The sequence below is a fragment of the Corynebacterium sp. HMSC05D03 genome, assembly GCF_001807205.1.
GTDB classification, from domain to species: Bacteria; Actinomycetota; Actinomycetes; order Mycobacteriales; family Mycobacteriaceae; genus Corynebacterium; species Corynebacterium aurimucosum.
Window position 1 is genome coordinate 1 of the sequence record NZ_KV788168.1, and the last position, 57,671, is coordinate 57,671.

Below are 57,671 nucleotides of genomic sequence, written 5' to 3' on the forward strand. Positions count from 1 at the left end.
CTAAAACAGCACTAGCCACCCCGCAACCGGAGGAACATAATTCCTGCTTAGAAGGGGGCGGGAAGAAAGTGTCTCACAGGTGGGGTTAATGCCGACCAAGGGGAAGAAAAGCGCACGCGAGAACTAGCCGACGCAGGAGCCGGTTGGGATGGCGTCGACAAGCTGCGTGACGTCACCCACGTGGCCGCGCACCTCGTCCGCGGTGAGCGCATAGCCCGTATCGGAATCCTCCACAGAGGCACCAAACACCACGCCGAGCACCTGGCCCTCCGGGGTGATCATCGGGCCGCCGGAATTGCCCTGCCGGATGCTGCCGCGCACCGTGTAGGCATCGCGCTCCACGCGGCCCGTGGAGTAGATATCCGGCCCAGCGATGGTAAGGCGGTCGCGCACGCGCGCCGGTTCTGCAGTAAAGGGACCCGACTGCGGGAAGCCCAAGACGATGGCATCGTCCCCCGTCACAGCCGCGTGCTCCGCCCACGGCAACGGCTCTAGGTCCAAGCCCGGGCTATGCAACACCGCAATGTCCACATCCGAGTTGTAGTAGACCACGTCCGCTTCCTTGAGCCCGAGCACGGTATCAAGACGCACCTTATCCGTACCCGCCACAACATGGGCGTTCGTGATGACGTAGTCCGGTTCCGTAACGAAGCCCGAGCCCATCAGGCGGCGCGAGCACGCCTCGGCATCACCCAGCACGTGGATAACGGATGGCCGCACGCGTTCCGCGAGCTCAGGATCCCCAATATGTATCGCGGGCGCATCCACCTCAACGCCCGAGCCGGAACGCTCCCAGGGCGAGACCAACGGCGGCAGCCCGGACTCGTTGAGGAGCGCAGCCAAGCCATTCGGCAACGCCGCCAGGCGCGAAGGCGCCACCGCATTGAGCGAGCTCAGCACGCGCGATTCACGCAGCGCCTGCCCCGGCTGGCCTCCCAAATTGGAGGCCAGGGGCAAGGACACCAACCAAATCACCACGATGGCCGCCGCAGCTTGGAAAACCGCGCCAATCGACGAATCCACGCGCTGCCCCGACCTCGTACGCATGCGGTCCCGCAGCGCCATGCCAAGCGACGTCCCCACCAGCTGCCCCAGCCCCACCAGCAAAATGAGCACGCCGACGGCCAGCAAGAAGCGCACGGCCGCCTGGTCAGTCAGGCCCATCGCCAGCGGGGCCAGCACGGTTCCCAGCACCAGTCCCGCAATGATTCCCACCGCCGCGAGGACCGCTGCCAAAGCCCCCTGCCGCCAGCCCACGCGCACGGCGAGGAGCACGGCAATCACGATCAGAACGTCAACGACTAAGGACACAGAGGGGATACTTTCTTAAGGGCTAAAAGGAGCAGAACTAGCCTATCTTCTCATTATTCGAAGAGCGATCGAGTGAGTCACGCAGATCATGAACCGTTTTCTTATCCCATTTCACGCTCCACCCCGCGTGGTCCATGAGCCCGGATAGCACTCCCGCAGTAAATCCCCACACCAGGTATCCGCGTGTCCGAAACGCCGGCCCCTTCCACCGGCTAAATCCCACCATCAGGCGGTTGGCAGGATCCACCAGCTCCCGCAGCGGGACGGTAAAGACGTCGTCGGTTTCTTCCGGACTCGCCGGCCACACGGTGCCCGGTTTATGCCAGTACGCCAAGACGGGGCTCACGGTGTTGCCGGTCGCCGGGATATCTAGCTTGCCCCACTGTTCAAGAGGGGTAACGGTGGAGCGGTCGAGGCCGGTTTCTTCTTCGGCTTCGCGCAGGGCGGCGGCGACAAGCGAAGTGTCCTCTTCATCCTTGCGCCCACCAGGAAATGCAATCTGGCCGGAGTGCGAGCGCATCGAGGGCGAACGGTGCGTGAGCAGCACCTCGCCATCCTCAAAGCTCGTGCCCTTCAGCAGCACCAACACAGCCGATTCGCGGCGGCGCCGAGCGGCCGGGAGGTGACGGATGAGGTGCTCTTGTACCTTGCCGGCATCAACCCCGAGCGCGGGGTGCAGCCACTCAGGGGCGTGCGCAGGAAACAGTCGGCTCATTTAAGAACCTCCTCGACGGCCTCCTCCAATTCTTTGGCGGAGGTAAAGGGTTTAATGAACTTCTCTTCCACCTTGCCATCGCGCACCACGAGGGTGATGGGGATGACGCCCGGCAGCCCGAGCTCGCCAGCAAAGGTCCCATCCTCGTCCTGGTAGCTGGGAATATCGACCTGCAGATCGCTCAAAAGCGCCGCACCGTTGGCGGCGTTGGCGTCCGCATGCACGCCGACGACATTCCACGTGGAGTGCGAGCGCGCAAGGTCTTCGAAGAAGGGCAGCTCCGTGCGGCACGGTTCACACCACCATGCCCACACCGTGACGATCTGGACGTCTTTGGCCGCCGCTGTACCGGCCGCGCCCAGGCAGGGAAGGTCCACACCAGCGATCGGCCCTTCGGGGCACTTGGGACGCTTGGCTACCTCTTGCTCCTGTACCTCGGGGACAGGGACTTCCGGCTCATCATCCTCAAGGAGATTCACCACGCCGACGAATGCGAGTGCTGCCAGCGCAACAATGGCAACGATGCTCGCCTTCACGTATCCAGGCCACCGAGAATATTGGCTCATTGCTCCACCTTAACCCCGCGACGGGCACCATGGCGCAAGGACGCAGGCCGCGCACTTCGGCTTCCGGGCGGTGCACACGCGCCGCCCGTGGAGGATGAGACGGTGTGAAAACACTGTTTGCTCCTCTTCGGCACGCGCTTGGCGACGTCCCTCTCAATCGCCCGCGGCGTCTTTGCCCCAGTCAGACCGAGCCGCTGGCTTAAGCGCGTGACATGGGTGTCCACCGTGATCCCCGGTAGCCCAAAGGCATTTCCGCGCACCACCAGTGCGGTTTTGCGGCCAACTCCTGGCAAGGAGGTGAGCTCGTCGATCCCTTGGGGCACCTGCCCGTCGAAATCCGCAACAAGCTTCTCCCCGATGCCCAGCAAGTGGCCGGCCTTCGCGCGCTGAAAGCCGAGTGGGCGGAGAATGCGCTCGAGATCGGAGCGGTCCGCGGCTGCGTAATCCGGTGCGGAGGGATAGGCAGCGAAAAGCTCCGGGGTCACCTGATTGACACGGGCATCCGTGCACTGCGCGGAGAGAACCGTCGCTACGAGCAGCTCCAGCGGGGAGGTGAAATCCAACTCACAGTCGGCGTCGGGATATTCCTCCGCGAGGGCTGTACGAATATGGACAATGCGCGCTGCCTCGGCGTCATCATCATGCTGTGCGGAAAGATCAGGGGACATAGAAGTAACTCTAGTGACGGCGGTTAGAATGAGAAGCATGATTTCACTCGTCCTCTTCGTGCCGCTGTGCCTCGCGCTCTTTGCCATTCTCATGGAGAAGCTAGAAGCGACGGCCTTCGAGGATTAACCACGGCGTGTGATTATTTTTCACGTTGGTGGAAATAGTGACTAATTACACTGTATGATGTTGTGCAGTGCCTCGTGGCGCACTGGAGTCTAGGTGCGTCAACATAAACCAAACCAGCTTGTGTCCCAGTGTATTCCGGGCTGCGCAGGCTTTAAGGAGTAACAGTGGAAGGCGTACAGGATATCCTCTCCCGCGCTGGTATTTTCCAGGGCGTCGATCCGGTAGCAGTACAGAACCTTATTGAGCAGATGGAAACCGTCCGTTTCCCGCGCGGCACCACCATTTTTGAGGAAGGTGAGCCGGGAGACCGCCTCTACATCATTACCTCGGGCAAGATTAAGCTCGCCCGCCACGCCCCGGACGGCCGCGAGAACCTGCTGACCGTGATGGGCCCGTCCGACATGTTCGGCGAGCTCTCCATCTTCGATCCGGGCCCGCGCACCTCTTCTGCCGTGTGCGTCACCGAGGTTACCGCCGCCACGATGAACTCTGAGATGCTCAAGCAGTGGGTAGCCGATCACCCGGCGATTGCCCAGCAGCTGCTGCGCGTGCTGGCCCGCCGCCTGCGCCGCACCAACGCCAACCTGGCGGACCTCATCTTCACCGACGTTCCAGGCCGCGTGGCTAAGACCCTGCTGCAGCTGGCGAACCGCTTCGGTGTACAGGAGGGTGGCGCGCTCCGCGTGAACCACGACCTCACCCAGGAAGAGATCGCCCAGCTCGTCGGAGCTTCCCGCGAGACCGTGAACAAGGCGCTGGCCACCTTCGCTCACCGCGGGTGGATCCGCTTGGAGGGCAAGTCGGTGCTCATCGTTGACACCGAGCACTTGGCCCGCCGCGCGCGCTAGGTCTTCAAGGCCGAACCTGCATATGCTGCCTCCGGGCGGCTTTGGCCCAATGCAAAATCCCCCGAGAATTTCTCGGGGGATTTTCCTATGCGGTGTTTTACTTCTGAGCCGCGAGGTACTTCAGCGCAGTGCGCGTGGATTGCTCGGCGGCGTGGCGAAGGACCGGGTCGACGTCGTCATACATCTCATCGACGAGCGTCTTGACGTCGACATCCTCACCAAGGCGCCCGCGGACCTCCTTAATCTGGTCCAGGCGGTGGTGACGGCGGTCAATGTACTTACGGGCAACCGCGGAGGTGTCCTCCAAGTCCGGGCCGTGCCCTGGGAAAAGCGCTACATCCTCGCCACGCTCTTCGAGAAGATCCAATGTCTTCAGGTAGGCGCCCAAATCACCATCGGTCTCAGACAGCAGCACGGTGTGGCGGCCTGCGATGGTATCGCCGGTCAGAATGCCCTCCAGCATGGAGTTCTTCGCTTCCGCCGACCACACGAAGAAGCAGGTCGAATCCGCGGTATGGCCCGGGGTATGGACCACCTCAAGCTGAGGGGTGATGCCGTCGACGGTGATCACTTCACCGTCGACAAGCGCGTCCCCTCCGTTGCAGTAATTCGGATCGAAAGAGCGGATGGGGGCGCCGGTGAGCTGGCGCAGACGCTGGGCGCCCGATGCGTGATCATCGTGGCGGTGGGTAAGAAGAATCAACGCCACCTCGCCCGCTTTCGCGGTCACAACGTTGAGGTGACCTTCATCCTCCGGGCCCGGATCGACCACAATGGCGCGGGAATCTTCTCCGGCGCGGATGATCCACGTATTGGTGCCCTCCAAGGCGGTGTAGCTGGGGTTATCACACAGCACGACACCGACGGACTGGCTCACGGGACGCAGTTGGCTATATGCAGGATGCTCCATGGTTCTAACCCTATCCGATTACTCAGCGATTTCTACGATGATTTCAATCTCAACGGGGGAATCCTTCGGCAAGACCGCTACCCCCACCGCAGAACGCGCGTGGATTCCAGCGTCCCCGAAGACCTCACCGAGGAAATCCGAGGCACCGTTGATAACTGCGGCCTGATCCGTGAAAGAGGGATCCGAAGCTACGAAACCGACTACCTTTATCACGCGGGTAATGCGGTCAAGCCCCACGAGGCCATCGATTGCAGCCAATGCGTTCAGCGCCGCCGTGCGCGCCAATTCCTGCGCCTTGTCGAGGCTTACCTCTGCGCCGACCTTGCCGGCGGCAGGCAATTCTCCGCCCACAACGGGCAGCTGGCCAGATGTCCAGACCTGGTTACCCACCTGGGTAGCCGGGATGTAGGACGCGAGAGGAACAGCGACGGAAGGCAGCTCGACGCCGAGCTCTTCAAGGCGGGCAAGCGCACCCATTAGGATTCCTCCAAAGGGCGCTTGAAATAGGCGACAACGTTCTCCGGGTTCATGCCCGGGGTGATGGTGACGAGCTCCCAGCCGTCCTCACCCCAGGAATCGAGGATTTGTTTCGTCGCGTGCGTAAGAACCGGCGCGGTGGCATATTCCCATTTAGTCATGGAATCAATGCTACTAAATACCGATGAGTTCGCCACCCTCAGCAAGGTAGTGAGCCCAGCTAGTGATGTGCGGGTTCTTGCGCAGAAGCGCGCGGCGCTGGCGCTCCGTAAGGCCGCCCCACACGCCAAACTCCACGCGGTTATCCAGAGCATCCGCGCGGCACTCATTGAGCACCGGGCAGTGGCGGCAAATCACCGCAGCTTTTCGCTGCTCAGCACCTCGCACGAACAGTGCATCGGGGTCACCGTTGCGGCACTTAGCTTGGGTAACCCACTCACCACGCTCAGAAGTTAGCGAGGCATTCTTTAGCATTGTGGACCGTCCTGCACCTTTGACACTGACTGTCACGGCTAGGTAACTCCTTCCAAGCTCACCCCCGTCGAAGCTGAAGATCGTGAATAACCCTCTACTCGACGGAATATTATGTACCATTGGTAAGTCTATTCACAGACCGGTATCCCTGTCTAACAGGTCACACTTTAGGGGGGTCTCCCGGATCTGCACCTGAACCACTAGTGTGTGGGGGGTGACTGTGATCAAATCCCTGGGAAAGCTCGTCCTGTCCACAGCACTGGTCGGCGTCCTCATCGCGCTGGCCATCGCCCCCGTCGCCGGCGTTAGTGGCGTTGCCGTGGCCAGGACGAACGACACGATGCAATCGGACATCCAGGATCTCACCAACGGCGAGGCCCCTGGCGTGAGCACCATCTTGGATGCCAAGGGCAACACCCTTGCCTATATCTACGAGCAACGCCGCCATCCGGTGCAGCCAGATGAAATCTCGGATGCCATGAAGCAAGCGGTCGTGGCCATCGAGGACCGCCGTTTCTACGAGCACGAAGGTGTCGATCTGCAGGGCAATCTGCGCGCTTTGTGGACCAATTTGTCCGCAGGCGGCGTCTCCCAGGGTGCATCGACGCTGGACCAGCAGTATGTAAAGAACTATCTCCTCTTGGTCAATGCAACGACCGACGAGGAACGCCAGGCCGCGACGGAACAGTCCGTAGCCCGCAAGCTACGCGAGATGCGCATGGCCACGGATATCGACGCCAAGCTGTCCAAGGATGAGATTCTGGCTAATTACCTCAACCTCGTGCCCTTTGGTAACCACGCCTATGGCGTTGAGGCTGCGGCCCGCACCTACTTTGGTACCAGTGCCGAGAACCTCACGGTGCCGCAGGCAGCGATGCTCGCCGGCATGGTGCAGTCCTCGGAGTATCTCAACCCTTACACCAATGAGGAAGGCGTCATCGAACGCCGCAACATGGTGCTCCAGGCTATGGCCGACACCGGCTCCCTCTCCCAGGAGGACGCCGATTCCTTTGCCCAGGAACCCCTGGGTGTATTGGATAGCCCCGATACCCTGGCCAATGGCTGCATCGGCGCGGGCGATCGCGGTTTCTTCTGCGACTACGTGCTGGAATACCTCGACGAAAAAGGCATCGACCGCGAGCACCTGACACGCGGTGGCCTGACCATCAAGACCACGCTTGACCCCGATGTCCAGGACCAGGCGCTCAACGCGGTGCGCAGCCATACCGCCCCGGATGCGGAAGGCGTGGCGGAGGTCATGAACGTCATCCAGCCCGGCACCAGTACCCGCAAGGTGCTGGCCATGGTCTCGTCACGCACCTACGGGCTCGACCTCAACAACAACGAAACCCTCCTCCCCCAGCCGAATTCGCTAGTGGGCAACGGTGCCGGTTCGGTGTTCAAGCTCTTTACTGCCGCGGCCGCCTTGGAGGCAGGCTACGGCATTAAGGACAAGCTGGCTGTGCCTAAGCGCTACGAGGCGGAAGGGCTAGGATACGGCGGCGCTGCTAACTGCCCGCCCAACAAGTACTGCGTGGAAAACGCCGGCAGCTATGCCCCCACGATGACTATGCAGGACACGCTGGCCTACTCCCCCAATACCCCTTTCATCCAGCTCACCGAGCAACTGGGCGTCGAGCGCTTGGTCGACATCGCCGTCAAGCTCGGCCTGCGTTCTTATGAGGAACCCGGCAGCTACGACGGCGAGACTTCCATCGCCAACCACATCAAGGAATCCAACCTGGGTTCCTTCACACTCGGCCCCACAGCAGTGAACGCGCTGGAGCTGTCCAATGTGGGTGCGACGGTGGCCTCGCAAGGCATGTGGTGCGAGCCGAACCCCATCGAGGAAGTCACGGACTCCCACGGCAACGAGGTCTACCTCAAACACACGCCGTGCGAGCGCGCAGTGGGCAAGGAAGTAGCCAAGGCCCTGGAAAACAACATGACGGCCGATACCGAAAAGGGCACCGCTGCCGACTCGGCACGCGCTGCCGGCTTCAGCGGTCAGGCCGCCGCCAAGACCGGTACCACGGAGTCCAACCAGTCCTCGGCTTTCTTGGGCTTCAACTCGGCCGTCGCTGCCGCACCGTATATCTACAATGACGGGACCACCACGAGTCCGCTGTGCACCGGCCCCGTGCGCCAGTGCGCCAGCGGCAACCTCTTTGGCGGCAAAGAGCCGGCGGCAACCTTCTACACGATGGCTGCGCGCGTTCCCGCGGCCCAGAAGGGCACGGTGCCGGACTATGACCGCGCCTATGACTCCGGTACGGTATCGCCGCTTATCGACGGCCTGAAGGGCAAGTCCGAAAGCCAAGCCCGGTCCGCTCTGGAGAAGGCCGGCTTCGTAGTGAAAACCACCGAGGTTCCCGCCCCCGGTGTGGGCTACGGCAAGGTGGTTCGCGTCATCACCGGCGCATCCGGCGCAAAGAAGGGCTCGGAGGTCACGCTCCAGCTTTCCGACGGCTCCGCAAGCGACTCCTCTTCCGCGAACTCGGACCAAGCAGCTTGGGACTCCACCTACGGCGCACCCCCTGCCCCAAGCGGTGACGGCGCCGGCACTGGTGGCGGCCAGCCCTCGCAGTCTGAGCCGCTATTCAGCCAAGAAGATGTCGACCGCTTCACGAATGACGTGCGGAGCTTCTTCGGGCTCTAGCGCCGAGCGCTAGAGCGTGGAAAATCGAGCTAAAGCGTAGAACGGACTAGAGCGAGCGCGCTAGGGCGGGAACACTAGCGCGCGAGAAGGCGGGTTCTAGTTAAGGGCGGCCTTCACCGCGGTAGACAGCCGCTTGCCGTCGGCGCGGCCAGCGGCCTTAGCGGTGGCCACCTTCATGACGTTGCCCATCTGCTTGATGGTCACCGGCTCGCCGGAATCCTTCTCAACCTCGGCGATAGATTCAGCGACGAGGGTGTTCAGGGAGTCGTCGTCAAGCTGCTCTGGTTGGTAGGCCTCGAAGAAGGGGACGTCAGCAAGCTCTTCCTCCGCCAGCTCCGGGCGGCCATTTTCTGCATAGACCTCTGCGGATTCGCGGCGCTTCTTAATCTCACGAGCGATGACCTTGAGGATGTCCTCATCGGTAATCTCATGGCGAGAACCAGTCGTTTCCTCCGCCTGGATGGCAGACAGCAGAGAACGGATGGCGCTCGTACGGGCCTTGTCCTTGGCCTTCATCGAGGTCTTGAGGTCAGCACGGATAGTTTCTTTCAACTCACTCATGCCCTTCAATCTACGCCTGCCGGCCCAGGTAGTGTGGTGAGGGTGAAGATTTACCCTGTCCTTGGCGGACTCGCCGCCGCTGGTCTGGGCACTGCCGCATGGGCGCATTCAGAGCTCACCAAGTTCGAGCTCAAGGAGTACACCCTGCCGCTACTGGAGCCCGGTACGCTGCGCGAGGAGTCCGAGTTTCGTATCCTGCACGTGTCCGACCTCCACATGATTCCGGGCCAACGCACCAAAATCGAGTGGGTCTCGGGGCTTGATGCCCTTGACCCGCACTTGGTGATCAACACCGGTGACAATCTCTCCGACGAGCGCGCCGTCCCCGAGGTACTCCGCGCCCTGGGCCCGTTGCTGAGCCGTCCGGGCATGTTCTGTTTTGGCACCAACGACTACTGGGCGCCGCGCATCCCGAATCCCTTCAACTACCTGGTTGGGAAGAAGAACGAACCTTCCTACGTGAACCTGCCCTGGAAGGGCATGCGCGCGGCCTTCCTCGAGCACGGCTGGCACGACGCCAACCAGGCCCGCGTAGAGTTCAAGGTCGGCGACGTCCGCCTCGCTGCCGCCGGCGTGGATGACCCACACCACGACTTGGATGACTACTCAGAGATTGCCGGTGCGCCGAACGAGGACGCCGACCTTTCCCTGGCACTACTGCATTCCCCGGAACCCCGCGTCCTGGAGAAATTCGCCGCCGACGGCTACCAGCTGTCCCTGTCCGGGCACACGCACGGCGGCCAGCTCTGCCTGCCTTTCAAGGTAGCGGGCTCGCGCTCCATCGTGACCAATTGTGGCATCGACCGCGTTCGCGCGGAGGGCCTGCACCGTTTCGGAGAGATGTACATGCACGTCTCCAACGGACTGGGCACCTCGAAGTTCGTTCCCTTCCGCGTGTTCTGCCGCCCGTCGGCCACTCTCCTGCACATCACCGAGAAGGCCGCCTAGGGATACCCCCTCCACGCTGCCGTTTTGTCCTTTCAGGCTGGGGTGCGTTACAGTAATCCGGTACCGCTTAGAGCGAGACACCGGGATATGGCGCAGCTTGGTAGCGCGCTTCGTTCGGGACGAAGAGGTCGCAGGTTCAAATCCTGTTATCCCGACCACAAACCCGCAGGAAACTGCGGGTTCTTTTGTGTTTTCACCGAGCCGCAGGTGCCGACGGGCAGAGCCGCCTGCCCCGCCTAGAAACTTGAAGAACCACCCGAACCAGAAAAGCCCGAGCTAAACCCGCTGTTGACGCCACCGCTGCTGGAGGAGCTTTCGCGGGCGGTGGTGGCATCGCTGTCCCAGGTGCTCACAACGTAGAAGGGCACGTAGCCGTGGTAGCCGGAACCAGCGAAGAAATTGGAGTCATAGATACGCGTGCGCTCCGGCCGCTCATCGGCCTCGTTGCGCTTCTGCAGCTGCGCCTGCAGGTGCTCCGAGAGCAACGCCGTGCGGTCCAAGAGCTCCAAGTAGCGCTCCATGAACTGCGGGTGGTTTGGCTCCTTGGACAAGGCCACGGCGGCGTCTTCCAGCTCCTTGGCGTGACGCTCCAGAGACGAGTCGATATCCGCCGCTAGGTAACCCGCCTGGGCCAGGTCTTTACCCAACTCGTAGAGCTCAAAGCGGCGGGCGTCGGCATCAGCGTCTTCGATTCGGTGCAGCTTTTCAATGTTGACTTCGGCGGTTTCCACGCGCTCACACAGTTCGCGCGCGTGAGCGATGGGTTCGGCATGCGAGCGGAACTGGTCATCCGGCGCGTCAGCCGGTATCGACATCAGCGAGCCTACCTGGGAGTCGATAGCGAGGAAGTCATCGCGCAGACCCTCCCAGTCCTCACGTAGGCGCTCATCTACCAGCCCCGATTGCAGCGAGTGTGCCCGGATATCGATCTCCCTCAGGCGCTGCGCCACATCGGTATAGGTCTGCGACACGTAGTCCCAATCCTCGCGCGCCTGCTGCGCCTTCTTCTGCCGGCTGCGACGAGCACCGCCGACGATGCCCGCGCCCGCGCCACCAACGCTCAGTCCCGCCGCCCCCAGGCCAATGGCCGCCCCAATGCGCCCATTTTTCGCGCTCTCATACTGGGTATCCGCAGCACGGTCCACATCGATCGCTGCCGCCGCACCCGCAAAGAGACCAGCGGGAATGTTGTCATCCCGCACGCCCGGCTTAATGGCTTCAATGGACTGCTCCAAATGGCTGTCACCCTTGCGCAGCTTCATCCGATCGGCCACGTCCTCACCCGCGAAGATGAAGGCCTGCCGCGGGTCAAGGCCTACGCCGACGAAGACCTGACCATCGGCAAACTTGTCCTTGCCAATGAGCTCCGGGTGATGATCGCGCAGGTACGCCTCCACGGAGTCGTTGACGTTTTCTTTGTTCTTGGCAAAGACCATGTAGTGCAGCCCCTGGACCACGTCGGGGGCGGCGATCCGGGAGACATCGCCGAGCATGCGCTCTTCTTCCTCCGGGGAAAGCACATCGTCTGGGTCCATGATGTCGGCCTGCACCTCACGCTGCGCGGGCTGCATGAGAAAATCGGAGCGCTCCGGCTCATCGAAGACCGCCAAGCTCGTACCCACACCGATTCCCCCAAGCAGCAACCCGCCCACCAGGGCCGTACCAATAATCGCGCCAACGGAGGTTATTTTGGGGCCGCGGCTGGCAGCAAAAGGTTTGATATCGCGGGAGTCGGTCACGGTGATCTCCAATACCTGAGCGGTCGTTTCCGCCGATTTTACCCCCACAATTGGAAACGACGCGGTGCCCCTACAGCAGCCGCGTCGCCCCTATTCCCTATCACTCACAACGGATTGGAGAAACCGTTTGCCTACCCCCTAAGTAGGCTTTGTGAGCGCCTCTCACTCTAGCACTCTTTTCATTCACAGCGGTAGCAAAATCTGGAAATGCACGTAACGTATCTTGACACTTATGCGATGTGCCGTCCGCAGACCTGTGAGCTAGGCCTTTTCTTTGCCTTCCCGCCCGGCGGGTGCGCCTACGAGCACGAAGGCCGCGACCGCGATCACCCCCAAAATAGCCAGGGCTGTCCACAGCTGCGGGGACTGCCCACCATTGCCCGCCACGGTAATGGCGGAGGTTGCCCATTGCATGGGGAAGAGGTGCACGAGCGCGCTCATCGCGGCGTTGAGATCGGTGCCGGTCGACGCCGCCTTCCACGCCCATCCCACGACGCCGACCTGTGCGACAGCAAGCACACTTCCCAGGAACCAGCCGCCCGCACCAAGCCAGCGCACCAGCGCGAACACCATGCTTGCCGACGCCACCCCAGCCCCCGCCGCCGCAAGCCCCGCCCAGGCCACCGCGGCCGCGGTCACGCCGGTAGCCAAAAGAGCCACGAGCAGGCCCACGACAACACCGATGAGCACCGCTCCGCCGAGCAGCACGAGGATACGGCGGTCGACGCGCGTGAGCAGAGCACCAATAACGCCCCCGCCCAGAACCGCAATAGCCGCAAGGAGCATAGCGACGATGGGGCTCAGCAGCTGAGCGGGCTCGGCACCGGCCTCAGCGGGCCCGGCGACGGTCGGCATCACACGCTGCGCTCCCTGCACCTTGGTCTGATTCTGCTTGGCCATGCCGTCGACCTTTTCTGCTCCTTCCACAAGCTTGTCCACGCCCTTAAGAGCCTCATCGACCTTGGCATTGAGCTCGCCAATGCCAGCATTGAGCTGTTGTGCGCCCTCCGTGGCTTGGTAGACACCATCGTGATAGGCATAGCCGCTCACGGACAACTGGTTGGAAAGCTCGCGCGAGCCATCCTTCAACTGCGTCAGTTGGTCCTGAATGGACTGATCAAATTGGAAGTTCTCCACTTGGCTGCGCAGATCACCGAGCTGCGCGCGGATGTTCTTTGCCTCCGCCGAGTTATTTCCTTCCAGGTCTTTGAGGGTGCCGTCGATTGCCTGCAGGATCTGTCCGCGAACCGCCCCGAGACCGATGACTTGGTCGACGGCTCCGCCGACGCCGTCGGCCAGCTCAGTAGCGCCGTTGCCCAGCTGCGCGGTGCCGGACTGCAGCTGCACAAGCCCGTCATAAAGCTCTTGCGAGCCGCCAGCCAGCTTGTCTACTCCGCCGCCGAGCTCACCGGCGCCATCCTGCAGCTCGCCGGTGCCATCGGCAAGCTGCTGCGCGCCATTAGCCAGGAAGCCGGCCTGGGCATTGGCTTCGGAGAGGGCTCGGGCGACGTCGTAAAGCTCAGCCGGATCGATGGTGCCATCGCTGGGCGCACCCGCCTGTTCCTGGGACCAGGTCTCGGCGGGTTGCCATTCGGATACGGCGGCGACGGCCGCGCCGATGATGAGCGGCAGGATGAGCACGAGGGTGAGGATAAGAGCGCGGACGCCAATTTTCCGGTTGGCATCTGCAGGGCTGGCTAGGCGTGAGGTCATGTAAAAGAAACTATCGTTCACGCTGCGCAAAAGCGGTCAGGCGCGCGGAAAAGCCCCGCCAGGAACTAGCTTTAATGAACTAGACCGGCGGGGCTTTTGAAGCCACGAGATTAACTCACTGAGGTGGTATTACTTCTTTTCAGCGAAAAGCTCGCGCACGCGCTTGCCCAGCTGCGGGGAGACAGCATCCCAGTAAGCGTAAACGCGCTCCTCGGTCTCCGGGGATACGCCTGCCATGGCATTGGTGATGTTGTCTGCCAGACGCTCCTTGGCACCATCGTCGTAGACGTTCTCGTACAGGTCGGTGGCCTGTACGGTGTCATTGTCTTCAGCGTGATGGACGTAGGGCGCGCGGACCAGGTCGATACCCGCCGGGTCCGGGTTTACGTAGAGGTCCGGGGCGGTGGTGGTCTCCTGCTCCTTGAAGCGCAGGTTCTCATCACCGTCGAGGTAGCCGCCGCCCTTGGCGTGACGGTTCGGGGAGTAGACCGGATCCTCCGGGGCGTTGAACAGGTACTGCATCGGCCCCTCATGCTCATAGGTGTTGACCTGGTTGAGCGGCTGGTTCACCGGCAGCTGCTTGTAGTTCGGTCCAATGCGGTAGCGCTGCTGGTCAGAGTATGCAAAGACGCGTGCCTGCAGCATCTTATCCGGGGACAGGCCAATGCCCGGGACGATGTTAGACGGATCCAGGGCAACCTGCTCAATCTGCGCGAAGAAGTTGCGCGGGTTGCGGTTGAGCACGAAGTATCCGACATCTACCAGCGGGTAATCCTTCTTGGACCAGGTCTTGGTCAGGTCGAAGGGGTTGAAGCGGTACTCCTCAGCCTCCGCCACCGGCATGATCTGAACCTTGACGTCCCAGACCGGGAAGTTGCCTTCCTCGATGGCGTTGTAGAGGTCCTCGCGGTGGTAGTCCGCGTTCTTACCAGCGATCTCCGTGGCTTCGGCGTCGGTGAAGTTCTCCACGCCCTGGCGAGTCTTGAAGTGGTACTTCACCCAGAAGGCATCGCCGGACTCGTTGACCCACTGGAAGGTGTGGGAGCCGTAGCCGTTCTGGTGGCGGGTGGTCTTCGGGGTACCGCGGTCACCCATGAGGTAGGTCACCTGGTGGGTGGTCTCCGGGTTGCGGGTCCAGAAATCCCACTGCATGTCAGCATCGCGCAGGCCGTTGGCGCCCAGACGCTTCTGGGAGTGGATGAAGTCGGGGAACTTGATGCCATCACGAATGAAGAAGACCGGGGTGTTGTTGCCCACGATGTCGTAGTTGCCGTCCTCAGTGTAGAAGCGCAGCGCGAAGCCGTGGACGTCACGCCAGGTATCCGGGGAGCCCTGCTCACCGGCAACGGTAGAGAAACGGCCCATCATCGGGGTCACGGTGCCCTTCTGGAAGAGCTTTGCCTTGGTGTAGGCGGAGACATCCTCGGTAACGTGCAGCTCACCAAAAGCGCCGTGGCCCTTAGCGTGCGGGGTGCGCTCCGGCACGCGCTCGCGGTTGAAGTGCGCCAGCTTCTCAATCAGGTGGATGTCATTGAGCACTACCGGGCCGTTCTGGCCAACGGTGATGCTGGTGTTCTCAGTAGCAACCGGCTGACCGGACGGGCGGGTAGTGTTCGGGCCGCCCGGGGCGCGCTGCCCCTTGTCTAGAACCTTGTCTGCCGCGGACTCATTCGAAGCGTTAGTCATGGGGTTAATGCCTCCTAGATCGGTTGATAATTTGCTTTACATTATCAATCACGGACCTTTCATAGACTACCCATGAAAAATGACCTGCGCAACAGTTTTTAAGGTTGCCAGAGGTCATAGCCTTAACACCGAGGTGTCCAAATCCCACCTCCCCGACTGGTAAGTTATGGGAGGTGAAACGACACTCCGAGCGCGACGATGCGCGCGTCACCGACCTCGCCCTCAAGGCAGGCCGCGGCGATCGCGCAGCCCTCACGGAGTTCATCAAGTCCACCCAGGATGATGTCTGGCGCTTACTCGCCCACCTCGGCGGCCCCGACATCGCAGACGATCTCACCCAAGAGACATATCTGCGCGTCATCGGCGCACTCCCCCGCTTCGCCGCCCGTTCCTCAGCGCGCACATGGCTGCTTTCGCTTGCTCGCCGCGTATGGGTAGACAACATCCGCCACGACATGGCCCGCCCACGCAAGTCCAGCACCGAGTACGAGGATGCCGCCGCCCTTGCTGCGACTCCCGAAAACGCCGGAACGTGGAGCGAGTGGATCGACGCCCGCGCACTTATCGACGCCCTCCCAGAAGACCGCCGCGAAGCCCTCATCCTGACCCAAGTTCTGGGCTATACCTACGAGGAGGCCGCGAAGATCGCCGGGGTCCGCGTGGGCACTATCCGCTCCCGCGTGGCCCGCGCTCGCAAGGACTTAATCGACCAACGCGGCTAATCGTTATCGAGCCGTTACAAATGGGTGCGGCTGGTCACAGAACCTGCATCTACATGCGCCAAACGGCAAGTTCTGACACCCCCGCCACTGCCTATCCTTAAGGAAACCGCAGCCCCAGCTGGAAAATACCTATCGAACACACCTAATCTTTTTCGAGGCACACGTGATAAATCGATAGTCGAACCGGGCCCGCGAGGCTTTCCCAATTGCCCGCACCACACCTTGGGTAGTGATGGCATCCCCCGGCGCGTGTGAGATTGAGAGACATCTTTACTTTATGTGGAAACGCGCAGTGGCCATCTCTATGGCCTTCATCGGCGTCGTCGTCGGCGCCGGCTTTGCATCGGGCCAGGAAGCAGTCCAGTACTTCGTGGCCTTCGGAAACAAGGGCCTGTGGGGCGTTGTGCTTGCTGCCGCCCTCATGATCATTACCGGCGTGTCGATTCTGCAGCTCGGATCCTACTTCCAGGCTGACGAACACACGGCTGTCTACGACAGGATCACTGGTCCCATCGTCTCCCGAATTTTGGACTGGGGAACCTTGGCCACGCTGTTCTCCATCGGCTTCGTCATGTTCGCCGGTGGTGGCTCCACTATCAGCCAGCAATTCGAGGGCGTGCCGATCTGGGTGGGCGGCGCCGTCATGCTCGTGCTCGTCCTGCTGGTGGGTCTCCTTGACGTGGATAAAGTCAGTTCTGTTATCGGCGCGATTACGCCTTTCATCATTTTCTTCGTGGTCCTGGCCACCGGCTACACCATCATCGTGACCGACGTGGATTGGTCCTGGGCCAATGACTATGCCATCAACAACGTGGAGAGTCCCCTCAACAACTGGTGGCTGGCAGCGCTGAACTACACCGGCCTCAACGTTATGTGTGCGGTGTCGATGTCCATCGTCATCGGCGGCAACATCCTGGATAACCGCGCTGTAGGCATCGGCGGCCTCATCGGTGGCTTCTTCTACCTGCTCCTGCTCGCTCTCCTCGTGGTCTCTCTCTACATGGTGGCCCCGGACGTTCACGAGCAGGACCTGCCGGTACTCTCACTGATCAATAACGTGAACCCAATCCTGGGTTACTTCATGACGTTCATCATCTATGGCATGGTCTTCAACACCGCCATCGGCATGTTCTACGCCATGGGCAAGCGCCTCACCCGTAAGAAGCCGAAGCTCTTCTACCCTGTCTACGCAGGCGCCTGTGTCGTCGGCTTCATCCTCTCTTTCATCGGCTTCAAGCAACTGGTCTCCAGTGTCTACCCGATTCTGGGCTGGATCGGCCTGCTCATGATTGCCGTCATGGTCATCACGTGGATTACCCAGCGTGACAAGATCACCTCTGAGTCTGACCGCCGCGTGCGCGCCCGCACCCTGGTCAAGCGCCGCCTGGACCCGCGCGAGCACTTCACCAAGAAGAACGAGCGCGAGCTGCGCAAGCTGGCAGCGGCCTCCAACATGGAAACTGAAGAGTTTGTCTCCACCGTCGCCGATGAGATCCATGAAGAACTCGAAGCTGACGATGAGATTGAATACGACCGCGAGGACCCGGATCCATCCGTGACCTTTGTGGAGCACACCAAGCCCGAGGTCCCGAAGGACTAGCGTTTCCCCGCTGACAGAAGAAAAGTCCGCTCCCAGAGTGATATCTGGGGCGGACTTTTCTTATTTATGCGGGTTCTAAAACTCGCTGCAGCTTTGCCTTTAAACTAGCAGCTCCGCAATCTGAATGGTGTTGAGCGCGGCGCCCTTGCGCAGGTTATCGCCGGAAACAACGAAGATGAGACCCTTGTTATCTTCCACCGTCTGGTCTTGGCGGATGCGCCCAACCAGGGAAAGGTCGATGCCTGCTGCCGCCAGCGGGGTCGGCACATCGACGACCTTGACGCCCGGCGCAGAGGACAGCACCTCGCGGGCCTGCTCCGGGGTAATCGGCTTCTCGAACTCCGCGTGCACCACCATGGTGTGACCGGTGAATACCGGGATGCGCACGCAGGTGCCAGAGACCTTCAGCTCCGGGATGCCCAGGATCTTGCGGGACTCGTTGCGCAGCTTCTGCTCCTCGTCAGTTTCTTCCGTGCCATCATCGACGAGGTTGCCAGCCAGCGGCAGCGCGTTATACGCAATCGGGGCGACGTAGGGGCCCAGATCCTCCTCGGAGACCTCGAGCGCCGAGCCATCGTGGACGAGCTCCACGCTGCGGTCACCGATGGACGCTACCTGCTTAACCAGGGTTTCCACGCCTGCCAAGCCGGAACCGGAAACGGCCTGGTAGGAGGCGACGCGCATGGTGGTGAGACCGGCGGCGTCGTGAAGCGCCTTCGTGACCGGCATGATCGCCATGGTCGTGCAGTTCGGGTTCGCGATAATGCCCTTCGGGGTGTTGCCCTTTTCCTGCGGGTTCACTTCCGAGACGATGAGCGGAACATCCGGGTCCTTGCGCCACGCAGAGGAGTTATCCACCACGATGGCACCGGCCTCGGCGAAGAGAGGGGCATACTCCTTCGAGGTAGCGCCGCCGGCGGAAAACACAGCGACGTCAATCCCAGCAAGGCTTTCAACGGTCTGCTCCGCCAAATCTTCCACGACAATCTTCTCCTCGCGGAAGGTGAGCTCCTGGCCCGCCGAACGCGCGGAGGCAAAGAAGCGAACCGTATCGGCCGGGAAGTTGCGCTCCTCCAAGAGGGTGCGCATCACGCGGCCGACCTGGCCGGTGGCGCCTACAACTGCAACAGTGGTCATGACCTTAACTCCTTAAACTTTAGCGTCCGGTACCAGCATAAACGGTGGCCTCTTCCTCGCCACCCAGCTGGAACTTCTCATGCAAAGCAATGGCTGCCTTATCGAGATCGGCCTCGCGGGTCAGCACGGAGATGCGAATCTCGGAGGTGGAAATGAGCTCCATGTTGACCCCAGCATCACGCAACGCTTCCGTGAAGTCGGCAGTGACACCCGGGTGGGACTTCATGCCTGCGCCGACGAGGGAGACCTTGCCCACCTGGTCGTCGTACAGCACGTTGGCCCAGTGGCCCTCCTCCTTGAGCTTGGCCAGGATCTCCATTGCCTTCGGGCCATCGGAGCGCGGGCAGGTGAAGGTGATGTCGGTGGTGCCGGACTCCAGGGAGGAGACGTTTTGCAGCACCATGTCGATGTTGATCTCAGCGTCCGCGATGGTGCGGAAGACCTTGGCTGCCTCGCCGGGGCGGTCCGGAATGCCCAAAACGGTGACCTTGGCCTCGGAACGGTCGGTGGCGATACCGGTAAGTACTGCTTCTTCCACGGGGATATCCTCCATTGATCCGGCAATCAGCGTGCCGGGGTCGGTTGAATAAGACGAGCGAACTCGAAGGGGAACGTTGAACGCGCGAGCGTACTCGACGCTGCGCAGGACCAGAATCTTGGAGCCGACGGCCGCCAGTTCCAACATCTCTTCAAAGGAAAGCTGGTCGAGTTTCTTGGCGTTATGGACGATGCGAGGGTCAGCGGTGTAGACGCCGTCGACATCGGAATAAATCTCACACACATCGGCCTTGAGCGCTGCCGCCAGCGCCACCGCGGTGGTATCTGAACCGCCGCGGCCGAGGGTGGTGACATCACGCGATTCCTTATTGACGCCCTGGAAACCCGCAACGATGCAGATCTTGCCTTCTTCCAGCGCTTCGGTAAGGCGGCCCGGGGTGACGTCGACAATGCGGGCGTTTCCGTGGCGCTCGGTGGTGAGCACGCCGGCCTGGGAGCCGGTGAAGGATTGAGCCTGCGCGCCCAAGGACTCCACCGCCATGGCAACGAGTGCATTGGAGATGCGCTCGCCAGCGGTCAGCAACATGTCCATCTCGCGCTGCGGCGGGACGGGATTGACCTGGGCCGCAAGGTCTAGGAGTTCATCGGTGGTATCCCCCATGGCGGAGCACACGACAACCACGTCGTTGCCCTGTTTCTTCGTCGCCACAATGCGCTCCGCCACCGCGCGAATGCGCTCTGCGCTTTCGAGGGAGGATCCCCCGTATTTCTGTACGACTAGGGCCACTGATGGTCCCACCTTTCCTGTCTGTGAGGGCCAATATCTGTTCACCGCCCAATACCTATAGACCGGCAGTCAACTCCTTTAGCCTACCGCCCTTTGGCTACCATCGAAACACGTACTGGGTATTAATTCCAGGTAGGGTAGAAACAGTGTTTTCAAACCTGGTTGCCATTGCGTTCGCACTGGCCTCGGCACTAGTCGTGGCCTGGGGAACTGTCATACGCCACCGCATCGTGTTGGACGCCAGCTCCCGCAGCGTCATGCGCACTGCAATTCGCACGCCCCTGTGGTGGGTTGGCACCGGTGCCGCCATTGTCGCCTATGCCTTGCAGCTCATCGCGCTCCATTTCGGCACACTACTCATCGTGCAGCCCATCCTTGTCCTATCCCTCATGTTCACGCTGCCGCTTGCTGCGTGGTATTCCCGCCGGCCGATGCCGCCGCGGGAGGTCTTCTGGTGCCTGACGCTGACCATCGCAGTGAGCATCATGGTGGTCTACGGGCGCCCCACCGCAGGCTTGACGACGCCCACCTGGTCCCAATGGTGGCCCGCCTTCGCCCTCGGCGCGCTGACACTCACCGCGCTCTTTGTGGCGGCCTATAACCGGCCGGAGGAATCCGCGCTGGCACTCGGCGCCGCCTGCGGCATCCTCTACGGCTACGTGGCGCTCGTAGCAAAAGCGGTGGTTGACGTCCTCTCCCACCAAGGCATCGCAACATTGCTAGCCAGTTGGGAGCTATACGCACTCATCGGACTGGCGGCTTCCGGCACGGTCATCCAGCAGTATTCCTTCCACGCCGGTGCCTTGGCGCACTCCCTTCCCGCCATGACCATCATGGAGCCCATCGTGGCTTTCGGCTTAGGCTACTGGGTCCTGGGTGAAAAATTTCAAGTCGAAAGCGTTGCGGGGTGGTGCGTGATGGGCGCTTCACTCATCATCATGATCGCGGCGACGATCGTCTTATCGCGTGTTCCGGTCAACCCGGGAAGCACTCAGCGCGCAGAGCAAAGCCCGCGTTAGATCGCCCACTCAAAGACCACCAGCATATACGCGGAGAACCACGCTGACCACAGGACCCATGCACCGCAGGCAGCCCACAGCACGCGCGGCCGCAGGGCACTAGCCGCGCGCACAACCCACGGCAGGATCAAGATAATGGCGGGCAGGAGGAGACGCGGACGCGAGTGCATGATGCCGTCGGAAAGCAGCACATTCGCGCAAAGCGCAGCACTAAACCACCAGGCCACCGGGGTAACCCTCCCCCATGCTGCCACCAGCAGCACAGGAACACCCACGATCACCAGGGTGGTGAGCAGGTAGCCCACGTCGTTGTTCTCAGTCAGGGTTTCCCACACGAACTGCACGGTTGCCACACCGCCATCAAAGGTGGAATTCCAATGCTCAGTTTGAATCCCGAAGTAGCCACCAGCATCTGCCAAATAGCGCTGCGTCCACAGTAGATATGCCGGTAGCGGGAGCGCTGCGACGACGACATCAAGCCACGCCTGCCAGGAGCGCCGCCCATAAATGAGCACCCACAGAGCAAAGACGGCGAGGAAGTCGACGGAGGTCAACCGAACGAAGGATAAGGCGAAGCCGAATGCCGCTGCACGCCACCAGGCGTGATCATCTAAGGCTATAAGCCCCCACACCACGAGGGCACCGAAAAGGGCCTCGGTATAGGGCATCGAAAATACGATAGACATCGGTGCGCTGCTCACCACGAGGGCCGCTGCACATTGCCCACGACGCTGCGCACCCACGCGCCGCGCCAAAACCATGACTCCGGCGGCCATGACTGCAGTAAGCAGGGTGTTAACAATGAGCGCGGCTATCTCCAGACTGATTCCAGTCCAGCCCAGCACCCGCAACAGCATGGGAAAGCCCGGGAAGAAAGCCATAGTGATTTCATGGACCGGGCCATCCGTGTTGATGTCGGCGTCGAAATACCCCGCACGTGCGATCTCCAGGTAGTACTTGGAATCCCAGGCCGTGAGCCGATCCCACAGCTCCTGTTCATTAGCTCCGGCAATGACGCTGAGAACAGTGATACGCACTGCGGTGCCGACAACCGCGACCAGCACAGCAACCGACAGAAGCGCTAGCCTCCCCTGCACACCTGCCGGGGAGGCAGCAGCTGATAGGGCGCCTTCTACTGCGGTATCCGCCCGAGGTTCCGGTCTCGTCTTTGTGGAGTTTTCTTCGTGCACGCCACACATCCTATCCACACCGCACCACGTCCCAATATGTGAAATCAGTTGCCACACAATGAGAAGCGTTGTATTGTGGCTCACATGACTTTGCGGCACACTCTTCTCCTTAGTAGCCGCGGCGGGATTTAGGTTTGTAGCTTTACGGCCAGCGCCCCGTCGCGGAGCGTGGTGGTGCCAACACACACCGCAGCTGGCCGTCCCCACGATTCGCTCCACAGTTGCTCATCACAGCGACACAGCGAAACACACGCCTCACATAAGGAAGAGACCAACACTATGTCCCCCAACGATTCTTTCATCTCCGCTCCCCGCGAAATCACCACCCCAGCCGGCCCGCGCAATGACAACCAACCTGCCTGGAACAAACAGCGCGGTTCCTCGATGCCAGTTCACCGCTACCAGAGCTTCGCCGAAGAGGTCGAGCCGGTTAGCCTGCCTGACCGCACGTGGCCGGATAAGAAAATCACCGTGGCTCCGCAGTGGTGCGCGGTGGACCTGCGCGACGGCAACCAGGCCCTCATTGACCCGATGAGCCCCGAGCGCAAGCACCGCATGTTCGACCTGCTGGTCAAGATGGGTTACAAGGAAATCGAGGTGGGCTTTCCTTCCGCCTCTCAGACGGATTTCGACTTCGTTCGCGAGATTATCGAGGGCAACAAGATTCCGGAAGACGTCACCATTCAGGTCCTGGTACAGGCCCGCGAGCATCTGATCCGCCGCACTTTCGAGGCATGCCAGGGCGCAAAGAACGTCATCGTGCACTTCTACAACTCCACCTCGAAGCTGCAACGCCGCGTGGTCTTCCGCAAGGACCGCCCGGCCATTAAGAAGCTGGCAACGGACGCTGCGGAGCTCATCAAGAGCATTGCCAAGGATTACCCGGACACCAACTGGCGCTGGGAATACTCGCCGGAATCCTTCACAGGAACCGAACTGGACTTTGCTGTTGAGGTCTGCGATGCCGTTGTCGACATCATGGAGGCAACTCCAGAAAACCCCATGATCATCAACCTACCTTCCACCGTTGAGATGATCAGCCCGAACGTTTACGCCGACCAGATCGAGTGGATGCACCGCAACTTTGCTCGACGTGATTCCATCATCATGTCCCTGCACCCCCACAACGACCGCGGCGAAGGCATCGCCGCCGCTGAGCTGGGCTACATGGCCGGTGCAGACCGCATCGAGGGCTGTCTGTTCGGCAATGGTGAGCGCACCGGCAACGTGGACATCGTTACCCTGGGACTGAACATGCTGACCCAGGGAGTGGATCCGCAGATCGACTTCTCCGATCTGCCGAAGATCCGCGAGACCGTGGAATACTGCAACCAGCTGCGCGTACCGGAGCGCCACCCCTACGGCGGCGAACTGGTATTTACGGCCTTCTCCGGCTCGCACCAGGACGCCATCAACAAGGGCCTGGACGCCCTGGCACAGGAGGTGCGCCCAGGCGCGAACAACACCGAGGTTTCTTGGGAAGAGCTGCAGGAAACCACCTGGGAAGTCCCCTACCTGCCCATCGATCCGAAGGATGTCGGCCGCGATTACCAGGCGGTAATTCGCGTCAACTCGCAGTCCGGCAAGGGCGGCGTTGCTTACATCATGAAGACCGATCACGGCATCAACATGCCACGCGCCATGCAGGCGGAGTTCTCCTCCGTGGTCCAAGCGGTGACCGATGCCGAGGGCGGCGAGGTCAACTCCAAGAACATGTGGGACATCTTTGCCAACGAATTCCTGGAGCGCACTTCCCCGCTGGAACTGGTCTCCTTCCAGGTGGACAACTCCACCACGGAGGATGAGGATGCCAAGGTAACCGCAACCATCGTCTTCAACGGTGAAAAGCGCATCGTCTCAGGCACCGGCAACGGCCCTATCGCCGCATACGCTAATGCCTTGGAGGATGTCGGAATTGATTTTGAGGTCATCGACTACTCCCAGCAGTCCCGCACCTCCGGTGACGATGCGGAGGCAGCCTGCTACATTGCCGCCGAAGTCAACGGCGCCCAGGTATGGGGTGCCGGCATCGCCGGCTCCACGACGCGCGCGTCCATCAACGCGATTACCTCTGCCGTCAACCGCGCGGACTAACGCTGACCACATCCGCCGACCAGCCGGAAGAAGCAGCAGCAGAAGAAGAAGAAGGAGGAGCTCGGCCTCATCACCCGACCTCCTCCTTTGCGTATAATCCCCAGCACAATCTCTTTTGCTAATGTTTCCCCTTGCAACGCTGTGCTGGATATGCGCTGTTGTAGCCCACCACGGCGAGTTATATAATCAACAAAGATAATTTTTCACAAGAACAATTTGAGCATCTTGTGCGGTTAAATGGATTTAAGTCCACGCTACGACATTCCCTACTGCGCACGGTTTCACACCTAGCGAATTCGGCACGGTACGAGTAACGAAGGCGAATAGTATGACGGTCACCAACTACGTGGTCCCCCACCGTGGTTTTGGTGAACCCCGCCGCCTTACGGTTGACGCCGTCAACCCAGAGATGTTCTTACAGCTGTTCTCTTCAGCAGAAAATAGCCATCTCCCCGTTACCTTGTGTGGGCACTCCAGCTCCGGCTTCCGTGTCCGGCATGGAGGGGAAATCGTCGGCGTCATTCCCGCCTCCCAGTCTGCCGCTTATGCAGAGCTGGACTCGATCATCGGTGCGGGATTAACTCCTCAGGCCACCGCAGAGATCGCGCTCCGCGAAGATGCGGCAGAGGAATCCATCCCGGTGTTTGAGGTTCTCCTCCCCGAACCAGGCCTGTGCGTTCCCTTCAATATCCCCCCAGCCCAGCGCTGGGGCATGCTCAACGGTGACCGCGCACTGCATATCACTGATTTTTCGGCGACCACGCACTCTTTGCCGAAGCACCCCGCCCATCTCCTCGTGCGCTTGTCCAACCGCCGGCACTTTTTCCGCCGTGCCATCGAGGTTCACCTAGATGACGAACTCGTCGCCACCATTCCGCGCGATCAAGCCTCGCAGTTGAGCGATACCATCACGGGATTCAAACACGAGGGTCTCATCGCAATTGCTCGCGCCTACTTCACCCCAGATGCCGAAGCCCCAACGTTAACTCTCTACACCGAAGATGGAACACCAAACACCAGTTTTGCGGTGAAAACCGCAGGCGTCATCGCCGCTGCCGCGGGGGCGGCTGCCGCGACGGCGGCAAGTACCGCCAAGGCACACGCAACAATCGCACCTATCGGCAGCTCCAAGGCAGCGGGTGCGGCACAGACCACTGGTTCCGCTGTTACAAAGGGTGCACAAGCCCTCTCCCTGAATTCAGTTGGGGCTGCCGCGACGACTGGAACCCAGATCGCTGTCGCTGGCACCGGGCTCAAGCTAGCCTGCGCAGCAAGTGTCGCTGTACTCGTCGGCGGCACCGCTAGCTTTGTCTCCTCAGTGCGCGCAATGCATCCCGCCCATGACCATGTCACCGACTCGGTTCTGGAGGGCTATACCACGTCGCTGCCGGCTCCGAGCCCGGCCAATGATGCAGAAGCTGACAGCGAACCTTCCGCCTGGGCAGAAGAGGAGACCGAAGGCACCGCCGCAGGGATTCACCGCCCTGAGCATCACAGTCTTGCGACCACATCCCGCGCCATCGAGAACACTGCTTTCTCCGCCTCGGCAGAACCAACGGAACTGTCTGAACCGGCAGAGCCAACTGAGTTGACCGTGCAGCGTGAGCCAACTGAACCAGCAGAGCCCACTCAACATGCAGAGCTGGCTGCGCCTGAGGAAGTGACTCCTTCCCCTCGCAGCAGCCACGAAGTGCCCGCAACGCCGGAAGCAGAGAATCAGCCCGAAGAGCCGGAGAAGAACACTCCTTCTACGCACACGAGCGAACCTAGCTCCACGCCAACTCAGAAGGCGACCCCAACTTCGGCGGCTCCGAACACCACTCCGACGGCTACCCCACGTACGTCTGAACCAGCTCCGTCGACCACGGCTGCGCCGATAACTTCCGAGCCCAGCGATTCCCTCACGTCAGAGCCAACCACCGAGCCCTCTCCCGAGCCGAGCGAAACGTCAACGTCTGAGCCGACCACTGAGTCCGCGCCTGAGCCCAGCGAAACACCCACGTCGGAGCCGACGCCCGAGCCAGAGCTCACCCCTGAGCCCAGCGAGAAGCCCAAGCCAAAGCCGAGCACAGAGCGCACTCCTGAACCAAGCCGCACACCGGACCCAACTCCAGAGCCAACGCCTGAACCGACTCCAGAACCAACGCCTGACCGCGACGGCTGGGTCATCATCATCGAATTCGGTTAGTCACCTCAGCGCGTAGCGCCACCCTTACTTCCATTTAGGTGGTTCGCACCGCTTCACGTGTGCCCTTTCCAGCTTCCTCGCAGTTGGGTACTAAACTGTGAACAATGACTACGACACCCGGCCCCACCAAGCCTGCAGCGCAGCCTGGCGCAGCAGGGACGCCGGCCGCGGCGTCATCGAACACCAACGCCCCGAAGCCGGGACCACGCCCGCACCAGGCTGCCCAAAAGCAGACCGGGAATGAGCAACAAACGGCCCAGCCGCACAAGGACGACAACAAGGACAAGGCCACCGCCCGCGAGGAAGCCCTCGCAGCTTTCCCCTTCGTGGCGCTGACCATCCAAACCACCGGCATCCACCCTTCCACCGGCAGACTGCTCACTGTGGATGCGCTAACCCTCAACGCCGAAGGCGAAATCGGCCAAGAGTTCCACGCCGTCATCAATCCGGGCGAGGACCCAGGCCCTAAACACCTGCACGGTCTCAGTGCTGAGGAAGTCCAGGCAGGACAGTCCTTTTCCATGCTCCTCAAACCACTGGACCGGCTCATCGATGGCCGCACGCTCATCGTCCACGACGCCCCCTACACCTGGGGTTTCATGGTCTCAGAGGCACGCCGCGCAATGACCGCCGCCGCCCGCCAAAACCGCGCGCGCAATCGCAACCGCGGCAAGGGCCGGCGCCGCCGATTCAAGGTGGGACACGTTCCCACCCCAGTGGCGATCGTGGATACCCTCGCCACGGCTCGTCGCCAAAGCGTGTGGGGCACCGATATTCGTCTGGCAGCAGTTGCTCGCGATACCGGCCTTCCGGCGCCTGACCCCACGGCCAGCGTCGAACGTGCGCAGAAGCCGGAGAAGGAGACCTCCCGCGAAGCAACCCGCCTGCTTGTGGATCTTTATCGCGCGCAAGCTTCAGGCCCACTGAGCAGTGCAGCACCGGATGATCTGCGAGCGGACCGTTTTGGGCTGCAGCGTTCCCACGTCCGCGTCGACGCTGCTGAAGCGCCCCGCCAGCACCACAACCCCGGCGCGTATGTGCCCGGCAAAGAGCTCATCCGCGGCATGGAGATCGTTGTAGCCCCGGAAATCACCGAGGACCCCGATACCATCATCGCCGCCCTAGCCCGCGAGGAGCTCAACTACTCGGAAAAGCTCACCCGAGAAACGTCCCTGGTGGTCTGCAACATCACCACCAACCTCGTGGGCAAGCCCATGCACGCTCACCGCAAGGACATCCCCCTGATGTCCGACGTTGCCTTCCTTGCCGCTCTCGAGCGCATCGAGGAACCCACGGAGCCAGAGGAAGAATCCGGGTCTAAGTCAACGGGTAGCTCGGGCGGACGCCACAGCAGCGGACAATCCAACCGCAATCGTTCCACGAACAAGAACCGCCGCCGCTCGCGCCGCAAGTCCTCCGGTACTCAGCACTCTGCCAAGCAGGAACACGCGCAGAAGAAGCACCAGGGCTCTTCGTCCGACGGATCTGCGAGTGACAAGCGCGCCCAGTCGGACTCCGACTCGAACAACCGGAACAGGGGCGGCAATAAAGGTCGCCGCCGTCGCCGGCGCGGTGGACGTGGCCGCCGCGGTAGTGGCAACCACCAGAAGCAGCAAAACTCGGGACACAACCGCTCACACAACACCGATAGCTAAGGTCCCCCGACTACTCTGGGGAACATGAATTTTAACTTCCGAAGCGCGTTTTCTTCCGCGCGCACTGCGGTTGCTACCACCGCTGCGGCGCTGGCCACCACCGCCTCGCGCGCCACGGGCCGCGGCGCGGGCGGCATGATTGGCGGACTCATCGCCAATGCCATCGACCCCACCATCATGCAGAACTTGGCCAAGCAGCGCCCGGCTATCCTGGTCACCGGAACCAACGGCAAGTCCACGACCACGCGCATGCTGGCCGCCGCAGTGCGCGCCGAACACACCGTGGCCACCAACGATGGTGGCGACAACATGGATGCGGGAATCATCTCCGCACTCTTGGCCGGCAAAGATGCAAGCCATCTAGTCCTTGAGGTAGACGAGCTTCACGTTCCCCACGTCGCGGATAATCTCAACCCCACCGCGCTGGTGCTGCTGAACCTTTCCCGCGACCAGCTGGACCGCGTGGGGGAGATCAACAAGATTGAGCGCGCCTTGCGCGGCGCCGTCGAGGCCCACCCGGACATGCTCGTCATCGCCAACTGCGATGACGTCCTCATGACCTCCGTGGCCTATGACGCGAAGAATGTCATTTGGGTTTCCGCGGGTGCCGGCTGGATGGGTGAATCCGTCACTTGCCCGCGCACTGGGGGCCACATCGTGCGCGAGGGCGAGGACTGGCACGCGGTCAAGCCGCTTGCCGACGGCCGCGAATTCCGCCGCCCCACCCCCACCTGGGCAGTGACGGAGGACGGGCTGGTGAGCCCAAAGGGCGTCGATAAGCTGCGCCTTTCCCTCCCAGGCCGCGCGAACCGCGGCAATGCTGCCCAAGCCGTCGCCGCCGCGGTCGAAACTTTCGGCGTGGACCGCCACAAGGCCATTGCCGCTGCGGAAGGCGTCGATGATGTGGCCGGACGCTACTCCACCATCACGCTGGGCAAGCGCACGATTCGCCTCCTCCTGGCCAAGAACCCGGCCGGCTGGCAAGAAGCGCTGTCCATGGTGGACCGAGAGGCAGATGGCTTGGTCATCGCCGCCAATGGCCACGTCGCCGACGGTATTGATATGTCCTGGCTATGGGACGTTCGCTTTGAGGACTTCGAAGGTATTCCCGTCAAGGCAGCGGGTGAGCGCGGCACCGACCTCGCAGTGCGTTTGGTCTATGCGGATATCTCGCACGAGCTCATCGCAGACCCACTCGCCGCTATTCAATCCTGCCCGGAGGGCCGCATCGAGGTCTTGGCCAACTACACCGCCTTCCGTGATCTGAAGAAGGCACTTACCGCCGCAGCAGCAAAGGAGCACTCGAATGACTAGCCTGCAGATTGGCCTCATCCTCCCTGACATCCTGGGTACCTACGGCGATGACGGCAACGCCTTGGTCCTGCGCCAGCGCGCCCGCATGCGCGGCCACGAGGCTGAGATCGTGCCCATCAAGCTAGGTGAGCCGGTGCCGGATTCTCTCGACGTCTACACCCTTGGCGGCGGCGAGGACACCGCGCAGATTCTCGCCGCGGAGCACCTCATCGCCGATGGCGGCCTGACCCGCGCGGCGGCCGCGAAGCGCCCGATTCTGGCGATTTGCGCAGGCCTACAGGTACTCGGCGAGTCCTTCCGTGCGTCCGGCCGCGTGGTGGATGGTGTGGGGCTCATCGACGCCACCACCGCCTCCATGACCGAGCGCGCTATCGGTGAGGTAGCCACGGAACCGACCAAGGCCGGAATCACCGCTGAGCTCACCGAGCCGCTCACCGGTTTTGAGAACCACATGGGTGCAACCATCCTGGGGCCTGCCGCCCAACCGCTGGGAACGCTCACGCGCGGAACCGGCAATGCGGATACCGCCGCCATTCTGGACCTCTCCGACAGGGCCGTCCAGCGCGGTGCCGAGGGCGCGGTACAGGGCAGCGTTATCGCCACCTACATGCACGGCCCCGTCTTGGCGCGCAACCCGCAGCTGGCGGATCTGCTGCTGGCCAAGGCCATGGGAGTCGCGCTCAGCGAACTTGAGCCCTTGAACATCCCCGCCATTGACCAGCTGCGCACCGAGCGTTTTAACGCCTCGGAGCCGCCGCGCTCGCAGCGCTAGATATCAATAGAAGTAACTAACTGAACCGATTGACCACAACCTTCGGCACACGGTACCGTAGGCAACGGACGCACTAAGGTGCTCCACTTCCGAAGCTCGTGTTGTTCACACGAGCTTTCGCGTATCCAGGGGGTGTTCCTATATAGTTTGTCAACCTCGCGGGTGGATTAGCCGGGGTTATTCGGCAGGGCGAAGGCGATCCCTCGCCCACTTTTCGGCCTCTTCAGTCGCAGCGGTAGACGCGTCCAGAGCGTTCACGATGCTCCGTTGCTGGCCACCATCAAGACGATCCTACTGCTCGTTCAAGGCCGCGACGATGATCGCCTGGGCGTGCACGCTGACCCCAATCTGAGTATTCCCGATACTGCCCAGGAGCAGCGAGCCCATATGACTACTTGTTCAAGCCGGTTAGAATCCAAGCACTACCCGGATTATCCAGAGAAAAAGTGAGAGCAACTGTCGTTGACTCCATGATTAAAAGAAGACGGACTTGATGGAGAACACAGATCGAGAGCCTGTCGAGAGAACCTCACCCATTGTTCGCTGTCGCCCTTTCCTCTAAGAAAGAGGAAGTTTTCGTGATCGGAGAAGCCGTGTTCTGGAACAGGGGGATCATCAGCCATAAGTGTTTCTTTGACTGTTTGATACGGAGTGTATGGGCACACGAGCGAAAACTCAGTCCACTCTGGTCCGTAGAGTTCCTCCAGTGTGATGGACTCAGTAACGGGCATTGCATGTCCCGATCGTCCTAGGGACGCGAGATGAGAAGCCAATGGGTCATCAAAACTACAAGAGGAGAGTAATAGGGAGACAATACTAGTGAACCCTATCCGCGCCATCATGCGTCTCATTAACATAAACCCCTTCTCGTGCCTATCCTAGGAAAGTGGAGATAGCAGTCCAATGCTAGCCCAGAGGGCGCACTGGTTCAGAGCAGAAGCTTCGTCGCCACTACTTGCGAAAGCAAATCCAAGAAATCGACCTTGGGCATTGTTATACAGGTCCATGCTGGTCTCATCCGCTGGCCCCTGAGCGACAGTTTCGTGGTTAGTAGCAATGCGTTCAGCTGCATCTGCACCGATTCTCATCGTCATCAGGGCATTCCACGAGCAGTGCCGAAAAACATCGCCCTTTCCATTGTGGAGTGATGTGGCGCCAGGAAACCGGTTCTGCGCTTCCATACTCGCGGTTGTGGCTGCCTGATTGGCGATGCCGCATGATACTACATCGACCAGCGCGATGCAGGACAGCATTTCAAGGCCCTGGATATATATCCGGTAGGGGTCCGACTGGGCGGTCGCAAAAGGCGCTACCTGAGGATTGATGTCAGTGACCCTGGCACGTTCAACTGCAGCAATGATTGCGCGTTGTTCATTAGCTGACAGGGATGCGAAGTAACCGTACGGGTCGGCTCGAAGTAGAAAGCCATCTTTACCAAACAGTTCAGTGCGCAGATTGGATCTTTGCCCTACTTGGAAGGATTTCAGCCTACAAATATGACCCAGATTTCAAGGATTTCGACTGGGCAATCAAGTATTTCGGAAACCGACTAGCCCATGCGAGTAGTCCCCACAGCAAGATTCGTGCCGCAGGAACAGGTCGGGACGTTTATGCGAATCATCTTGGCAGCTACCGCAGTTGTTTTTCCAAACCCGAAATCCCCATGAGTCCTACCGATATGGAAGCTCTGGCGAAAAAGTTCAACGGTTAATTCTCTATTTTCTGAAGCGCCGGTTTAAACCGTTAGGCGGCCGCTCAACGCACGCGAAAGCGTCAGCTCATCGACGAACTCAAGGTCGCCGCCCAGCGGCATGCCGGAAGCTAGGCGCGTGATTTTCAGTCCCGGGAAGTCTCGTAGCAGACGCACAAGATAAGCTGCGGTGGCCTCGCCCTCGGTGTTGGGATCGGTGGCGAGGATGACCTCGGTGATGTCCGGGGAGTCGTCGTAAAGCGGCTCCTCCGGGGTGGAGTCCGCCAGCTCTCGGTCCGGTAGCACGCCGCCGAGGCGCTGGAGTAGTTGCGAGATGTTGAGGTCCTTCGGGCCCACGTTCGCCAACGGATCGAGTGCGCCGCCGAGCACGTGATAGCGGCCGTCATATTCGCCGGTGCGCTCGATAACCTGAATGTCCTTGGGCTCTTCCACCACGCAGATGGTGGAAGCATCGCGCTGCGAATTGATACAGATGCGGCAGACTTCCTCGCGCGAAATATTGCAGCAGATGCGGCAGAAAGTCACACCATCACGCACTGCCCCCAGCGCCTTCTGGAGGCGATCAATCTCCTCTGGATCCTGATGCAACACGTGGAAGGCGATGCGTTGCGCTGACTTCGGGCCAATACCCGGCAGGCGCGAGAACTCATCGATGAGATCCTGCAGAGGTCCTTCAAACACGCAATGCTCCCCTCACTCAACAATCCCCTAAGCCCTAGCGGCTGGAGACACAACAAAAGGCCGCACTGCTCTCCACAAAGAGAGCAATCACGGCCTTTAAGTCTAACGCGCGACTTACTGGTTGCCGCCGAAGACATCCTGGATGGACGGACCATCGTAGTTCTGCTGGGACTGCCCCATGCCCTGGGACAGCGGGCCAATCTTCTCCTGGGCCAGGCGGCCAGCAGCAGCGTGAGCCTCCTTGAAGGCGCCAACGATGAGGTCCTGCAGGGTATCGATATCCTCCGGGTCGACCACGGACTTATCAATGGAAACGCTCTGCAGCTCAGCGCCACCGGTCATGGTGACCTTCACCAGGCCATTGCCAGCGCTACCCTCAACGGTGGCGGCCAGGATTTCCTTCTGAGCCTTCTCCAGCTCAGCCTGGACGCGGGCGGCCTGCGCCAGGATCTCGTTCATGTCATTTGCCTGCTGCATCGGGTCGTTCTCAGTCATGCTAAAAATCCTTTCACACGGTTATTTTCACTACGGGCCAAGTGTACAGATGCCACGCTAGAGCCGCCGCGCTCCCAACTCCTGTGCGAGGAGCTCCATCGCGACTTCCGTGGCATTGCGGTGGTCCATCTCGCCGGCGTTCTGCGCGGCCTCCATCATCTCGCGTTCCTCATCCGCGCGGGTGTATTCCGGCTGCGGGGCGGGAGCTTGTTGAGGCGCAGACTGTTGCGGCGGGACAGGTGCTTGGCCTGCGCTTTCCGGCGCCCCACCCATCCCTGTCGGCGGACCGTAGTTCTCCGGTGGTGCTTCGAACTCACCCTCGTCCGGGCCCGGCTCCGGCGGCAGCGGAACGCCGTTGCCGAACTTGGGAACCTTGGAAAACTCTTCATCCCGCTGGGCTGCTACTTGGCTCGCTTGCGCGATGCGTGATCGCCATTGGCTGCCACGGGCCTCCCTCTTTGGGGGCACTGCTGCCCCGCGCGGGGCAGTCTCCGGTCGCGTGCCTGCCTCCTCGCGCGCACCGTGCTGAGGCTGGGGCTGATCCGCCGTCATTTCAGACGACGGCCCCTGCTGCCCGATCCGACGCGGCGCGCCCCACGGGTCATCGCTAGCGTCGCCGCGTTCCTTCGCCTCGGGCTCGCTGGTCTTGTCGACCTCATCAGATTCTGTTGCGGCTGCGGAAGCTGGCGCAGTTTCGGAAGAGTGCGAATCAGTAGCGTTGTCCTGAGTCTCCGGACTCTCTGCCTCCTCGTCGGGCTCGGCGGCCTCACGTGGCGGTTGGTTGGGGTTCCACTGGGTACGTTGAACTGGCTCAGTCACCGTGAACCCGTGGGCCTTCGGGTCGGTGCCGATGACACACGTGACCTTCAGGGTGCGGTTGAGCTCCTCCTGAAGGACGGTCACGATGACCTCGTTGGTGCCTGGAGAATTGATGCGTTCCGCCAGCGCACCGGTGGTGTGCCCAAGAACCAGGGTGTCATCACGCACGCCGAGGACACGGGCTTCGGCAAGCATGATTTCAGCGACCTTGTTGCGACGGCCAATGGTGGCGCGCAGGTCCGACCACCGCCCGCGAATCTCCGCGGCTGGGTCGTGCGGCTGCTCAGGCTCAGGATGCTGTTCTTGAGCCTGTTCTTGTCGTTCCGTCTGCTCCTGTTGCTGCTGTTCGTGCTGTTCCTGTTGCTGGCGCTCCGGCGGCTCTTGGCGCTGTTTAGGCTGCTCTGGCTGCTCTGGCTGAGGCTCAGGCTGCGCCTCCGGCTGTGCAGGACGCTCTGGTACTTGGGGCTGCGAGTCCTCGGGGGCAGGGGTCTGCTGCACCTGCTGGACTGCTTCCTGAGCCTTGTCGGCCTGCTGCGGTTGCTGCAGTGGTTGCTGTTGCTGGGCCTCTTGCTTTGCTGCTTGACGGCTGCGGCGCTGCGCGATGATCGCCGCAGCGGCGGCCGCGGGATCCTGGGCGCTGGCGACCACAGATTGCTGGCGCTGTGCAGGCGCGGTGGGCTGCCCTGCGGGTGCCGAAGGCTGCGCTCCCGCACCTTGCGGGGCAGCGGTGGGTAGCTGACCGGCCGCTGCCGCTGCGGGGGCGGCACCAACGATGAGGTGCGCACACAAAATTTCTAGAAGTAGCCGTGGGGACGTCGCTCCCCGCAGGGAGGACACGCGCTCGTTGACGGTTTCCGCCAGGTAGGCCAGCTGCGGGCCAGAGAAGCGCTGCGCCTGGGCAGTCAGTACTTCCCCGCGGTCAGTCGGAGCCGAGACCAAACCTTCCTCCAACGCGGATGGCACGGCCTGCAAGATCATCAAATCCCGCAAACGATCCAAGAGGTCAATAGCAAAACGACGGGGATCGTGGCCGGCTTCAATGACATCGTCGACAAGCCGGAAAAGCCCCGCTTTATCCTGGCTAGCCAGAGCCTCAATCGTGTTATCCAGCAAGCCCTCGTCCGTGACACCCAGAAGCGGACGGGCCACATCGTAGGTCAAGCCATCGGGCCCCGCGCCCGCCAACAGCTGGTCCAAGATGGATAACGTGTCACGCGGTGACCCGCCGCCGGCCTGGATGACCATGGGGTACACGGTGTCATCCACGTGGACGTTCTCCGAGGCCACGGTGCGCTCCAGCAGCCCCTTCATCGCCGGCGGGGTCAGCAGGCGGAAGGGGTAGTGGTGGGTACGCGAACGGATGGTGCCGATGATCTTCTCCGGCTCCGTCGTGGCGAAGATGAAGATGACGTGCTCCGGTGGTTCCTCGACAACCTTGAGCAAGGCATTCGCACCGGAGGCAGAAATCATGTGAGCCTCATCGATGATGAAGATGCGGTAGCGCGACTCTGCCGGCGCGTAGTAGGCGCGATCACGCAACTCGCGCATATCCTCCACACCGTTGTGGGAGGCGGCGTCGAGCTCCGTGACATCGAGGTTGCCCGGGCCGCCAGGGGCCAGCGAGACGCAGGAATCGCACACCCCGCACGGCGTAGAGGTGGGGCCCTGTTCGCAGTTCAGCGAGCGGGCCATGATGCGCGCAGACGACGTCTTTCCGCAGCCACGCGGGCCGGAAAAGAGGTAGGCATGGTTAATGCGCCCCGCATCAAGGGCGGCGGACAACGGCGTGGTGACCTGCTCTTGGCCTACCACTTCCGCGAACGTTGCTGGACGATATTTCCGGTAAAGAGCCACGGTTAGTCAGTCTAGCGTCTCGCCCCGACACGTCACTCCGAGCGCTGCCAATCCAGTAGATCGATGCCTTGCTCCGCCACCGCCTGCTGCAGCGCCGGCACGCCTTCCTCGACGGCGTAGGCGTACTCGGCGTCGCTCAGCATCAGCAGTTGGCAGACCAGTGTCAGGCGGTCCTCCTCCGCCACCTGCGGGGTCTGGCCACCCCACAGGTACGGAGCGATGAGCATGCCATGACGCACGCTCACGTGGGCGAAGCGCTCGTCCCCTTCAGCAAAAAGTTTGGGCAGGAGCAAACCCGGCTGCGCGGGCAGCAAGCCTGCTGACTCTGTGAGCAATGCCGCTGCCGCACTCACTGCAGCAGCCGCTTCAGCCTGGTTGGTGCGGGCGACGGTGAGGAGCTCGCAGCGCACATCGATCCCCTGCTCGGCGTGCGCCAAGCCGGTATCGACGTCGGCGAAGCCACAAGTGACCGCAAGGGACTGCTCACCCTCCAGCGAAGCTAAGCCCAAGCGCTGCCCCTCGACATTCTTAAACGCCAGTTCAGCGGGAATAATCTGGTCGAGCCAGTAGGCCGTCTCGTCAGAGTTGATTGCCTTATGCCCCCAGCTTCTCCAGTGCGGCGAGCAGCACACAGGTGGCCACGCCATCCATTGCTGCCTCAACCTCTTCCTGCGGCGGCAGGGACGGGGCCAAGCGAATGTTGTGGTCCTTCTCGTCCTTGCCGTAGGGGAAGGCCGAGCCAGCCTTGGTCAGGAGAATGCCGGCATCGCGGGCCAGCTCCCACACGCGGGTCGCGGTGCCCTCCAGCACGTTCAGGGAGATGAAGTAGCCACCCTCCGGGTGGGTCCAATCAGCGATTTCGTGATGGGTGAGGTTCTTATCCAGGATGCGCAGAACCGCTTCGAACTTCGGCGCCAGCAGCGCAGCGTGGCGGCGCATAACCGCACGCACGCCCTCGGCGGACCCAAAGAACTCGTAGTGTGCCAGCTGGTTAATCTTGTTCGGGCCAATGCCGCGGATTCCGGCATGTTCCAGGTACCACTTCAGGTTGTCCGCGGAGGATCCGAAGAAGCTCACGCCGGAGCCAGCGAAGGTGATCTTCGACGACGAGGACATAGCCCAGAAGCGGTCCGGGTTACCTTCCTGCTCTGCAATCTCCAGAATCGGCAGAACCTCCGGGAAGTCCTCGGTCAGCGTGTGCACGGCATAAGCGTTATCCCACACGATGCGGAAGTCCGGTGCACCGGTCTCCATCGCTGCAAGGCGGCGAGTCTTCTCTTCAGAGATGACAGCGCCCGAAGGGTTGGAGAACATCGGCACTACCCACATGCCCTTGACCTGCGGGTCCTTGGCCAGCTCTTCTACCGCTTCGATGTCCGGGCCGTCTTCTTCCATCGGCACCGAAATCAGCTCGAAGCCGAAGGATTCCGTGATGGCGAAGTGGCGGTCATATCCCGGGGTGGGGCAGATCCACTTGATGGTCTCTTCTTTAGACCACGGCTTCTCAGAGCTGTTGGTGCCGAAGGTGTAGGCCCACAGGATGAGGTCATACATGATGTTCAGGGAGGAAGAATCCGCCGCGATGAGGAGCTCCGGATCCATGTTGGTGAGCTTGCCCCACAGTTCACGCAGCTCCTTGATGCCCTTCTGGTTACCGTAGTTGCGCAGGTCATTGCCTGCGGCATCGGTGTAGTGGCCGCGGCCCGGCAGGACGAGCAGATCATTGGACAGATCAAGCTGAGCCTTAGACGGCTTTCCTCGGGTCAAGTCAAGTTCCAAACCCTCAGCCTTGAGGGCCTCGTAGTCCTTGCGTACCTGCGCGGCAAGCTCAGTAAGCTCGGACTTTTCAAGATTAAGAAGAGACATCCGTCTTCCTTCCGGGACGTAGTGCGGACATATGGCAACCATACTAACGCCCCGTTACATCCCCCGTGTTAAAGCACACAAAATAAAAGGGGACCCCGCGCACCCGCCAGAGCCTCCTGACCCTTGCTGCATTCCTGCCCTGGGGGAGTTCAGAGGATGGACGCCACGCGGAATCCTGCGGTCTAGCCTAGCGTGCCTTGCTTGTCGACGCCAAACCGCTCCCCCACCGCCCGGCTCCCGCTCCGCTTCCAAGCGCACTTCTTACCTCGCGCCCCTAAACCCTCAAGTTCTTCGCGCTGACCTGGCGATTTTGCTTCATTAGGGGGCTCATGTAATGTTTCTCAGCGGAGGATTCGACTAGCGGCCTATGTCACACGCCTGGAACGCGTGCGGGAGTCACATCCCTCAGGGGTTCAAATCCCCTATCCTCCGCCACTGGGAAATCCCGGGCTTCACAGCATCACGCTAAGAGGTCCGGGATTTCTCGCATTTAGCACTGCAGACCCTTAACCCTTAAGCCGCCCGGGCAAAGGAACCAAAGTAGGGGAACCATTTGCGGGACCCCAAACGGAAAACCCCAGGTGATTACATGTGATTCTTCGCATAAGGTGTCAGTACTTTGGTTTCTTTGCAGCCCGTCTGCCAGCCGTGCAATCCAACCCAAACGCTGTTAATCGAACTCGGGAGCCTCGTAGCCGTCTTCCTTGAGCCACTCCACGTGTGGCGGGGTGTTCATGCCCCACTCGGTGCGGGCAAGCAGGAAGGCCTCTTTCACCTCGGCCTCGCCATAGCCGCCATCGCGCAGGTACTGGCGGAAACCGTTGGGCCCCGGTTCTTTGATCCAGAGCCACACGTAGTCATCCAGTGTGCTATCCCCCAGGATGTCTTCCATGCCCGCCGGCAGCAGCTCACGCCCGGCGCGCACGCGCTCCTCCAAGTCCTCTTCGAAGAAGTCATAGAGGTAGTCCAGACCGTCTTCCAGATGGGCGTACTCAAAGGCTTCCATGCTGCTCCGTTCTACACCGTTCCATCCCAGACAAAGGGCTCCCGTGAAAGCTTATCGGGGATAAAGCGTTCGAGGAGGTCCGCGGCGGTGTTAATCCCTTCGGTGTCATATCCCAGCGAGCGGGCGAGTAGGCGAAGCACATCGCCCATCTCCCGCCCTGGCTCCGCGAGTAACTGGCGGAGAGTTACTGCCCCATCGCGCTTGGACAGGCGGACGTTGTCCGAATTCAGCACGAGCGGGACATGAACGAACTCCGGCTCCGGATAGCCCAGCTTGTGCGCCAGGTAGGCCTGACGCGGGGCGGAAGACAGCAAGTCATCGCCGCGCACGATCTGATCGACACCTTGGAAGGCATCGTCAACGACAACCGCCAAGTTATAGGCCCAGTCCATACCCTGGCTCGGATCCGCCGGGGGCTGGCCGCCACGGCGCAAGATGAAGTCATCCACCTCCCCGGTGTACTCGCCGGCGAAGGCGTCATGGATGGTGAAGGAGGAGACGTCAGCACGCAAGCGTATGGCGGGCACGCGGTTCTGGGCGGCGAGCTCGGCGCGTTTGGCCTTGCGCTCGGCGTCACTGAGATCGCGGCACGTTCCCGGATACTGCCCAGGAATAGTATGCGGCGCACGGGAAGCTTCCTGGATATCTTTGCGCGAGCAGTAACACTCAAAGGTAGGAAGCTGCGCCAGCGCCGCCTCATAAGCCGCATAGCGATCCTGCTGGTAGATGACTTCTCCGTCCCAGTCCAGGCCGAGCGCGGCAAGGTCCTCCAACTGGCGTTGTGCCGACTCCCGGGAGGAGCGCTGCGTGTCAATGTCTTCTACGCGAACAAGGAAGCGGCGCCCACTGCTTCGGGCGTAGAGCCAAGCCAGCAACGCCGTGCGCAGGTTACCCAGATGCAGATCTCCGGACGGGCTCGGGGCATAGCGCCCAGCGGGGCTGAGAAAATCCATGGCAACCAGTCTACGAGGAGTCCCGCGCGCGTCGGGGTCCTCTACTAGAATCTCCCCCATGGCTTCTGATGCGACGTATCCCCTGCTTGATTCTGCCGACGCCGAGAAGATGCTCGCCTTCGCGCGGGCCCAGGCGCCGGGGGTTTCTCTCCCCACCGATGAATCCGCCCACATTGATGAGCAGATCAACCGAGTACTCGCAGATGACAGGTTCTTGGGCAGCGTGGAGGACGCCGTCCCCGCCGCCCAGTACCTAGAAGCCCGCGAAACCCTTCACGTGGCTGCCGGCACCATCGAGAACATCGACGATTCTCTCACCATTGCCTCACTGGGCGCGCTGACCGGACAGCCTGCGCTCGTGGCTACCGGCTATACCCGCGTGGCCCGCGCATGGCTGGATAACAACAACACTGAAGCGGCAGAGAAATTCGCAGCCAAGGCCGCTGCAGCTGGCGACGACACGGCGTTGAATGAAATTGCCGCAGCGCGCACCGTGGCCAGCCAAAAAGACTTCTCTGAATCCGCCCCCACCAGCGCGGAGGTGTCCTCCGGCTCCGCCAGCAACACCTCAAGCACCGACAGCAATGTATCACTGGCCGTGCTCCAAGAGCGCCTAGAATCTGCCAAGAGCGGTGAAGCGAGTGCAGTGAAAGGACACGCTGCTGAATTCGTGGCTATCAACGACGCCGTCACTGGAGGAGATTTCGACGGCGCAGGGGCCACGATGGGTGACATCCTCCGCACCATCCTCGAGTCCGCCGTGGGCGCGCTGTGGGCATCTAATTCTGCCGCCGACTGCGAGCGCGTGGCTACGCAATCTTTCACCATCCTCTCCAACGCACGGGCGGACGAGGAGTACCAGCAGCTTCCCGCAGTGATGCTAGCCCGCTTCTATAGCGATGCTGCACAGCACTCTTCTTCAGACTTAGAGCAGCGCGTGGCCTGCTTTGCCGCTGCTGCCCGCGAGTTCCAACGCTGCGGAGACCTCGATGGCGAGCTCCATGCTTTGCTCAAGACCGTGGCCCTCGATGTTCGCCACAGCGATCCAGAGGAGGCCTATGACATCTTGGCCTCGCGCTACGTGGATTCGCTCAAGCTCCAGAGCCTTCCCGTATCCGCCAAGTGGACCGTCCTGTATTCCGAAAGCCTCCGCTTGCAGGCGCAGGACATGTTTAAATCCACCCAGGTTTTGCTCGATTTCTTGGACCGGCATTCTGTCGCCGAAGCCACGACGCCGTCGGAGCAAAACGCCATGGCGGAGGTCGCCGAACTTTTAGGTGATCGCTACTCTTCCGCCGACGCAACAGACCGCGCGCGCAAGATGTACCACCTTGCGTTCAACCTCTTTGCCAAGGCCAATAATGTGCGCGCTCTCGAGGAGCTGCGCAAGAAGGCCTAAGCCCCGCGGTGCACGGGGCCTAGGCTTGTCACGCTTGGCCGCCGAACCACTGCCGGTTCGCAGGCAGCCACAGCAGCACAATGACCACCGCCGATGCGATGGACGCGGGCATGACCGAACTCGCCGGAATGAGCAGCACCACGATGGCGCTGATAACGGTCAGCGCAATCCGCGCGGACTGCTGCGCGTGCAGCACATAGGTGGTGAGGGCACACACCAAGAGAACCAGTACGGCAAGTAACACGCCGAGCTCAGTGGAGAGCTGGTCCGTGCGGCTTACCGCCGCCGGGCTGTTTTCAAAGGCGATGAGCCGGCAGATGTTGTATACCGCGTAGCTCGTGATGAAGACCTCCAGTACCGCTGCAATCTTCAACGGCCACGGTGCCCATTGCGCCTTCATATCGGCGGCACGGCGGGTCTGACGGACAGAATCGGTGACTGCACCGTAGCGATAGTCCGGTGCGGGCGCGGCAGGCGAGCCTGTCGGCGGGGTTCCTGGGGGTTGTGGGCTACCGAAAGTCATGACACATCCTGCGCAAAGACGCCGCGTTGGCTCAGCAACCAACGAATGGGATCCAGAACGCGGTAGGGCGCAATGCCGCTGCGGGCTAGCTGGCGGCCCGTCGGGGCCTCACCCAACGCGGAGACCACGAAGAAGCTACCGCCGCGCGGAGCTGCCGAATAGATCTTGTTGATGAGGTCATTAGCACCCAAGAAGCGCAACAGCGATTCGGCTTCAAGGTGGACCATCCAGCGGTCCGAATCGCGGAAGTTCCACCCGGTATCCCGGCGGAAAGCGGAGCCGCGGTTGGCCATGAGTTTCTTCCAACGCACGTCATCCACCTGCTCAAGTTTCTGCACCGTGTCGAACTTCGAGATGGTCACGGCCAGTGGCGGCGGGGTATCCGTATCGAGCAGCGCCAGCAGGTTGTCCAGAACCCGCAGGGAATCCGCACCGAGCTCACCAATATTGGGAATCAGACCGTGGATAAAGTCCTGAATTTGCTGCACACGCAGCGGGTCAAAGAGGAAAATCACTAAATCCGCGTGGGAGAAGAAAGCGAGGTTCTCGCGGTCGGCTTCGTTCTCTGGCGGGTTCTCCAAGTCTTCGCCCGCCACGTCGCGGAAGACCAAGTAATTCATGCGCTCGTGTCCCTGTTCATCAGGCCACTTACCGAGCTCAAAAATCAGTGGGTCGCGCTGGTAGGCGTCGGTAGCCACCGCACTTGGCGTGGGGTCCATGGCACGCATCTCCTCAAAGAGCGGCTTCTCATAAACCTCGGCGTAGCGCTCGCGCGTGGATTCATCCGCCGCTTGGACGGAGCGGTTGTGCTTGTGCGCCAGCTGCTTGAGCTGCTTGATCATCACCGCGGTGTAGAGCGACTTACCGGAGTTACGCGCGCCGGCCATGGCCACGCAATGTGTCACGGCGTCGGTCCATCCCTGCGGCAGCTCCCGGTTGGTGTATGGGCTTACCGTCACACCATCCTCGAGCGGTTTAAAGGTCCACGGGCAACGTGCCTGGCTCATTAGTTCCTCTCTTTCAGCATGGCAGTGACGCGGTCAGTCAATTCCGAAAGCTCCGTGTTCGCGCCGGATTCGAGCTGCTTGACGACGTCCCCGTCGATCACCGCGTACGCCACATGAGCCGGGGTTCCGTTGATTCGCGCGAGCTCCAGCTCCTGGCGTCCGATAGCGCTCGTGATGAGCACGACGGTGGGCACCTGGGTTTCCAGCATGGAAGTCACGGGAGAATCGGTGACGTAGATGACCAGCGAGGACGTGGAGGTGAAAGTCGGCAAGCGCCACGGCCGCTGACCTACACGCTCCGCTCCACTATCAATGACGTCCGCGATGAAACGGGTCAGCTCATCCACCTTATGGGTCTCGATGCTGTCCTGCCCATCAGTGGCGCGGAAGTGCCGGAAGGCATCCGAGAGCGCATCGATATATTTGGCGGTCGCCTCGACGATCTTCGGTGTGACATTGATCTGCATGGAGGCGGAACCATCGACGACCACGGTGACATTATCAAGGCCTGCGACATCCAGCTCCGCGCGACGCATCTTGGAGCGCACCTCGCGGGCGGAATCGGTGATTCCGGCGCCTTCGGTCGTGCCGAATGCTTCTAAGTGGTAGCTGCCGGATTCCGGGGTGACCTCGGCGAGGCGTTCGGCGGAGTCCTCGGCGGCGTCGATAAGCACGCGCGGGAACGTCACCGAATCACTCGAGTTGCTCACCGTCAGGCGGACCTCGCTGCGCAGGCCGAAGGTCCCATTCCGCTTCGGGCGCACGACGATGGTGGCGCGCTCGGGCAGGGAGTGCACCATGATGGAGAGGTCGTGGACGCGCACGGCATCAACGCCTTCTCCCAAAATCGCCAGCTCCATGGAGGCGCCGCCGGTTCCCATCTCGAAGGCTTCGACGCGCAGGATGCCGTCTGAGCCGATGCGGCGGGACTCTCCGTCCCGCAGTGTGTATTTAGCCATGACGCTTATTTCCTTCTCTTACCTTCCGTGGAATCCCATGTTTCGACCGTGCTCACCGAGAGCTGCTCCCCGGTGTTGCCATGCTGTGTTCGGTTCAAAATGCGATGGGCCCGGTCGTTGCTGCATGGGAGCTGAGCGCTCCGCCAGCAACTGTGTCGTGCCATCTAGCAACATGGCGACGCGCCCCGTGGCATAGCGCTCGCAATGATCCAGTGCGATGATTCCGGCGAAGTGCGTAGCGGTGAGGTGTCCGATGTGCTCGAGCTCGCGGTCCTCCCAGGGCTGCAGGGCATCCTCTGCTAGGAGGTTGAAATCCCGCGGGAAGTAGAAAACCCAGGAGGCAACAATCGCGGACATCAACAGCTTGTCCAACCCCTCACCCAACGAGTTTTTATCGAGGTAGGCCAGCTGGATGGAGCGACCACGGTGGGTATCAAGGTGCTCGATCCACCAGCGCGGATCGAATTCCTTGAGCCTATGCCACTCCTCGGCGCTGAGCCCAGGAACGTTGGCGTTGCCGCCCGACGCCGTTGCCGGCGCGGTGTCTGCACCAGCTGACGGCGCTGCCTCCGCCTTCGTGGCAAAAGGGTTCTCCTGCGCCGTGTTCGGCTCAGGCGCATCGAGGGGATTTGGCGGAGTACCCGCGGGTCCATGGCCCGGGAGCGCAAAAGGTGAGGAGTCTGCGATAGGTGCTCCGAAATCAGCTGGGTCCTGACCCCAAGAATCGTCAAAGCTCTGCGCGTCCCGCTGTGCAGGTTCGCTACCCGTTGCAGCGTTCTCCTCTGCTATGGGTGTCGAAACAGTGCGCTGCTCGGCCTGCTCTTGCTGTGGCTCCGGAGCCGCAGACTCAGCTTCTTCCGCGGCATTTTCTGCATAGGAGCTGACGTCTGGCAGGGCCTCATCGAGGGCGAACACGACCGGATTGCCGGGGATCGCCGTCTCCGCGAGACGCTGCTTCTCGCTCGGCGGCACCACGAGCATGGTGGAGGTGCTCAGCGGGAACTCATTGATGGCGGCGGCTTTTTCAAAAGTGGAGAAGCCGAAACCATCCTCCCCCACCTCGCGGGCGGTGGCAGCAATCCACAGCGCTGCCTGGTTATCAGGGGCCACGAGGATGACCAGGCCGTTGCGGGAATTCAACACTGTGGCCATGGCAGAAACCAGCGCACGGTTGAAGCTCGGATTCGGGTTCGGGGCTACCGCCTTGAACGGTGCGGGAAGCTTCTCTGGGTAGCGGAATTCGCCATCCAAAAACTCTTCCAACAACACGTCCGAGTGCAACGGTCCGCGCGCTGAGATCTTTTCCGGAATCTGTACCTTATCCACCTCGTAGATGGAAAAAGGTGCTGGGATGTCAGGAGAAAACAGGACCGTCGCCGGTGCCGGCGGGGTTCCCGTGCGCGAAATCGAGGTGTAGGTAAAGACGTTGCCGCCGCGGCCGGTCGCATCCAGGCCCGCGGGGACGGATACCATGGTGACCCACTTTTCCGCCTCAGGGGTGAGCGCAAAGACCGCAGTACGGCGAACCAGTTCCGCGCGCTGCTGGGCAGAGGGGAAATCCGGGATCGTCGTGCCGTTGTTGAGAGAGGTCGGCACGAAGGACACGAGCTCAGCCAACTCTTCTTGGGTGATATCACCGGCCTTCTGGCCTACACCCCAGCCACCGGCGCGGCCATTGGCACGGGAAAATGATGCATAGCTAAAGGCGCCGCCCATAACTACTGGCCTCCTTGAAAGTACTGATCCTGCGAATAATCCTGCCCGTAGTTCTGCTGGTCGTAGTTCTGCTGCTCATACTGCGCCTCATAGTTCGGAGCCTGATTCTGCACGGGTGGGTACAGCCCCAGTCGGTAGGACACATCGCCTTCTACCACCACAGCTTTATCTGATGCGCTCAGCGTCGAGGAAGCATCGCTGTAGCTTTCCGAGAAACCACTGAAGGCATCATCACCACCGAAGCTGTCGAACGAGGTATCAACCTGGCTATCAAAGCCCTCGACGGCGAACAGGCGGATGAAGCCGCCGCGCTGAATGCGCTCGCCTAATGCCACCGTGAAATCTGGGTGCTGCCCGCGCATCGGGCCCAAGCCATGAGCCACGTGCGTGGTGCTCTGCAGATTGGTCTCCACAATGCCGAGCGCCTCGCCGTCTTCGGGGAAAAGCGGCAGGCGGTCAGCTCGGTAGACCACCTGGCAGGAGAACTGGCGCTTATCGCCGTTGCCCAAGCTCCAGAGGAACACCCTGGCTTGGCCTTGGGAGGAATCGACCTCAAAGTCATAGGTCACTGGGCGCAGACCTTCGTACTGGATCACGCGCTCATTGCCCTCGGTGCGCTTGCCTGCGAAGACCGCATAAGGCTTCAGCCGCACGGTATCACCGTGCTGATCGAGGTGCAGGCGGATGCCTCCCTGGAGGTCGTAGTCCTCTTCGCGGATCTGATCGTGCTCGCGGTTGGTGGAGTACTCCACCGCCGTTGCACCCTTCGGCCAATCGAAGGTAATGAGCTGGCTGTCCACGCGCTCAATGAGCCGGAACTGGTCATCCTCAATGGACTGCACGCGCTGCAGCACCTTGGATTCACCTACCCAGGCATCAGCATCGTTGAAGTTCACTGGGGTGATGTAAACCTCGTACCAATCTGGCGGCCACGGCACCGTGGTGGTTTGGAAGGAGCCCGGTTCGGACACACCGCGGGTCTCACTGATAGCACTCGACAGTGCGCTTTCGACGTAGGTCTTCGGCACTGCGGACGTGCGCAGGTCCGCCTGCGGGGCGGTGGGCGTGAGATAAATCTTTACCTCGCCGGTCTTGGGCGAGTACCAATCCACCTCGATGGTGTCCTGTCCGTATTCGCTGCGGCGCTCGCAACGGGAGAGCTCCAGCTTCTCCAGCTCGCTGGCGAGCTTCACGGAGCGCTGGACTGCGACTTCGTCTTGGCTTTGCTCAGTAGCGCCGTGGAACTCCGCCTGGCCCAGCAAGGAGATGACGACGGTCTGTCCGGTCTCTTGCACCGGAATAGTCGCCTTGCGCCCGCTGCTGTCCACGTCTTGTTCGAAGCGCGGGGACAGCTTTTCCTTCTCGCTATCGCGGCAGGCATAAACCATGGCGCTCGAGTGCCCCGGCAGCAGGTCCCAAGACACCTGAATGGCGCCCTTGATGGTGGACACCTGAACGTTCACCGGCGGGAAGACCACGCCCGTGTCTCCCATGAATACCGGCTGGCTGTTGACAAGCTCACGAAGGTCGCGGCCCTTATAAGCCCATACCGCGTAGTGGCGCAAGCCTGTCTCGCCCGGCTCGTGTTCACGGTAGGCGGTTCCCTTCGTGTAGACGAGGGTGTCACCGGCATCCGGGGACGCCACCATCTCTGCGTCATCGGCGACGACTCGGTAGAACACCACCTCATCCGGCGCGTGCTCGAGCTCCGGCCACCACAGGCGCACCGGATGGCGCTGATCGGAATCCTCCGGCTCCGGTTCTGGCTCTATGCCGTAGCCAGGCTCTTCTTGAGATTCCTGCTCCAGCGCCGCCTCTTGCGGCACCTCGACTTCAAACTCGATGCCGGGGGTTTCCCAGTTCGGGTCCTGGCGAAACTGGTACTCCGCCTTAATCCCGAAACCAGGGATGGTGATGTAGTCCTCTTCGTTAACCTGAGTCTTTTGCTCTTCCTCTGCCTGCAGTGCCTCCCACTCGGCGAAGAAATCGTGCGGCTGTGCCGCTGCTTGCGCCGGTTGGGGTTGAGCCGCGGAACCTGTCTGCGCTACACCGGCGGCTGCAGCGGCACGCTGTGCTTGCTCGCGTTGGCGGGCCTGCGCTTCAGCCTGTGCGGCGCGCTCGCGTTCTGCGCGCTCCTGTGCCGCGCGTTCGTGCGCGGCACGTTCTTGCGCTGCCCTCTCTTGTGCCGCGCGCTCCTGCGCAGCACGTTCCTGGTCCACCGCAGCATTGCGCGCCTGCGCGCTCAGCTCCGGGTGCTCGACCGCTTCGCCGTTATACGCGGCGGCAATCTGCTCGGCGAACTGCCTAAACGGCGCTGATACAGCTGCACGCACATCATCGGCGTTTACGCGCTTGAGCTGGTGCAGGGACTTAAGCTCACTCAGCGGCACATCCGCAATCGAAGGTTTCTGATTGTGTGTCATCAACGTTCCTTAAGAAGGTCTCGTCAGAAAGTTTCGTCGAGGTCTGAGAGGTCCGGCGCTTCCGGCCGGCCAAACGACGGCTGCGCAGTCGGGCTTTCGCTATTGCTCTGCCCCGGCGACTTGAAGCCCATGTGGTCCATGTCATCCAGATCATCCAAGGAGAAGTCCGAGGAATCCTTAAAGGACGGAGCACCAGACGCCGCATCCGGGATCAGGTACTTGAAATCAGTGATCCTTCCGTACTGCACCACGGTCACAGAACGTGAGAGCTGACTGGTCAGTGCGGTCTGGCTGTCCACCTCCACGATGCGGGTGCGCGAGCCGTCGATTTCGGTATATCCTTCAGCGCCGCCCGCATTGGTCAGCGCATTGGGGCTAAAGGCCTGAAGAGCACCCTTTTCCTGGTTCATGCCGTCGAGGAACTCGGCGGTGCTCTGAACGCGGCTGCCGCCTTCCTCGCGGAAGGTCACGCGACTGAGGTATTGCTGCAAGCTGCGGGCCATGCGTGGATCCGTAATGACCTTCTGCCATTCCTGTTGCTTGAGGTCGCGGTCCTGCATATAAGGGTGGTCAAGGCTGCGCGATAGGTTATCTAACGCAGTGCTGGAGCCGAGGCCAGCCATGCCCCACATCTCATTGAGCGCCACGGCCGAGTGGCCAGTGCGGTTGCGCTCAAAGGTGTCATTCATGTCATCGAGGAGGGACTTGAGCGAGCGGTGTGCCCACTCCGTCTGGAAAATGTGGGAGCGGATTTCATCCGTCATGCGCACGGCATCATCGCGGTTGAGCACGGCCTGAGCAATGCGAGCGTTCTCCGGAAGGCCCGACTGCGGCGTCCGCAGGTGATCGCTCGACGTCTCCTTGCGCCCAAAGGGCGCGTAGATAGCGCGGCCCAGCAATGCCGACCAGCTCAGGAACTGGTTATAGGCATTAGAGATACGCGAGATCTCGGCCGAGGCCGTCGCCAGATTCTGCGCGGCGATCTCTTGGTTGCGGTTCAACAGCTTGCGGCGCTGCACGTAGTCAAAGATCTCACGCTGAGCCTTGGTAAAGACCGCCCAAGAACACACAAGGAAAAGAAGAACAGCCAGGATGATGCCCACGACGTACCACGGCCAGTCGAACCACTGCAGGTACTCACCCAACGGCAAGTCCGGGTTGTAGCGGCCGGCCACCATGTAGGTCATCAGAGCAAGCACTACGAAGAACACAATCCACATCGTGCGCAGCTTTCGGGTCAGCGCTTTGTTCTCCGCGTTGAAGTCACGCGCTTGGAAGCTGTTGGCCAACTCTTGCAGTTCACGTGCCTTGGCGTGTGCGTCGCGGTACTTCTGCTGGGCGTGCCCCAGCTTCTCCCACAGGCCCTGGCCCACCTTCCACGCGAAGGTGGTGCTGTTCTTTGCTCGCCACGAAGCAAACTCGTGCTTCTTGCGGCTGACAGCTTCATTGCGGGTCTGCTGGCTGGTGTACTCAATATCGGCGGCGAAGCGCTCGGCACCCACCGGATCGAAAGGCGCGACGGTTGCTTGGGACTCGTGCGTATAGCCCAGAGTGCTGGTCATGAGCGGATGGAAGCCCTCGAAAGAAGCGCTGACATCCTGCACGGACTGGCCACCGTATTGCACGATGTACATGTTGCCCTGGTTATTGCGCAGCCCCTTGGTGTCGATGCTGTCGCGCCAGGATCCATCGACAAGCCCCAGCGCATAATCGTGATAGGCCTCCCACGTGCGCGAGAGTTGCGGCTCCTGGCCCAAGGAGAACTGCTGCTCGCGGGCAACTCGCATGGTGTGCTCACTGGCTTGGCGCAGCTCGTCGACGCTCGTCGCACCGCTGCCCTTACCGGAGTGCCCGGCCAAGACGACCTCCACGCTGGAGTCCGCACCGTAGAGCATCTTCTGCAGGAAGGTAGCCGCGTTCTTGTTCATTGCACCGCGCTGGCCCTCGACCCAATCCTGCGGCTTGCCCACCACGGTGGACCAGTACAAACGCAGGTTATCCTTCAACGCCGCCCAGCCGCTGACTTTGTGGGACTGCAGCTCCTCATAAGCGGTCGGAGCGCTCACCAACGGGGAAATCTCCTGGTTGATGAACATCTGGGCGCACTGATCCGTCAGCTGCTCCGGATTGGCGTAGTGCACGGCGCGAGAAATGTTATTGACCTGCGGCTGCGGTAGGCGCTGGCCGGGATCGAAGACGGCCTTCCTGACCTTGTCCTCAATATCACCGGCATCGATGGTGCGGTGGAAGGCACGCACCAAACGGAAGCGCTGCCGGTCACCGGTCTCGATGACGCGATGCGTATCCGGGTCCAGCACTGCCGGCTCGGGCATGCCGCGCCACAAACCGAAGATGCTGGCTACGGCTGGGGCTGCAAACTGTGCAAGCTCGAAACCGTTGGCAGTGCGCTTGATGGGGCGAATACGCGAGGAGGCCGGGGTTCCACCCTCCTCTGGGGAGAGCACGAGGTTACTCCAGCCCTGCAGCGGAGCGATGTCCACGCTCTCACGCGGCAGGGCGGAGAGCAGCAAACGCACGCGCAGGTTGGAGGCTTGAATCAGGCGCTGATCGACGGCCCCGACCCACTCCGTGAGCTTGGCGACGTCCTGCGGCTGTGCCGCATCCATCGGGTCAATGGTGGCGAGGAGGACGTCCCCGCTGAAGCTGCGGAGGGCATCGTCGAGCGTCGACAAGCGCGCCGTGCCCTCCTCCGTAAAGGAGCGCACAACGGCCCCGTTGATGGGGTGGGCATAGTCAATCCAAAGGAAGTCCTGCAGAAGGCCAACCGCACGCAAATCACTAAGACGCGAACGGATATCATCCGCCGTGGCGCCGTGTCCGAAAAAGATTACGTTCGTCATTAGAAGGTGTCATCCAGGTCGTTGAGGTTGAATTCCGGTGCGACGTCCTGGCCAAAGCCGGAATCGGAGCTACGCACCTGCGGGGCAGGCTGGGCGACGGGATTCTCCGCCACAGTCTTGGCCTGGTTCAGGTAGTTGCGGATAACCGGAACTACCTCGATGACGTCCAGCGCCAAGTCACGGTAGTACGGCGTATGCGATGCGACCTCGCGGGAGCGTACCTCCGCAAAGGGCTTTTCCTTCCGTCCCTGTCCCGGCAAGGAATTGGTGTGGCCCGGCACAAAGTGATCTGCGCCGCGGGTGAACTTATCCAGCTCCTCCACGAAGGATTCGTAGCGGTCCTGGATGGAGGTACCCATGACTCCGCGGTTCGGAGCTTCACCGGATGCCAAGAACTGCGCGAGGCGGTGAACCACCGGGTGCGTGGATGCACCGGAATGGGCGAAGTCCAGGCCGTCGTCGAAAAGCCCGCGCAACAGCTGGTATGGGTAGAGCGAGGAAGCGAATCCGTAGCGCCCGGTTTCCTGCACCTTCGCGTAGGCGATGAAGATGGACTCCAGAACCGAAGGCATCCAGTCGGATTTCTTGATCATGCGGCGCGGCGAGATAAGCAGCGGATCCGGGAAATCAACCCAGCCATTCACGCCACCATCCGTGTCATCGAAGATGTGGGCTGCCGCATTGGCTGCATCGGCGTTGGAAATGTAAACGCGGCCGGTAATGCGTCCGATGATCCAGCCCGCCACCATGGCCTGACGCTCCGTCTTCGTCAGCGGCAGGGCTGCCGGCAGCGGACGGGTGCGGCGCTCCGACCACCAGGAACCATCGAAATTGTCCTGCTTCTCGATGTCCTTGGCGATGTAGTTGAACATCGAAGAGAAGACGATCGGCGAGTAGTTGGGGTAGGAACCGAAGATCTCGATGTGCTGAACGTGATCCGACATGTTTAGCGAGTTGCGCAGAGCCACCGTGGAAGGCCCGTCAATCTCCGGGCGGCTGAGCACCGACTCCAGCTGGGAGGCAATGCCAGTTTCTGCGGAGCCAAGCTCCGCAAATGGGATATCGGAGAAGGAGTAGGTGTACTGCACGGACTTGCCGTGGATGCGCTGAACCATGTCGTCGTTAACAGCAGCCAACGGGCGGGCATAGCTCAGGGCCAGCTGGAAAGCCTCGATGAAGCGGCGCTGGCGCTCAGCGTGCTCGACCTCGTTGATGTCCGGGGTAAGAGTGAGGTAGCGGCGCAGATCCACCGAGTTGAACTTCTGGAACTCATAATCACGGCGGTTAATCCACTGGCGCGAGCGCTCCAGCAGATCAGTCGGGCGGATCTTAGCGTGGTAGTGCGCGCGCTGCGATTCGCGGGACTCACCACTTTGCGGATGGCGCGAGAGGTACTTGGACACCCAACCAGCACGGTTGGAGTAGGCATCGTTGGTACGCTTCTGCGGGGCCAGGGTGTCATTCGGCGCCTGGGCCGCATCGAGCGACTCCCATTCACCGCGGATGACCGCACGCACCGCAAAGGGATAAGCCTGCTCGTAGTTGGTGACATCCGAGGTGGACTGCTGGCCCTGGATGGTACGCAGCATCTGGTCCCGGTAGTCTGAGATGAAGGTGTTGACATCAGTCAGCATGATCTCGTTCTCGGCACCCTTGAAGCGGGTTTCCACGACCTCATCGAGCTCTGTTGGCCACGAGTTGACCTCGTCTGTGCGGACGTCGGCCAACTTGTTGGTCTCCGGGCGCTTTGACACGGCCTTCTCCAACACCGCGTGGGCATCCCCCAGCTCGCGCTTAAGGTGGAAGAGGTTCTCATCGGCATAGTCCTGCAGGACATCCTTGAGCAGGTGCGCAATGGCCATAAGGGCGTAGCTGTAGAACTGGTTGAAGTACAGACCCATCAGAGCATTAACCGTAGGAGTCGGGTCCGTCATCTGGCCCTTGCCAGTCAGCGGGCTGAGGATTGGATCCGCGCCTTCCGGCTTCGCCAACACGCGGGTGTTCTGGTAGTAGCCAGAGTACTCAGACAGGCACGGCAGGAGACGGTCAGAGTTGGTGAGCACATCCGTGATCTTGGAGAGCATCTCGCGCACATAGGGCACGCCCACCGCAGCCAGCTCCGACTCCACGGTGGCGAGGACACCATCGCTGAAGAAGTTGGCGTAGCGGTAAACAATGTCATACGCAGCATTGTTCAGAACCGATGCGATGGCCTGCTCATTGCGGGGATCGGCCATGTTGCCCTCAAACTCTTCGCGCCATTCGTTGACGTTGCGGCCCTGGCCCACCGGAATGAAGTTCTGCAGGTGCTTCGCGGCGCTGTCCGCGGCTTGCTGGGCTTGGCCACCGAACACACTGTTGAGCCAGTTCCAGACGCTACCGCTATCGATCTGTCCGCCCTGTGCCCAGGAAGGATCAAGCGTCATAGAGCTAAAGGCGCTAGGCAGGCGCTCCTCCAACTTCTTCGCAATCTGCATCTCGCCGGCCTCGGGGTTCTGCGGATCGAGGTGGCCGTTGAAGAGGCGCTCGAAGGCGCTGCGGGCAAGGCGCTGGGAAGAGTATTCGGCAAAGCGGTCACGGCCCATCGAAACCTGGGCATAACCCAGCGAACCCCAGGGCAGGCGCCCCCACGGCGTGCCGTCCGGGCGATCCCAACCGAAGAAACGGCGGCCGCCATCACCGGCCGGGGTGTTAGTCAGCGCGTAGGACACGAGGTTATCGCTGGCCTTGGTGGAAGCCATCAGCCCCGCCAACGCGCGGCCCAAGCCGCGGTAGATGGACATGGCGGAACCATCGCCGAAGCGAGCGCTGGTGGTGCCCATCTTGGAACCAATGGGGAAAATACGGCCGAAGGTCTGCCCCTCCGGCGGGGTTCCCATGTCGAAGGCCTCAAAGATAGCGCGGTCGTGATCATACGCATTACCCATCTGTGCGGCGACAACCTCACCGAACATAGCCAGCGAGTTCGGCCACGCGCCGGCCATGTCATCCGCCTTGTTATCGGCGAAGATTTCCGGGGTGTACATGAAGATGAGGGTGCCCTGCGGGTTCACGTTCGGAATAGTGGTGAGTACACGGCACACATCCAAGAACATCGAGGCGCCCGCGCCACCTGCCATGGAGGAGACAACGAGGACAACCGGCTGGGAATCACCGGTATCGGTGTCCAGCTTGGTCTGCTTGTAGTTGAGGCGGTTGAGCTCCTGGATTGCCTCCTGCGTGAACATCTCATCCACCGCTTCCTTGAGCGACTGGCGGATCTTCTTGAGATTCGGCAGGGTCAGCATACGGCCAATCGCGCGGTACTGGCCGGCGCCATCAGCCAGCTTCACGTCATTGGTAGAGGGGTTGCGGGTGGCCCACGTTGCGATCTCACCGAGCTTGCCGGCACGGCCCAGGATGCTGGACACGCCCTCATCGAAGGTGTTGTAGTTCTGGCGAGCACCAATGCCCACGTAGTGGCCGCCATTCTGGGTAACATTCGGCAGCTTCTGCGGGCCTGCCTCCTCCTCGAGCGGCACATCGATGTTGACGAACTGCCAGGCCTTGGGCAACTCGGTCATGTCCGGGTCGATGCTTCGCAGCTCGGCCTTGAGCTGGTCCATCATGAACGCCAGTGTCTTGGCGCCGGAGCCACCGCAACCGACGACGAGGAACTTCTTCATCTTTAACTACCTTTCGAAGGGGAGGTTCGCTTCTGTGCTGTTTATGTCTGTTGTGTGCTGCTCTGCCGGCTTAACCCTGGGAGCCAAATCCCGGGGCTGGGGGCCAGCCGCCGTTATTACCAGGGTTACCAGGATTGTCTGGGCGCTGCTGGCCCGGTTGGCCAAAGCTCGGGCCGCCGCCGAAACCAGATCCACCACCAAAGTGTGGTGCTCCGCCGAAGCCGGGGCGTCCCGGCTCTTCAGCGCGACCTGGCTGGTTCTGAGGTGACGGTCCGGAAGGCTGGGACTGGCCGAAACCGCCAGGTTGCGGCGCCTGCTGGCGCCCACCCGGGTGGGGAGCGCCCTGCTGCGGTCCACGTTGCGGCGGCGGACCGCTCGGCGGCTGGGAGCCGGGCTGGTTCTGCTGAACCGGCTGCCCCGGTTGGCCTGCCTGCGGCGGCGTCTGTGCCTTCTCAGCCTTTTCGGCTGGGAATTCGACTTGGTCAAAGAGTTGCAGGGCCTGGCGGCTGATCTCCTTCGACATCTCGTCGTATGCGCTGGCCTGTGCCAACGTATCGATGGTCATGACAATCTCGCCAGAATCGCGGTCCTTCTTGTTACCGATGAAGAACCACGTGTTCTGCACCGCAAGCGGCAACACTGCCCGGTAACCGGACTTCTTACCCTTGCCGGAGATAGTGCCATCGCGCTGGACCTCCACGTGGGCGGCAGTGAAGGGGCTCAGTCCCATCTTTACCTTGGCATCATTGCTGCCCAAGCGGGCAGAACGTGCAGAGGCTTCCACCGGAACGGCACCCTGGAACTCATCCTTGGACACCGCAAACGGGCGGCCGGTGTCGGTACGCACGAGGTTCGCACCATCACGGCGTACCGGGATGGTCTTCGTAAACATGCGGGGCTTTTCCGGAATGCGGCCGCTAAACCACTTCATGAAGTACAGAATGGCCAGCGGAATCAGCAGTGCCAGCAGTACCGCCAAGACAAAGGAGAGGCCGAAAGCAGACTTGCTCAGTGGTGCGGTCATGGAGCCCTGCAACGTCAGCGGCAGCTCCATCTGATGGTTGTCTTCAGCAGACTGCAGGTTAATGACCGGCTCCACGCGCAGTGGTCCATCCGCCATCTCTTCCACGCTGAGAGTCACCGGGATGGTTGCCTTCTCATCCTTGGAGAGCTCGAGTGCGGAATCTTCCGAGTTGTGCTGAGAACTCACTGCAACGGAAGGAACTCCCGCGGGAAGCATTCCACCATCAGAATCCATGGTCTGGTCTGCCACCCACACCTTGCCGGGGCCGGTCACGGGAACGTCGACGGTAATCTCTTTCTCCGTCATGGTAATTGTCTGTGCCGAGCCCACCGTCGGCATATTGACCGGGGTAACCGTCAGCGGCGTTTCCGCGTTGATGGGATCCAGCTTCGAGCCCGGGCGCTCACCCGTTTCTTTGGTGGTGATCTCCACGCGGGTTCGCAACTGACCGGATGCCGCGTTTTCCACCTTGTCCAGCGGAATATCTACCTGCTGTCCATCGGTGATCGGCGCATTCTCTACAAGGGCGACCGGGGCGCCGTCCTCTGGTACGAACTCCGCATAGAGGGTTCCCTCACCCTCCAGCGCACGTGGCTCGCCCTTGCCATCGACCAACTGTCCCTTCAGGATCTGGTCCGAGTTAATGCCGCCTTCTACCTTGGCCCCGTCTTCGGTCTTGAGGTCCAGGTTAAGGCCCGGCACCATAACGACGGAAGCGAGGTATTCGCCGTCCGTACCCTCAGCCGCCTTGTAACCAAAAGTCCATGCTCCGGCCCAGGAATCGCCATCCTTTTCCATAGCGATATCAACCATGCCCGGCAGCTTGTTGTTCTCCGTCACGGAGACCTTCGCGCCGGCAACGCTCGTGGTATCGGGTTTAAGCTCCACCGTTTCGCCATCGGGACCAGTCAGGGTCGGAATGAGGTCGCCTTCACCCACCGAATTCTTCGGCACCGCGGACAAACGCACAGGGGACACGGAGTTATCAAGGACGAAATCAAACTGGTCCTTGAAGTTACCTTCCTTGGTTACACCACCCGAGGTAGGGATGAGGTTACGGAAGGCCGCGAACAGCGCTGCTGGGTCCTCACCTGCATCAAAGAATGCACCGTTTGGGGCACCCTGGCCACAGTCTTCACCCTCCGCCATGCGGGTGAGCTGGCGGACTTGATCCTGGGCTTCCGCAGCTGGCACGAGGCCCACGTTAAAGAGGCGGATATTGGAGTTACGGAACGCGGTGACAGAGGAATTGACCTCACACAGCTTGTCCTGCGCGCCCTGAAGATCGTTGGCCTCGGCGTCGGTGTAGTACTTACCATCGGTAAAGAACACGATGCCGCGGCAGCTACTACCTTGATGAGAAGCGAGTTCCTTCAACGCGCCTTTGTAGGCCGCGCCATAGTTGGTCTCTAGATCCGCAACGCGATCCTCCTTGCGGAACTTATCCAGTTCGCCCTGCAGGGCATCAGCGTTACCGGAGACATTGGTCCACCCGCCATACTCGGCAGGATCGCTGTAATAGTCGGATCCGAAGCCAGCGAGTTTCACGTTAATGTCTGCGCCGTTGTCTTCCCCGAGGTGGGCCAACTGCTTCACGATGTCCGCCGTGGCATCAACGCGGAAGGCATCGGCATCCGTCGGCTGCGAGCCCTCATAGCCCACCAAGGACGCTGATTGGTCAAGAACAAAGAGCAGGTCCGCAGACTTCTCGCTGGCAATACAGGAGCCAAAATCGGAGAGGTTCTTTTGTGAGACTTCTGAGAGCGCAGATTCGGAGCCGATTCCCTCAGGGCGCTCTTCCGGAGGCGGCGGAGCATCCTGCGCCACCGCTCCCAGGCTGCCACCGAACCCAGTGATGGCCATCGCAGCGGATAAAGCAAGTACTCGTGTGAACTTCTTCATTAGGCGCCAACCGCCTTTCCTACGTAGAAGGCGATTTCCACCGCAGCGACAATGACAAGGACAAAACTTCCGCCCATGATGATGCGGTAAAGCAAAGTTTGCGTGGTGTCCTCAACATAAAACGTCTCGGCTTGGCGCTGCGTGTTCTTCAGCGTGTACAGGCCCAAGAGGATAAAGGACACGATTCCGGCCAGCAGCCATCCACCGATAGCCAGGACAAAGAACAGAGTCTGCGTCGGCGAAGCAATAAGCGGCGCAATGACCAAGAGGATCAGTGCGATAACTGCGGAAACGCCAGCAGCAATGAGCAGCGGCCACGGCCCCTTCGTCGGACTCGTCGGTGCTGCCACCTGACGGCGATAATCCGGTGCAGGCGAGGACTCACCAAAACCATCAGACGAGCCCGGCGCACCAAAAGAGCCACCTGCC

General features: G+C 61.3%; 43 protein-coding genes, 2 tRNA genes, 1 other RNA gene and 1 pseudogene (1 of these 47 running past the window's edge). 14 read left to right on the plus strand and 33 right to left on the minus strand.

The window, feature by feature from the left end; all coding sequences use genetic code 11:
- Positions 1-123 precede the first annotated feature (123 nt).
- The 4 genes and pseudogenes from HMPREF3147_RS02375 to nth all read right to left on the minus strand — a co-directional run bounded on the left by HMPREF3147_RS02375 (position 124) and on the right by nth (position 3,260).
- Positions 124-1,311 carry a MarP family serine protease gene (locus tag HMPREF3147_RS02375; RefSeq protein ID WP_070444209.1) on the minus strand — a complete coding sequence of 396 codons (1,188 nt, stop codon included), beginning with the start codon at positions 1,309-1,311 and terminating at the stop codon, positions 124-126.
- A gap of 37 nt (positions 1,312-1,348) precedes the next feature.
- The gene (locus HMPREF3147_RS02380) at positions 1,349-2,026 is read right to left on the minus strand and encodes an NUDIX hydrolase (RefSeq protein ID WP_070444211.1); all 678 of its coding nucleotides are present in this window, start codon (positions 2,024-2,026) and stop codon (positions 1,349-1,351) included.
- Positions 2,023-2,592 carry a TlpA family protein disulfide reductase gene (locus tag HMPREF3147_RS02385; protein WP_070444213.1) on the minus strand — a complete coding sequence of 190 codons (570 nt, stop codon included), beginning with the start codon at positions 2,590-2,592 and terminating at the stop codon, positions 2,023-2,025. The genes HMPREF3147_RS02380 and HMPREF3147_RS02385 overlap by 4 nt, the downstream gene beginning before the upstream one ends.
- A gap of 9 nt (positions 2,593-2,601) precedes the next feature.
- Positions 2,602-3,260: pseudogene (gene nth / locus HMPREF3147_RS02390) on the minus strand (endonuclease III).
- 291 nt (positions 3,261-3,551) lie between these two features.
- Between nth and glxR the strand changes: the two are divergent.
- On the plus strand, positions 3,552-4,235 hold the full coding sequence (gene glxR / locus HMPREF3147_RS02395; protein ID WP_010189962.1) for a CRP-like cAMP-activated global transcriptional regulator GlxR: 684 nt from the start codon (positions 3,552-3,554) through the stop codon (positions 4,233-4,235).
- Positions 4,236-4,332: 97 nt separating this feature from the next.
- On the opposite strand, the gene HMPREF3147_RS02400 is transcribed toward glxR, so the two are convergent.
- Genes HMPREF3147_RS02400 through HMPREF3147_RS02410 form a run of 4 tightly spaced genes read right to left on the minus strand, consistent with a single transcriptional unit; the run spans position 4,333 to position 6,096 of the window.
- Complete coding sequence (locus HMPREF3147_RS02400) at positions 4,333-5,145, minus strand: MBL fold metallo-hydrolase (protein ID WP_070444214.1); 813 nt, start codon at positions 5,143-5,145, stop codon at positions 4,333-4,335.
- Between the two features lie 18 nt (positions 5,146-5,163).
- Positions 5,164-5,622: a RidA family protein gene (locus HMPREF3147_RS02405; protein WP_010189964.1), complete on the minus strand. Its 459-nt coding sequence runs from the start codon at positions 5,620-5,622 to the stop codon at positions 5,164-5,166.
- Positions 5,622-5,783, minus strand: a complete 162-nt coding sequence (locus HMPREF3147_RS12695; RefSeq protein ID WP_010189965.1) for a Sp36 family protein — start codon at positions 5,781-5,783, stop codon at positions 5,622-5,624. Before HMPREF3147_RS12695 ends, HMPREF3147_RS02405 begins: the two co-directional genes overlap by 1 nt.
- A 13-nt stretch (positions 5,784-5,796) precedes the next feature.
- Positions 5,797-6,096, minus strand: coding sequence for a WhiB family transcriptional regulator (locus tag HMPREF3147_RS02410; RefSeq protein WP_070444216.1), 300 nt, complete (start codon positions 6,094-6,096; stop codon positions 5,797-5,799).
- Positions 6,097-6,310: 214 nt separating this feature from the next.
- Here HMPREF3147_RS02410 and HMPREF3147_RS02415 point away from each other — a divergent pair, with 214 nt between their 5' ends.
- Positions 6,311-8,755: a transglycosylase domain-containing protein gene (locus HMPREF3147_RS02415; protein ID WP_246815700.1), complete on the plus strand. Its 2,445-nt coding sequence runs from the start codon at positions 6,311-6,313 to the stop codon at positions 8,753-8,755.
- Between the two features lie 96 nt (positions 8,756-8,851).
- Here the strand turns inward: HMPREF3147_RS02415 and HMPREF3147_RS02420 are convergent, their stop codons facing one another.
- Entirely contained in the window at positions 8,852-9,316 is a 465-nt protein-coding gene (locus tag HMPREF3147_RS02420) for a GatB/YqeY domain-containing protein (protein WP_010189970.1), read from the minus strand.
- 42 nt (positions 9,317-9,358) lie between these two features.
- On the opposite strand from HMPREF3147_RS02420, the gene HMPREF3147_RS02425 reads away from it, so the two are divergent.
- Entirely contained in the window at positions 9,359-10,264 is a 906-nt protein-coding gene (locus HMPREF3147_RS02425; RefSeq protein ID WP_070444218.1) for a metallophosphoesterase, read from the plus strand.
- Between the two features lie 81 nt (positions 10,265-10,345).
- Positions 10,346-10,422: transfer RNA gene (locus HMPREF3147_RS02430), tRNA-Pro, on the plus strand.
- A 78-nt stretch (positions 10,423-10,500) separates the two neighbouring features.
- Here the strand turns inward: HMPREF3147_RS02430 and HMPREF3147_RS02435 are convergent.
- The 3 genes from HMPREF3147_RS02435 to HMPREF3147_RS02445 form a co-directional block, all read right to left on the minus strand.
- Positions 10,501-12,003, minus strand: a complete 1,503-nt coding sequence (locus HMPREF3147_RS02435; protein WP_070444220.1) for a hypothetical protein — start codon at positions 12,001-12,003, stop codon at positions 10,501-10,503.
- 261 nt (positions 12,004-12,264) lie between these two features.
- Positions 12,265-13,716: a hypothetical protein gene (locus tag HMPREF3147_RS02440; protein WP_070444222.1), complete on the minus strand. Its 1,452-nt coding sequence runs from the start codon at positions 13,714-13,716 to the stop codon at positions 12,265-12,267.
- Between the two features lie 129 nt (positions 13,717-13,845).
- Positions 13,846-15,402 carry a catalase gene (locus tag HMPREF3147_RS02445; protein WP_070444224.1) on the minus strand — a complete coding sequence of 519 codons (1,557 nt, stop codon included), beginning with the start codon at positions 15,400-15,402 and terminating at the stop codon, positions 13,846-13,848.
- Between the two features lie 173 nt (positions 15,403-15,575).
- Between HMPREF3147_RS02445 and HMPREF3147_RS02450 the strand changes: the two genes are divergently transcribed.
- Positions 15,576-16,124 carry an RNA polymerase sigma factor gene (locus HMPREF3147_RS02450; RefSeq protein WP_070444226.1) on the plus strand — a complete coding sequence of 183 codons (549 nt, stop codon included), beginning with the start codon at positions 15,576-15,578 and terminating at the stop codon, positions 16,122-16,124.
- Between the two features lie 277 nt (positions 16,125-16,401).
- Positions 16,402-17,724, plus strand: coding sequence for a YkvI family membrane protein (locus tag HMPREF3147_RS02455; RefSeq protein ID WP_070444228.1), 1,323 nt, complete (start codon positions 16,402-16,404; stop codon positions 17,722-17,724).
- Between the two features lie 99 nt (positions 17,725-17,823).
- On the opposite strand, the gene HMPREF3147_RS02460 is transcribed toward HMPREF3147_RS02455, so the two are convergent.
- On the minus strand, positions 17,824-18,861 hold the full coding sequence (locus tag HMPREF3147_RS02460) for an aspartate-semialdehyde dehydrogenase (RefSeq protein ID WP_070444230.1): 1,038 nt from the start codon (positions 18,859-18,861) through the stop codon (positions 17,824-17,826).
- A gap of 19 nt (positions 18,862-18,880) precedes the next feature.
- Positions 18,881-20,146 (minus strand): aspartate kinase, encoded by a 1,266-nt coding sequence (locus HMPREF3147_RS02465; protein WP_070444232.1) that lies wholly within the window; start codon positions 20,144-20,146, stop codon positions 18,881-18,883.
- Between the two features lie 146 nt (positions 20,147-20,292).
- Between HMPREF3147_RS02465 and HMPREF3147_RS02470 the strand changes: the two genes are divergently transcribed.
- Positions 20,293-21,165 (plus strand): DMT family transporter, encoded by an 873-nt coding sequence (locus HMPREF3147_RS02470; RefSeq protein ID WP_070444234.1) that lies wholly within the window; start codon positions 20,293-20,295, stop codon positions 21,163-21,165.
- Here HMPREF3147_RS02470 and HMPREF3147_RS02475 read toward each other — a convergent pair.
- Positions 21,162-22,364: a mannosyltransferase family protein gene (locus HMPREF3147_RS02475; RefSeq protein WP_070444236.1), complete on the minus strand. Its 1,203-nt coding sequence runs from the start codon at positions 22,362-22,364 to the stop codon at positions 21,162-21,164. The two genes, HMPREF3147_RS02470 and HMPREF3147_RS02475, sit on opposite strands and share 4 nt — an antisense overlap.
- A 270-nt stretch (positions 22,365-22,634) precedes the next feature.
- Between HMPREF3147_RS02475 and leuA the strand changes: the two genes are divergently transcribed.
- The 5 genes from leuA to HMPREF3147_RS02500 all read left to right on the plus strand — a co-directional run bounded on the left by leuA (position 22,635) and on the right by HMPREF3147_RS02500 (position 30,378).
- A complete protein-coding gene (leuA, locus tag HMPREF3147_RS02480) occupies positions 22,635-24,449 on the plus strand; it encodes a 2-isopropylmalate synthase (protein ID WP_070444238.1) in 1,815 nt (604 codons plus the stop codon).
- Between the two features lie 328 nt (positions 24,450-24,777).
- The gene (locus HMPREF3147_RS02485) at positions 24,778-26,637 is read left to right on the plus strand and encodes a hypothetical protein (RefSeq protein WP_070444240.1); all 1,860 of its coding nucleotides are present in this window, start codon (positions 24,778-24,780) and stop codon (positions 26,635-26,637) included.
- A gap of 104 nt (positions 26,638-26,741) precedes the next feature.
- Entirely contained in the window at positions 26,742-28,292 is a 1,551-nt protein-coding gene (locus HMPREF3147_RS02490; protein WP_070444242.1) for a DNA polymerase III subunit epsilon, read from the plus strand.
- 24 nt (positions 28,293-28,316) lie between these two features.
- Positions 28,317-29,606 carry a Mur ligase family protein gene (locus HMPREF3147_RS02495; RefSeq protein ID WP_070444244.1) on the plus strand — a complete coding sequence of 430 codons (1,290 nt, stop codon included), beginning with the start codon at positions 28,317-28,319 and terminating at the stop codon, positions 29,604-29,606.
- Complete coding sequence (locus HMPREF3147_RS02500; protein ID WP_070444246.1) at positions 29,599-30,378, plus strand: type 1 glutamine amidotransferase; 780 nt, start codon at positions 29,599-29,601, stop codon at positions 30,376-30,378. Before HMPREF3147_RS02495 ends, HMPREF3147_RS02500 begins: the two co-directional genes overlap by 8 nt.
- Positions 30,379-31,256: 878 nt before the next feature.
- On the opposite strand, the gene HMPREF3147_RS13120 is transcribed toward HMPREF3147_RS02500, so the two are convergent.
- The 7 genes from HMPREF3147_RS13120 to ffs form a co-directional block, all read right to left on the minus strand.
- On the minus strand, positions 31,257-31,631 hold the full coding sequence (locus tag HMPREF3147_RS13120) for a DUF6973 domain-containing protein (RefSeq protein WP_371325732.1): 375 nt from the start codon (positions 31,629-31,631) through the stop codon (positions 31,257-31,259).
- A 482-nt stretch (positions 31,632-32,113) separates the two neighbouring features.
- Positions 32,114-32,770, minus strand: coding sequence for a recombination mediator RecR (recR, locus tag HMPREF3147_RS02505; RefSeq protein WP_010190001.1), 657 nt, complete (start codon positions 32,768-32,770; stop codon positions 32,114-32,116).
- A gap of 114 nt (positions 32,771-32,884) precedes the next feature.
- Positions 32,885-33,265, minus strand: a complete 381-nt coding sequence (locus HMPREF3147_RS02510) for a YbaB/EbfC family nucleoid-associated protein (RefSeq protein WP_010190004.1) — start codon at positions 33,263-33,265, stop codon at positions 32,885-32,887.
- Between the two features lie 57 nt (positions 33,266-33,322).
- Positions 33,323-35,938 carry a DNA polymerase III subunit gamma and tau gene (locus HMPREF3147_RS02515; RefSeq protein WP_083276413.1) on the minus strand — a complete coding sequence of 872 codons (2,616 nt, stop codon included), beginning with the start codon at positions 35,936-35,938 and terminating at the stop codon, positions 33,323-33,325.
- Between the two features lie 32 nt (positions 35,939-35,970).
- The gene (locus HMPREF3147_RS02520) at positions 35,971-36,585 is read right to left on the minus strand and encodes a suppressor of fused domain protein (RefSeq protein ID WP_246815703.1); all 615 of its coding nucleotides are present in this window, start codon (positions 36,583-36,585) and stop codon (positions 35,971-35,973) included.
- The gene (locus tag HMPREF3147_RS02525; RefSeq protein ID WP_010190010.1) at positions 36,533-37,804 is read right to left on the minus strand and encodes an aspartate aminotransferase type Ic; all 1,272 of its coding nucleotides are present in this window, start codon (positions 37,802-37,804) and stop codon (positions 36,533-36,535) included. The genes HMPREF3147_RS02520 and HMPREF3147_RS02525 overlap by 53 nt, the downstream gene beginning before the upstream one ends.
- 81 nt (positions 37,805-37,885) lie before the next feature.
- Positions 37,886-37,984, minus strand: an RNA gene (gene ffs / locus HMPREF3147_RS02530) — signal recognition particle sRNA small type.
- Positions 37,985-38,150: 166 nt separating this feature from the next.
- On the opposite strand from ffs, the gene HMPREF3147_RS02535 reads away from it, so the two are divergent.
- Positions 38,151-38,239: transfer RNA gene (locus HMPREF3147_RS02535), tRNA-Ser, on the plus strand.
- Positions 38,240-38,474: 235 nt separating this feature from the next.
- Here the strand turns inward: HMPREF3147_RS02535 and HMPREF3147_RS02540 are convergent.
- Positions 38,475-38,810: a hypothetical protein gene (locus tag HMPREF3147_RS02540; RefSeq protein ID WP_070444250.1), complete on the minus strand. Its 336-nt coding sequence runs from the start codon at positions 38,808-38,810 to the stop codon at positions 38,475-38,477.
- An 11-nt stretch (positions 38,811-38,821) separates the two neighbouring features.
- Positions 38,822-39,763, minus strand: a complete 942-nt coding sequence (gene gluQRS / locus HMPREF3147_RS02545) for a tRNA glutamyl-Q(34) synthetase GluQRS (RefSeq protein WP_070444252.1) — start codon at positions 39,761-39,763, stop codon at positions 38,822-38,824.
- A 58-nt stretch (positions 39,764-39,821) separates the two neighbouring features.
- Between gluQRS and HMPREF3147_RS02550 the strand changes: the two genes are divergently transcribed.
- On the plus strand, positions 39,822-41,162 hold the full coding sequence (locus HMPREF3147_RS02550) for a hypothetical protein (protein WP_070444254.1): 1,341 nt from the start codon (positions 39,822-39,824) through the stop codon (positions 41,160-41,162).
- A 28-nt stretch (positions 41,163-41,190) separates the two neighbouring features.
- Here HMPREF3147_RS02550 and HMPREF3147_RS02555 read toward each other — a convergent pair whose 3' ends face one another.
- The 9 genes from HMPREF3147_RS02555 to HMPREF3147_RS12965 form a co-directional block, all read right to left on the minus strand.
- Entirely contained in the window at positions 41,191-41,685 is a 495-nt protein-coding gene (locus HMPREF3147_RS02555) for a hypothetical protein (protein WP_010188427.1), read from the minus strand.
- A complete protein-coding gene (locus tag HMPREF3147_RS02560) occupies positions 41,682-42,692 on the minus strand; it encodes a TRAFAC clade GTPase domain-containing protein (protein WP_010188426.1) in 1,011 nt (336 codons plus the stop codon). The genes HMPREF3147_RS02555 and HMPREF3147_RS02560 overlap by 4 nt, the downstream gene beginning before the upstream one ends.
- A complete protein-coding gene (locus tag HMPREF3147_RS02565; protein WP_070444256.1) occupies positions 42,692-43,651 on the minus strand; it encodes a hypothetical protein in 960 nt (319 codons plus the stop codon). The genes HMPREF3147_RS02560 and HMPREF3147_RS02565 overlap by 1 nt, the downstream gene beginning before the upstream one ends.
- 18 nt (positions 43,652-43,669) lie before the next feature.
- Complete coding sequence (locus HMPREF3147_RS02570; protein ID WP_070444258.1) at positions 43,670-45,367, minus strand: GAP1-N2 domain-containing protein; 1,698 nt, start codon at positions 45,365-45,367, stop codon at positions 43,670-43,672.
- Between the two features lie 2 nt (positions 45,368-45,369).
- Entirely contained in the window at positions 45,370-47,790 is a 2,421-nt protein-coding gene (locus tag HMPREF3147_RS02575) for a SaeA-related protein (protein ID WP_070444260.1), read from the minus strand.
- Between the two features lie 23 nt (positions 47,791-47,813).
- The gene (locus tag HMPREF3147_RS02580; protein ID WP_070444262.1) at positions 47,814-50,651 is read right to left on the minus strand and encodes an AAA family ATPase; all 2,838 of its coding nucleotides are present in this window, start codon (positions 50,649-50,651) and stop codon (positions 47,814-47,816) included.
- Positions 50,651-54,316 carry a tubulin-like doman-containing protein gene (locus HMPREF3147_RS02585; protein ID WP_070444263.1) on the minus strand — a complete coding sequence of 1,222 codons (3,666 nt, stop codon included), beginning with the start codon at positions 54,314-54,316 and terminating at the stop codon, positions 50,651-50,653. Before HMPREF3147_RS02585 ends, HMPREF3147_RS02580 begins: the two co-directional genes overlap by 1 nt.
- A gap of 70 nt (positions 54,317-54,386) precedes the next feature.
- A complete protein-coding gene (locus HMPREF3147_RS02590; RefSeq protein ID WP_070444265.1) occupies positions 54,387-57,242 on the minus strand; it encodes a vWA domain-containing protein in 2,856 nt (951 codons plus the stop codon).
- Positions 57,242-57,671, minus strand: the 3' portion of a protein-coding gene (locus tag HMPREF3147_RS12965; protein ID WP_246815705.1) for a PMP-22/EMP/MP20 family protein. Its footprint extends 254 nt past the window's final position; 430 of the gene's 684 nt are visible here — the last part of the coding sequence; the start codon falls outside the window, past its right edge; the stop codon is at positions 57,242-57,244. The genes HMPREF3147_RS02590 and HMPREF3147_RS12965 overlap by 1 nt, the downstream gene beginning before the upstream one ends.

Coding starts and splice junctions, on each gene's coding strand:
- HMPREF3147_RS02380 (WP_070444211.1), bottom strand. CDS start 2,026: ATGAGCCGACTGTTTCCTGCGCACGCCCCTGAGTGGCTGCACCCCGCG.
- HMPREF3147_RS02385 (WP_070444213.1), bottom strand. CDS start 2,592: ATGAGCCAATATTCTCGGTGGCCTGGATACGTGAAGGCGAGCATCGTT.
- HMPREF3147_RS02400 (WP_070444214.1), bottom strand. CDS start 5,145: ATGGAGCATCCTGCATATAGCCAACTGCGTCCCGTGAGCCAGTCCGTC.
- HMPREF3147_RS02405 (WP_010189964.1), bottom strand. CDS start 5,622: ATGGGTGCGCTTGCCCGCCTTGAAGAGCTCGGCGTCGAGCTGCCTTCC.
- HMPREF3147_RS12695 (WP_010189965.1), bottom strand. CDS start 5,783: ATGACTAAATGGGAATATGCCACCGCGCCGGTTCTTACGCACGCGACG.
- HMPREF3147_RS02410 (WP_070444216.1), bottom strand. CDS start 6,096: ATGCTAAAGAATGCCTCGCTAACTTCTGAGCGTGGTGAGTGGGTTACC.
- HMPREF3147_RS02420 (WP_010189970.1), bottom strand. CDS start 9,316: ATGAGTGAGTTGAAAGAAACTATCCGTGCTGACCTCAAGACCTCGATG.
- HMPREF3147_RS02440 (WP_070444222.1), bottom strand. CDS start 13,716: ATGACCTCACGCCTAGCCAGCCCTGCAGATGCCAACCGGAAAATTGGC.
- HMPREF3147_RS02445 (WP_070444224.1), bottom strand. CDS start 15,402: ATGACTAACGCTTCGAATGAGTCCGCGGCAGACAAGGTTCTAGACAAG.
- HMPREF3147_RS02455 (WP_070444228.1), top strand. CDS start 16,402: ATGTGGAAACGCGCAGTGGCCATCTCTATGGCCTTCATCGGCGTCGTC.
- HMPREF3147_RS02460 (WP_070444230.1), bottom strand. CDS start 18,861: ATGACCACTGTTGCAGTTGTAGGCGCCACCGGCCAGGTCGGCCGCGTG.
- HMPREF3147_RS02475 (WP_070444236.1), bottom strand. CDS start 22,364: ATGTGTGGCGTGCACGAAGAAAACTCCACAAAGACGAGACCGGAACCT.
- leuA (WP_070444238.1), top strand. CDS start 22,635: ATGTCCCCCAACGATTCTTTCATCTCCGCTCCCCGCGAAATCACCACC.
- HMPREF3147_RS02485 (WP_070444240.1), top strand. CDS start 24,778: ATGACGGTCACCAACTACGTGGTCCCCCACCGTGGTTTTGGTGAACCC.
- HMPREF3147_RS02490 (WP_070444242.1), top strand. CDS start 26,742: ATGACTACGACACCCGGCCCCACCAAGCCTGCAGCGCAGCCTGGCGCA.
- HMPREF3147_RS02495 (WP_070444244.1), top strand. CDS start 28,317: ATGAATTTTAACTTCCGAAGCGCGTTTTCTTCCGCGCGCACTGCGGTT.
- HMPREF3147_RS02500 (WP_070444246.1), top strand. CDS start 29,599: ATGACTAGCCTGCAGATTGGCCTCATCCTCCCTGACATCCTGGGTACC.
- HMPREF3147_RS13120 (WP_371325732.1), bottom strand. CDS start 31,631: ATGCTGTCCTGCATCGCGCTGGTCGATGTAGTATCATGCGGCATCGCC.
- HMPREF3147_RS02510 (WP_010190004.1), bottom strand. CDS start 33,265: ATGACTGAGAACGACCCGATGCAGCAGGCAAATGACATGAACGAGATC.
- HMPREF3147_RS02520 (WP_246815703.1), bottom strand. CDS start 36,585: ATGGCGTGGCCACCTGTGTGCTGCTCGCCGCACTGGAGAAGCTGGGGG.
- HMPREF3147_RS02525 (WP_010190010.1), bottom strand. CDS start 37,804: ATGTCTCTTCTTAATCTTGAAAAGTCCGAGCTTACTGAGCTTGCCGCG.
- HMPREF3147_RS02540 (WP_070444250.1), bottom strand. CDS start 38,810: ATGGAAGCCTTTGAGTACGCCCATCTGGAAGACGGTCTGGACTACCTC.
- gluQRS (WP_070444252.1), bottom strand. CDS start 39,763: ATGGATTTTCTCAGCCCCGCTGGGCGCTATGCCCCGAGCCCGTCCGGA.
- HMPREF3147_RS02550 (WP_070444254.1), top strand. CDS start 39,822: ATGGCTTCTGATGCGACGTATCCCCTGCTTGATTCTGCCGACGCCGAG.
- HMPREF3147_RS02555 (WP_010188427.1), bottom strand. CDS start 41,685: ATGACTTTCGGTAGCCCACAACCCCCAGGAACCCCGCCGACAGGCTCG.
- HMPREF3147_RS02560 (WP_010188426.1), bottom strand. CDS start 42,692: ATGAGCCAGGCACGTTGCCCGTGGACCTTTAAACCGCTCGAGGATGGT.
- HMPREF3147_RS02565 (WP_070444256.1), bottom strand. CDS start 43,651: ATGGCTAAATACACACTGCGGGACGGAGAGTCCCGCCGCATCGGCTCA.
- HMPREF3147_RS02570 (WP_070444258.1), bottom strand. CDS start 45,367: ATGGGCGGCGCCTTTAGCTATGCATCATTTTCCCGTGCCAATGGCCGC.
- HMPREF3147_RS02575 (WP_070444260.1), bottom strand. CDS start 47,790: ATGACACACAATCAGAAACCTTCGATTGCGGATGTGCCGCTGAGTGAG.
- HMPREF3147_RS02580 (WP_070444262.1), bottom strand. CDS start 50,651: ATGACGAACGTAATCTTTTTCGGACACGGCGCCACGGCGGATGATATC.
- HMPREF3147_RS02585 (WP_070444263.1), bottom strand. CDS start 54,316: ATGAAGAAGTTCCTCGTCGTCGGTTGCGGTGGCTCCGGCGCCAAGACA.
- HMPREF3147_RS02590 (WP_070444265.1), bottom strand. CDS start 57,242: ATGAAGAAGTTCACACGAGTACTTGCTTTATCCGCTGCGATGGCCATC.